The organism is Ruegeria sp. AE4 (assembly GCF_056542185.1).
In genome coordinates this window covers 54,862-110,202 of record NZ_JBQFZK010000012.1, presented here as the reverse complement: position 1 = coordinate 110,202, position 55,341 = coordinate 54,862, and the positions used below count along the sequence as shown (strand labels likewise).

At 58.6% G+C, this 55,341-nt stretch carries 58 protein-coding genes (2 of these 58 cut by a window edge); 22 read left to right on the top strand and 36 right to left on the bottom strand.

All coding sequences use genetic code 11. The features are described 5' to 3' along the window. A protein-coding gene (locus tag ACR0EK_RS14920; protein WP_480900423.1) for a lytic transglycosylase domain-containing protein crosses the window boundary here: on the top strand, positions 1-1,334 show its 3' portion. 640 nt of this gene lie to the left of the window's left edge; only the last 1,334 of its 1,974 coding nucleotides appear in the window; its start codon lies beyond the left edge, outside the window; the stop codon is at positions 1,332-1,334. On the opposite strand, the gene ACR0EK_RS14915 is transcribed toward ACR0EK_RS14920, so the two are convergent. Further along, positions 1,308-2,177 (bottom strand): DMT family transporter, encoded by an 870-nt coding sequence (locus tag ACR0EK_RS14915; RefSeq protein WP_480484082.1) that lies wholly within the window; start codon positions 2,175-2,177, stop codon positions 1,308-1,310. The two genes, ACR0EK_RS14920 and ACR0EK_RS14915, sit on opposite strands and share 27 nt — an antisense overlap. Further along, positions 2,174-2,839: a tRNA (5-methylaminomethyl-2-thiouridine)(34)-methyltransferase MnmC2 gene (gene mnmC2, locus ACR0EK_RS14910; RefSeq protein ID WP_480920564.1), complete on the bottom strand. Its 666-nt coding sequence runs from the start codon at positions 2,837-2,839 to the stop codon at positions 2,174-2,176. Before mnmC2 ends, ACR0EK_RS14915 begins: the two co-directional genes overlap by 4 nt. A gap of 55 nt (positions 2,840-2,894) precedes the next feature. Between mnmC2 and ACR0EK_RS14905 the strand changes: the two genes are divergently transcribed. Continuing rightward, complete coding sequence (locus tag ACR0EK_RS14905; RefSeq protein WP_480967904.1) at positions 2,895-3,929, top strand: NAD(P)/FAD-dependent oxidoreductase; 1,035 nt, start codon at positions 2,895-2,897, stop codon at positions 3,927-3,929. Here the strand turns inward: ACR0EK_RS14905 and ACR0EK_RS14900 are convergent. From ACR0EK_RS14900 to ACR0EK_RS14885, 4 genes are all read right to left on the bottom strand, one after another. Next, positions 3,921-4,712 (bottom strand): HTD2 family dehydratase, encoded by a 792-nt coding sequence (locus ACR0EK_RS14900; RefSeq protein WP_480900430.1) that lies wholly within the window; start codon positions 4,710-4,712, stop codon positions 3,921-3,923. The two genes, ACR0EK_RS14905 and ACR0EK_RS14900, sit on opposite strands and share 9 nt — an antisense overlap. A gap of 15 nt (positions 4,713-4,727) precedes the next feature. After that, positions 4,728-5,270 (bottom strand): NADPH-dependent FMN reductase, encoded by a 543-nt coding sequence (locus tag ACR0EK_RS14895; protein ID WP_480900432.1) that lies wholly within the window; start codon positions 5,268-5,270, stop codon positions 4,728-4,730. A 122-nt stretch (positions 5,271-5,392) separates the two neighbouring features. Then, entirely contained in the window at positions 5,393-6,064 is a 672-nt protein-coding gene (locus tag ACR0EK_RS14890; protein WP_209505259.1) for a YiaD family glycine zipper/OmpA-like lipoprotein, read from the bottom strand. A gap of 125 nt (positions 6,065-6,189) precedes the next feature. After that, a complete protein-coding gene (locus tag ACR0EK_RS14885; protein ID WP_480774077.1) occupies positions 6,190-6,882 on the bottom strand; it encodes a helix-turn-helix transcriptional regulator in 693 nt (230 codons plus the stop codon). Between the two features lie 104 nt (positions 6,883-6,986). Between ACR0EK_RS14885 and ACR0EK_RS14880 the strand changes: the two genes are divergently transcribed. After that, positions 6,987-7,178, top strand: a complete 192-nt coding sequence (locus ACR0EK_RS14880) for a hypothetical protein (RefSeq protein ID WP_267363584.1) — start codon at positions 6,987-6,989, stop codon at positions 7,176-7,178. A 2-nt stretch (positions 7,179-7,180) separates the two neighbouring features. On the opposite strand, the gene ACR0EK_RS14875 is transcribed toward ACR0EK_RS14880, so the two are convergent. Further along, positions 7,181-7,828 (bottom strand): RluA family pseudouridine synthase, encoded by a 648-nt coding sequence (locus ACR0EK_RS14875; protein WP_267363583.1) that lies wholly within the window; start codon positions 7,826-7,828, stop codon positions 7,181-7,183. Between the two features lie 92 nt (positions 7,829-7,920). Between ACR0EK_RS14875 and ACR0EK_RS14870 the strand changes: the two genes are divergently transcribed. After that, the gene (locus tag ACR0EK_RS14870; protein WP_480506396.1) at positions 7,921-8,331 is read left to right on the top strand and encodes a nuclear transport factor 2 family protein; all 411 of its coding nucleotides are present in this window, start codon (positions 7,921-7,923) and stop codon (positions 8,329-8,331) included. Between the two features lie 4 nt (positions 8,332-8,335). Continuing rightward, positions 8,336-9,049, top strand: a complete 714-nt coding sequence (locus ACR0EK_RS14865; RefSeq protein ID WP_480506397.1) for an SGNH/GDSL hydrolase family protein — start codon at positions 8,336-8,338, stop codon at positions 9,047-9,049. On the opposite strand, the gene rarD is transcribed toward ACR0EK_RS14865, so the two are convergent. The 12 genes from rarD to ACR0EK_RS14805 form a co-directional block, all read right to left on the bottom strand. Beyond that, positions 9,040-9,945, bottom strand: coding sequence for an EamA family transporter RarD (rarD, locus tag ACR0EK_RS14860; protein WP_267363579.1), 906 nt, complete (start codon positions 9,943-9,945; stop codon positions 9,040-9,042). The genes ACR0EK_RS14865 and rarD overlap by 10 nt on opposite strands. Positions 9,946-10,205: 260 nt before the next feature. After that, positions 10,206-12,659, bottom strand: a complete 2,454-nt coding sequence (locus tag ACR0EK_RS14855) for a GcvT family protein (protein ID WP_480900435.1) — start codon at positions 12,657-12,659, stop codon at positions 10,206-10,208. Between the two features lie 89 nt (positions 12,660-12,748). Then, on the bottom strand, positions 12,749-13,723 hold the full coding sequence (locus tag ACR0EK_RS14850; RefSeq protein WP_480967903.1) for a GlxA family transcriptional regulator: 975 nt from the start codon (positions 13,721-13,723) through the stop codon (positions 12,749-12,751). 10 nt (positions 13,724-13,733) lie between these two features. Further along, on the bottom strand, positions 13,734-14,627 hold the full coding sequence (locus ACR0EK_RS14845) for a homocysteine S-methyltransferase family protein (protein WP_480967902.1): 894 nt from the start codon (positions 14,625-14,627) through the stop codon (positions 13,734-13,736). An 11-nt stretch (positions 14,628-14,638) separates the two neighbouring features. After that, complete coding sequence (locus ACR0EK_RS14840; protein WP_480774083.1) at positions 14,639-15,673, bottom strand: alcohol dehydrogenase family protein; 1,035 nt, start codon at positions 15,671-15,673, stop codon at positions 14,639-14,641. A 14-nt stretch (positions 15,674-15,687) separates the two neighbouring features. Then, positions 15,688-18,141, bottom strand: coding sequence for a GcvT family protein (locus ACR0EK_RS14835; RefSeq protein ID WP_480900438.1), 2,454 nt, complete (start codon positions 18,139-18,141; stop codon positions 15,688-15,690). A 15-nt stretch (positions 18,142-18,156) separates the two neighbouring features. Then, entirely contained in the window at positions 18,157-18,537 is a 381-nt protein-coding gene (locus tag ACR0EK_RS14830) for a GFA family protein (RefSeq protein ID WP_480484095.1), read from the bottom strand. Between the two features lie 4 nt (positions 18,538-18,541). Beyond that, on the bottom strand, positions 18,542-19,165 hold the full coding sequence (locus ACR0EK_RS14825) for a LysE family translocator (RefSeq protein ID WP_480484096.1): 624 nt from the start codon (positions 19,163-19,165) through the stop codon (positions 18,542-18,544). After that, the gene (locus ACR0EK_RS14820) at positions 19,165-19,734 is read right to left on the bottom strand and encodes a helix-turn-helix domain-containing protein (protein WP_267365885.1); all 570 of its coding nucleotides are present in this window, start codon (positions 19,732-19,734) and stop codon (positions 19,165-19,167) included. The genes ACR0EK_RS14825 and ACR0EK_RS14820 overlap by 1 nt, the downstream gene beginning before the upstream one ends. A 126-nt stretch (positions 19,735-19,860) precedes the next feature. After that, positions 19,861-20,379, bottom strand: a complete 519-nt coding sequence (locus ACR0EK_RS14815) for a GNAT family N-acetyltransferase (RefSeq protein WP_480900442.1) — start codon at positions 20,377-20,379, stop codon at positions 19,861-19,863. A 100-nt stretch (positions 20,380-20,479) separates the two neighbouring features. Further along, positions 20,480-20,935, bottom strand: a complete 456-nt coding sequence (locus ACR0EK_RS14810) for a GAF domain-containing protein (RefSeq protein ID WP_480488625.1) — start codon at positions 20,933-20,935, stop codon at positions 20,480-20,482. 73 nt (positions 20,936-21,008) lie between these two features. Further along, complete coding sequence (locus ACR0EK_RS14805; protein WP_480900444.1) at positions 21,009-22,181, bottom strand: thiolase family protein; 1,173 nt, start codon at positions 22,179-22,181, stop codon at positions 21,009-21,011. Between the two features lie 101 nt (positions 22,182-22,282). Between ACR0EK_RS14805 and ACR0EK_RS14800 the strand changes: the two genes are divergently transcribed. From ACR0EK_RS14800 to ACR0EK_RS14790, 3 genes are all read left to right on the top strand, one after another. Then, positions 22,283-22,621 carry an STAS domain-containing protein gene (locus ACR0EK_RS14800; RefSeq protein WP_480484099.1) on the top strand — a complete coding sequence of 113 codons (339 nt, stop codon included), beginning with the start codon at positions 22,283-22,285 and terminating at the stop codon, positions 22,619-22,621. Positions 22,622-22,642: 21 nt separating this feature from the next. Continuing rightward, entirely contained in the window at positions 22,643-23,092 is a 450-nt protein-coding gene (locus ACR0EK_RS14795; RefSeq protein ID WP_267365664.1) for an ATP-binding protein, read from the top strand. Positions 23,093-23,311: 219 nt separating this feature from the next. Further along, positions 23,312-24,889 carry a gamma-glutamyltransferase family protein gene (locus ACR0EK_RS14790; protein WP_480900446.1) on the top strand — a complete coding sequence of 526 codons (1,578 nt, stop codon included), beginning with the start codon at positions 23,312-23,314 and terminating at the stop codon, positions 24,887-24,889. Positions 24,890-24,924: 35 nt separating this feature from the next. Here the strand turns inward: ACR0EK_RS14790 and hspQ are convergent, their stop codons facing one another. After that, the gene (gene hspQ, locus ACR0EK_RS14785) at positions 24,925-25,251 is read right to left on the bottom strand and encodes a heat shock protein HspQ (RefSeq protein WP_209504966.1); all 327 of its coding nucleotides are present in this window, start codon (positions 25,249-25,251) and stop codon (positions 24,925-24,927) included. A gap of 80 nt (positions 25,252-25,331) precedes the next feature. On the opposite strand from hspQ, the gene ACR0EK_RS14780 reads away from it, so the two are divergent. Then, entirely contained in the window at positions 25,332-26,213 is an 882-nt protein-coding gene (locus tag ACR0EK_RS14780; protein ID WP_480506411.1) for an AEC family transporter, read from the top strand. Positions 26,214-26,274: 61 nt separating this feature from the next. Further along, positions 26,275-26,856: a transglycosylase SLT domain-containing protein gene (locus ACR0EK_RS14775; RefSeq protein WP_209504968.1), complete on the top strand. Its 582-nt coding sequence runs from the start codon at positions 26,275-26,277 to the stop codon at positions 26,854-26,856. A gap of 15 nt (positions 26,857-26,871) precedes the next feature. Here the strand turns inward: ACR0EK_RS14775 and ACR0EK_RS14770 are convergent, their stop codons facing one another. From ACR0EK_RS14770 to ACR0EK_RS14755, 4 genes are all read right to left on the bottom strand, one after another. Beyond that, on the bottom strand, positions 26,872-27,468 hold the full coding sequence (locus ACR0EK_RS14770; protein WP_209504969.1) for a LolA family protein: 597 nt from the start codon (positions 27,466-27,468) through the stop codon (positions 26,872-26,874). 39 nt (positions 27,469-27,507) lie between these two features. Next, complete coding sequence (locus ACR0EK_RS14765) at positions 27,508-30,432, bottom strand: DNA translocase FtsK (RefSeq protein ID WP_480900449.1); 2,925 nt, start codon at positions 30,430-30,432, stop codon at positions 27,508-27,510. Between the two features lie 14 nt (positions 30,433-30,446). Further along, the gene (locus ACR0EK_RS14760; RefSeq protein WP_480900451.1) at positions 30,447-31,628 is read right to left on the bottom strand and encodes an aminotransferase class I/II-fold pyridoxal phosphate-dependent enzyme; all 1,182 of its coding nucleotides are present in this window, start codon (positions 31,626-31,628) and stop codon (positions 30,447-30,449) included. 108 nt (positions 31,629-31,736) lie between these two features. Then, positions 31,737-33,065, bottom strand: a complete 1,329-nt coding sequence (locus ACR0EK_RS14755; RefSeq protein WP_209504972.1) for an amidase — start codon at positions 33,063-33,065, stop codon at positions 31,737-31,739. Positions 33,066-33,117: 52 nt separating this feature from the next. Between ACR0EK_RS14755 and ACR0EK_RS14750 the strand changes: the two genes are divergently transcribed. Further along, positions 33,118-34,380, top strand: a complete 1,263-nt coding sequence (locus tag ACR0EK_RS14750; RefSeq protein ID WP_480616773.1) for an FAD-dependent monooxygenase — start codon at positions 33,118-33,120, stop codon at positions 34,378-34,380. Here the strand turns inward: ACR0EK_RS14750 and ACR0EK_RS14745 are convergent. From ACR0EK_RS14745 to ACR0EK_RS14720, 6 genes are all read right to left on the bottom strand, one after another. Next, a complete protein-coding gene (locus tag ACR0EK_RS14745; protein WP_209504973.1) occupies positions 34,377-34,562 on the bottom strand; it encodes a Trm112 family protein in 186 nt (61 codons plus the stop codon). The genes ACR0EK_RS14750 and ACR0EK_RS14745 overlap by 4 nt on opposite strands. Beyond that, positions 34,559-35,200, bottom strand: coding sequence for an LON peptidase substrate-binding domain-containing protein (locus tag ACR0EK_RS14740; RefSeq protein WP_480900454.1), 642 nt, complete (start codon positions 35,198-35,200; stop codon positions 34,559-34,561). The genes ACR0EK_RS14745 and ACR0EK_RS14740 overlap by 4 nt, the downstream gene beginning before the upstream one ends. Positions 35,201-35,226: 26 nt before the next feature. After that, complete coding sequence (gene trxA, locus ACR0EK_RS14735; protein WP_267364326.1) at positions 35,227-36,141, bottom strand: thioredoxin; 915 nt, start codon at positions 36,139-36,141, stop codon at positions 35,227-35,229. Between the two features lie 75 nt (positions 36,142-36,216). Beyond that, positions 36,217-37,005, bottom strand: a complete 789-nt coding sequence (locus ACR0EK_RS14730) for an exodeoxyribonuclease III (RefSeq protein WP_480774093.1) — start codon at positions 37,003-37,005, stop codon at positions 36,217-36,219. Between the two features lie 74 nt (positions 37,006-37,079). Then, entirely contained in the window at positions 37,080-37,472 is a 393-nt protein-coding gene (locus ACR0EK_RS14725) for a GFA family protein (protein ID WP_480967901.1), read from the bottom strand. 238 nt (positions 37,473-37,710) lie between these two features. Next, entirely contained in the window at positions 37,711-38,397 is a 687-nt protein-coding gene (locus ACR0EK_RS14720) for a response regulator transcription factor (RefSeq protein ID WP_171724917.1), read from the bottom strand. A gap of 162 nt (positions 38,398-38,559) precedes the next feature. Between ACR0EK_RS14720 and ribA the strand changes: the two genes are divergently transcribed. Together ribA and ACR0EK_RS14710 are read left to right on the top strand one after the other, a co-directional pair. Next, complete coding sequence (gene ribA, locus ACR0EK_RS14715) at positions 38,560-39,651, top strand: GTP cyclohydrolase II (protein WP_480967900.1); 1,092 nt, start codon at positions 38,560-38,562, stop codon at positions 39,649-39,651. Then, entirely contained in the window at positions 39,648-40,148 is a 501-nt protein-coding gene (locus ACR0EK_RS14710) for a L,D-transpeptidase family protein (RefSeq protein WP_480967899.1), read from the top strand. The genes ribA and ACR0EK_RS14710 overlap by 4 nt, the downstream gene beginning before the upstream one ends. Here ACR0EK_RS14710 and ACR0EK_RS14705 read toward each other — a convergent pair. Both ACR0EK_RS14705 and ACR0EK_RS14700 read right to left on the bottom strand, forming a co-directional pair. Next, complete coding sequence (locus ACR0EK_RS14705) at positions 40,132-40,791, bottom strand: YggS family pyridoxal phosphate-dependent enzyme (protein WP_480488603.1); 660 nt, start codon at positions 40,789-40,791, stop codon at positions 40,132-40,134. The two genes, ACR0EK_RS14710 and ACR0EK_RS14705, sit on opposite strands and share 17 nt — an antisense overlap. A 99-nt stretch (positions 40,792-40,890) precedes the next feature. Further along, positions 40,891-41,910: a porin gene (locus tag ACR0EK_RS14700; protein ID WP_480539619.1), complete on the bottom strand. Its 1,020-nt coding sequence runs from the start codon at positions 41,908-41,910 to the stop codon at positions 40,891-40,893. Between the two features lie 281 nt (positions 41,911-42,191). Here ACR0EK_RS14700 and ACR0EK_RS14695 point away from each other — a divergent pair, with 281 nt between their 5' ends. The 4 genes from ACR0EK_RS14695 to holA all read left to right on the top strand — a co-directional run bounded on the left by ACR0EK_RS14695 (position 42,192) and on the right by holA (position 46,790). After that, entirely contained in the window at positions 42,192-42,677 is a 486-nt protein-coding gene (locus ACR0EK_RS14695) for a DUF3576 domain-containing protein (RefSeq protein WP_480484184.1), read from the top strand. A gap of 72 nt (positions 42,678-42,749) precedes the next feature. Then, complete coding sequence (gene leuS / locus ACR0EK_RS14690; RefSeq protein ID WP_480900457.1) at positions 42,750-45,287, top strand: leucine--tRNA ligase; 2,538 nt, start codon at positions 42,750-42,752, stop codon at positions 45,285-45,287. Continuing rightward, positions 45,274-45,765 (top strand): LPS assembly lipoprotein LptE, encoded by a 492-nt coding sequence (lptE, locus tag ACR0EK_RS14685; protein ID WP_267364334.1) that lies wholly within the window; start codon positions 45,274-45,276, stop codon positions 45,763-45,765. Before leuS ends, lptE begins: the two co-directional genes overlap by 14 nt. Beyond that, the gene (gene holA / locus ACR0EK_RS14680; RefSeq protein ID WP_480488599.1) at positions 45,762-46,790 is read left to right on the top strand and encodes a DNA polymerase III subunit delta; all 1,029 of its coding nucleotides are present in this window, start codon (positions 45,762-45,764) and stop codon (positions 46,788-46,790) included. Before lptE ends, holA begins: the two co-directional genes overlap by 4 nt. A gap of 1 nt (position 46,791) precedes the next feature. Here the strand turns inward: holA and ACR0EK_RS14675 are convergent, their stop codons facing one another. Next, complete coding sequence (locus ACR0EK_RS14675; RefSeq protein WP_480900458.1) at positions 46,792-47,976, bottom strand: TIGR03862 family flavoprotein; 1,185 nt, start codon at positions 47,974-47,976, stop codon at positions 46,792-46,794. Positions 47,977-48,024: 48 nt separating this feature from the next. Between ACR0EK_RS14675 and ACR0EK_RS14670 the strand changes: the two genes are divergently transcribed. Then, the gene (locus ACR0EK_RS14670; protein WP_480900460.1) at positions 48,025-48,321 is read left to right on the top strand and encodes an HNH endonuclease; all 297 of its coding nucleotides are present in this window, start codon (positions 48,025-48,027) and stop codon (positions 48,319-48,321) included. On the opposite strand, the gene ACR0EK_RS14665 is transcribed toward ACR0EK_RS14670, so the two are convergent. From ACR0EK_RS14665 to ACR0EK_RS14655, 3 genes are read right to left on the bottom strand one after another with little or no spacing between them, the layout of a single operon-like run. Further along, positions 48,322-49,059 carry a VOC family protein gene (locus ACR0EK_RS14665; RefSeq protein ID WP_480833092.1) on the bottom strand — a complete coding sequence of 246 codons (738 nt, stop codon included), beginning with the start codon at positions 49,057-49,059 and terminating at the stop codon, positions 48,322-48,324. Next, positions 49,056-49,664 (bottom strand): enoyl-CoA hydratase/isomerase family protein, encoded by a 609-nt coding sequence (locus tag ACR0EK_RS14660; protein ID WP_480539629.1) that lies wholly within the window; start codon positions 49,662-49,664, stop codon positions 49,056-49,058. Before ACR0EK_RS14660 ends, ACR0EK_RS14665 begins: the two co-directional genes overlap by 4 nt. Next, positions 49,661-50,404 (bottom strand): SDR family oxidoreductase, encoded by a 744-nt coding sequence (locus tag ACR0EK_RS14655; RefSeq protein ID WP_480967898.1) that lies wholly within the window; start codon positions 50,402-50,404, stop codon positions 49,661-49,663. The genes ACR0EK_RS14660 and ACR0EK_RS14655 overlap by 4 nt, the downstream gene beginning before the upstream one ends. A 140-nt stretch (positions 50,405-50,544) precedes the next feature. Here ACR0EK_RS14655 and ACR0EK_RS14650 point away from each other — a divergent pair, with 140 nt between their 5' ends. From ACR0EK_RS14650 to ACR0EK_RS14635, 4 genes are all read left to right on the top strand, one after another. Continuing rightward, a complete protein-coding gene (locus ACR0EK_RS14650) occupies positions 50,545-52,059 on the top strand; it encodes a DUF2125 domain-containing protein (RefSeq protein ID WP_480967897.1) in 1,515 nt (504 codons plus the stop codon). 168 nt (positions 52,060-52,227) lie between these two features. After that, positions 52,228-53,574: a TldD/PmbA family protein gene (locus tag ACR0EK_RS14645; protein WP_480484121.1), complete on the top strand. Its 1,347-nt coding sequence runs from the start codon at positions 52,228-52,230 to the stop codon at positions 53,572-53,574. After that, the gene (locus ACR0EK_RS14640; protein WP_480488586.1) at positions 53,561-54,361 is read left to right on the top strand and encodes an inositol monophosphatase family protein; all 801 of its coding nucleotides are present in this window, start codon (positions 53,561-53,563) and stop codon (positions 54,359-54,361) included. The genes ACR0EK_RS14645 and ACR0EK_RS14640 overlap by 14 nt, the downstream gene beginning before the upstream one ends. Then, positions 54,358-55,341: the 5' portion of a 3-deoxy-D-manno-octulosonic acid transferase gene (locus tag ACR0EK_RS14635; protein ID WP_480488584.1), read on the top strand. 255 nt of this gene lie beyond the right edge of the window; only the first 984 of its 1,239 coding nucleotides appear in the window; the start codon lies at positions 54,358-54,360; its stop codon lies beyond the right edge, outside the window. Before ACR0EK_RS14640 ends, ACR0EK_RS14635 begins: the two co-directional genes overlap by 4 nt.

Genomic DNA, 55,341 nt, shown 5'->3' with positions numbered 1-55,341 from the left:
GCGTTGACGGCAAGGTGGCGGCGGTGCCGAAGTCGCTGGCAGATACGCCGGGGCTGGCATTCGACCGTTTTGTCTGGCGGGACAAGAAAGAACTGGATGACAGCGCCGTCGACCTGATGCTGGCACGGTCAAGCGGACCGGAAGCCCTGGGCGAGCCTGACAAATGGGCCGAGGGTCGCCGCCGTCTGGCCCGGCTCGAGATGCGATCGGGGCGGGCGGCGCGTGCTTATGACGTAGCGGCCAAGCACCATATGACCCCCGAAATGGGATATTCCTATGCGGATCTGGAGTGGCTGGCCGGGTTTCTGGCCCTGCGCAAACTGAATGACCCCGCCACAGCCGTGCGACACTTCCAGAATTTTTCGGATGCCGTGCAATCGCCAATCTCGAAAGGGCGCGGCGGCTATTGGCTGGGGCGGGCTTACGCCGAGCTTGGGGACGCAGACAAAGCCTATGAGGCCTACGCCATGGGCGCGGACCATCAGACCTCTTTTTATGGTCTTCTGGCGGCGGAACGGATCGGACGACCATTTGACAAGGAACTGGCCAATCCGCGTCGCGCCCCGCATTGGCGTCAGGCAGATTTCGCCGATTCCAGCGTTCTGGAAGCCGGGCTGCTGTTGCTCAAGGCCGGCGAAGACAACTTGTCCGAGAGGTTCCTGACCCATCTTGTCGAAGGTCTTGACCCTGTGCAGGCCAATCAGTTGGGCGACCTTGCGATTGAGCTGAAACAGCCACATCTGGCCGTGATGATCGCCAAGCGGGCAGCGACCACGGGCACCGTTTTGCCTGCGGCCTATTACCCGGTTCATCCGGTGGCCGACATGCGCCTGCCAATGGCCAAGGAAATGACGCTGGCCATCGCGCGGCGCGAAAGCGAATTTGATCCGGTTGTCGTCAGCGGCGCGGGGGCGCGCGGCCTGATGCAAGTGATGCCAGCAACAGCCAAGCTGGTGGCCGGAGAACTGGGGATACTCAGCGGCCATCAGACCGGTCGGTTGACGTCGGACTGGCAATACAATGCCAAGCTTGGCGCCAACTATCTTTCGGGCCTTGCGACCGAGTTCAACGGGAATGTCGTCATGATGGCGGCCGGATACAATGCCGGTCCAAAGCGCCCGATCTCGTGGATGGAACGCTATGGTGATCCGCGCACCGGTGAGGTGGATATCGTAGACTGGATTGAGACCATTCCGTTCAATGAGACGCGCAATTATGTGATGCGCGTGACCGAAAGCCTGCCGGTCTACCGCGCCCGTCTGGGGCAGCCCGCCCTGCCGGTTCCGTTTTCGCAGGAACTGATCGGATCATCGCTGGCGGCGTTCGCGCCATAAGGTAAACAGACCTGCGGCCACAACAATCGCTGCGCCCGTGACAACTTCGGGGCGCAGTTTTTCACCAAAGATCGAAATCCCCAGAATCGCGCTCCAGACAAGGTGGAAATAGGCGAAGGGTTGGACGGCGCTGGCTTCGGCCATCTCATAACATTTGATCAGCAGCCAGTGCCCCGTTGCCCCGCTGACGCACAGCAACGCCATCCACAGCCAGTCGCTGCGGGCCATTGGCTCCCAGAACCACATTCCAAAAAGGGTCATGGCGATGGCACCAACAACGCCGGTCCAGAAAAAGCTGGTGGCCGTGCTGTCCTGACGTGCGACATAGCGTGTCAGCAGGCCGTAAATCGCAAACAGAAACGCCGAGATCAGCGGTATGACGGCCCAAGGATCAAAAACACCAACGCCCGGCTGCAGAATGATCAGAACACCAATGCAACCGACACCGATCGCAACCCAGCGCCGCCATCCAACCTTTTCACCCAGAACCGGACCGCTCAGCGCGGCGACAAGCAGGGGATAGCTTATGAAAACGGCCATACTGTCGATCAGACCGAGCACTGTGAAACCGAACACGGCGACGCAGATCTCGGTGGCCAGCAGCAGGCCCCGCAGTATCTGAAGCCCCATCTGGTTCGTCTGCATGGCCGCCCTTAACCCGCCGGAAGATCGCGCCGCCAATGCAATGACAAAGGCCGCAAAGAACCAATAGCGGATCATCACCACCATGTAGGTGTTATAGGTTCCGGCCAAATGGCGTGAGATACCGTCCTGCAAGGCAAAGACAATCGTCGCGCCCACCATCAGGGCGATACCCGCACCTGCATTGTTTTTCTGCGTCATGCCTTGAGCGCCCGCGTCATGTGCCGCTTGCGGCCATAGCCGGATGTACGGGTGACGGTGAAACCGGCATCCTGAAGCCCGCGGCGAACAAACCCGGCGGCCGTATATGTGGCTGCCGTGCCATCGGTGGCAGTATGCGCCGCCACTTGCTGCATCAGCTCTGCCCCCCACAATTCAGGGTTCTTGGCAGGAGAGAACCCGTCAAGGAACCAGACGTTGGCCATGCCTGCCCATTGCGGCAGGCTGTTGCGCGCATCGCCGATGATCACTTCGCATTGAAGGGTTTCAAGATTGCAGGCGTGACCTGTCCAATGGGCCAGAAACCGGCTGCTCCACGGGTGTAACTCGGGGAAGGCCTCATGCGCGTGACGCATATCATCCGTGGCCATGGGAAAGGCTTCGAAACTGGTGAACCGAAGCGGGCCTGTTTGGCCGGATTTCTCCCATTCAGACCAAACCGTCAGCAGGTTCAGACCGGTGCCAAAGCCCAACTCGGCAATATGAAACCCCGGCGCAAAGCGTTCTGGCAGATCATTGCCTGCCAGAAACACATGGCGCGTCTCTTCCAGCCCGTTTTGCAACGAGTAGTAGGGATCGTCGAAACGGTCCGAGACCGGTATCTGATCCTCGGTCCACGTCAATTCGGCATGCTGGTCTGCCATCGGGGAATCCTGTAGCTAAGCGGCGCGACACTGAACAAGGAAAAGGGAATTGGCAATGGTCGATGTGACGGTTCGCGGGGCAGGAATTTTCGGCTTGTCCATCGCCTGGACCTGCGCCCGGCGGGGCGCGAAGGTACAGGTTGTCGACCCTTTTGGGCCGGGTTCCGGGTCCAGTGGCGGTCTGGTGGGGGCCTTGGCCCCGCATGTGCCCGAAAACTGGAATGCCAAGAAAGCTTTTCAATTCGACAGCCTGATCATGGCCGAACCCTTTTGGCAGCAGGTCGAGGGTACCGGCGGCGTTTCCCCCGGCTATGGCCGTCTGGGCCGTCTTCAACCCATTCCTGACACCCGCAGCCTTGATCTGGCCCGGCAACGCGAAAGTTCAGCCGATCAGCTTTGGCAGGGGCAGGCAGAATGGCGGGTGATCAAAACATCGCAGGCCGGATCGTGGTACCCGCCCAGCCCCACCGGCTTTGTCATCCGCGATACACTGACAGCGCGCATGCATCCCCGGCGGGCCTGCGCTGCGTTGGTTGCAGCCCTTGAGGTGATGGGCGTTCACGTTGTCAGTAACGCTGATGATAAAGGACAGGTTGTCCACGCCACGGGCCTAGCAGGATTACTGGAACTGAACGACGCCTACGGAAAGACCGTCGGAAACGGTGTCAAAGGTCAGGCCGCCCTGTTGCGCTTTGATGCAGGAGAGATGCCACAGCTATTCGCAGATGCGGTCCATATCGTGCCACATGCGGACGGAACGCTTGCAATCGGATCATCGTCTGAACGGGATTATGACGACCCGACCAGCACAGACGGTGCTTTGGACGATGTCATAGACCGCGCCACGCGCGCGCTGCCGCTTTTGCACGGGGCCGAGGTGATCGAACGTTGGGCCGGGGTGCGTCCCCGCAGCAAAAGTCGCGCCCCGATGTTGGGCCTGCATCCGTTGCACCAGGGTCAATTCATCGCCAATGGCGGCTTCAAGATCGGATTTGGCATGGCTCCGAAAGTGGCCGAGGTCATGGCTGATCTGATGCTGGAGGATCGGGATTCGATCCCCGATGACTTCCGCCCCGAAGCCTCACTGTGATAGGGCCACAGCCTTCATGCATTGCCGCCCGTCCGGGCCGCGCACCCACATGTCCTGACCGTTCCGGCACAGCTGGGCAGTCTCGAAATGCATCAACGGTGAGGTCGCACGGAAAGAAAACGATTTGAGTGGTCCGCCAAGATCAACTGCAAACAGCATCAGAAGCTGCGCCAGAAGTGGCCCGTGCACAACCAGCCCTGCATATCCTTCCACATCACGCGCATAGTCCAGATCGTAGTGAATGCGATGGCCGTTGAAGGTCAGCGCCGAATAGCGAAACAGCAGGGTGGAATTAAACTCGACCGCGCGGATATCCGTTTCATCCGTGCGCGATTGGGGCGGCGCCGGAGCCATCACACCCGGTGCGGGGTCTTCACGATAAACAAGATCCTGCCATTCTGTCAGACAAAGTTGGCCGCCTTGCCGTATCTCGTGCCGCAACGTGACAAAACCCAACGGGCCGGACCGCCCCGCTTTTGCGCTTTGGTTTTCAAGAACCGATGTCCTGTCAGCAGGGACACCCGCGATCAGCGGTGCATGAAATTCCAATTGCCCACCGGCCCACATTCTGCGGGGCAATCCCATATCCGGGATCAGGCCACCCACCTTGGGATGCCCATCCCGCCCCAGCTCGGCAGGCGGTTGCGGCGCCCAGAAATAGAGCTGATGGAAGAATGGCGGCAGAGCTGAGCCTTTGGCAATTGTTGGCTCAGAGCCCAACGCAACCTGAAACGACGCTGCACGGGCCGGGTCAAGGATATCGCTTTGACGCTGTTCCAACATATGGGCAGTCCAAGCTCAGAAACCGGCCTCGGCCCTGAGTTTCTGCATCAGCATGTGCAGTGAATTTTCATATCGCTCGGACAACAACCTTCCCTGATCGTCGAACTCATTCGAACTGTCGGCGAGGTGGATTTCCGGACCCTGCAAGATGCGGGGCTGAAAGGGCACCATGCAGGCGCGCAGGATCATCTGCGCCCTTTCCCCACCAGCGCGGCCACCCGCCGCCGACATCACGGCAACCGGCTTGCCCGCCCATGGATTGCCCTTTGTCCGGCTGACCCAGTCCAGTGCGTTTTTCAGAACTCCCGAAGGCCCTTTGTTGTACTCGGGCGTCGAGATGATCACCGCATCCGCCTGCCCGATCTGGTCGGCCAGCATCTGAACAGATGCCGGTATCCCTTCGGCATCCTCCAGATCGCCATCATACAGCGGCAGGTTCAGGTCTGCTTCGGCATAGCTGACAGGGTCGAATAACCGGGCAGCTTCGCGCAGCAGCTTGCGGTTCGTCGCGTCCTTGCGCAGGGAGCCGGACAGGCCAAGCAGGGTCGGTTGAGACATCAGGGACAACTCCGTTTCAGTGTTTCCCAATAGTTAAACCGAGATTGACCCTGACCAAACCCCCATTGACGCACAGTCATTGCGCAACAAGGGCCGGGCCAGACCGGTCCTGCGTTTCAGGATCACGCGTTTCCGCTGGGGACTACGACAATCTCAACCCGACGGTTTTGCGCTTTCCCTTGTGGCGTCAGGTTGGACGCGACCGGGTTGTTCTCACCCTGACCGTAGGTTCTGATACGGCTGTAGCTGACACCATTGGCCTGCAGGATATCCGCGACCGCGTTTGCGCGACGCTCGGACAATCCCTGATTATAAGACGCGTCACCATCGCTGTCGGTATGACCGATGATCTGCACGTTCGAGTTGGGATAGTTGACAAGGTTTTGGCCCACTTTCACCAGATCCGCCCGCAGCGCCGGGCGCACGGTCGAGCTGTCCGTGTCAAACGTAATGTCATTCGGAACAGTCACGATCAGCCGGTCACCCGCATTGACGATAGTAATCCCGTCATTTGCCAGTTGCTGACGCAATTCCGCAGCCTGCTTGTCCAACTGGTTGCCGATCAGACCGCCACCTGTGGCACCAATGGCGGCACCAGCCAGCGCCCCAAGACCCGGGTTCGAATTATTGGCGATCGCGCCGACACCCGCACCGATAAGCCCCCCCAGAACCGCACCCTGCTTGGTATTTTTATTGGGGTCGTTCTGCACGGTCAGGGTGCCCGGATCGGTACAGGCCGTCACGGCCATGATTGAACACAAGCCTGTCGCCAGGAAAAACTTTGAAATCGTCATGATATCACCTTCTGCTCCGGTACCCGTTCTTCGGGCTTGATCCATTTCACCCAGTATATCACTGCGCTTGCTCACAGGCTCAAGCAACAATGCGGTGAAATAGGCGAATACCCGCCAAAGGCCACTCATACCGGTTCCGCAAAGGTGCCCGCGTGCTGTTGCTCCTGCCAGAGATCGCGCAAAGATTTACCCTGCCCCAGAAATCCTTCGTCAGTGTATTCACTGGACCAGATGCGATCGGTTCTGAAATGGCGAAAGCCGTTTCGCATCTCGCACCACCCTGCCAGCAACGAACATTCGACGTGATAGATCAGCGCCAGTGGGCGCACCACGCGGATGGTTTGTTCGCCTTCACCATCTACGTAAGTGATGCGGATTTTCCGTTCTGCCCGAATAGCTTCGCGGTAATGCGAAACAGAAACACACCCCTTCTCGGGATCATCCGCCGGAGCCCCCCAGGGTGAAACCTGCAACCAATCAGTCGGGCTATGCAGCGCATCGATCTTCTGACAGATCCGACTGGCGGCGCGCTGCAGGTGGCTGTCGCCGGTGCGCGCCAGAAGAGACAGGCCAACCCACAGGGCTTCAACCTCTTCCGCGTCGAAATTCAGAGGCGGCAGATCGTAACCGCGCCGCATCATGTAACCGACACCGGCCTCACCTTCGATAGGTGTTCGCTGGGCCTGCAATTCGGCAATGTCACGATAGACAGTGCGGCTGGACACCTCTAGCCGGGTGGCCAGTGCTTCTGCCGTGACCGGCGCACTTGCGGCCCGCAAGATCTGGATGATTTCAAACAAACGGGTCGAACGGCGCATCGCATTCTCCTGACACTCTGCTGACACCCTAGCACACCCCACTGACAACATGCTGTCAGCAGTGACGCGCGATTATGGGGGGATATCACACAAGGAGCCAAGAAATGCCGCACCTCGACAACCACGTCATGATGACACTGAAACTTGGCCAATGGTCACAGGACCACACACTGCGTGCCTTCGAGATTGAACGTGAGATCGCGCAGGAGCGCCATCGCCGCCAATCGGTTTCGACGAAACGAACAAGACGCATTTCGCTGGGCAACCTGAAGATGCTGTGGGCCAGAATTGCCTGAGATCAGAAATCGGGCAGGGCGCGAAACTTCATCGAATGCCCGCCCTCGGGATGCTTCAGGCGCAATTCTTCGGAATGCAGCATCAATCTGGGAAACTCCCTCGCCGCACCTGTTGCATAGAACGGATCGCCCAGGATCGGGTGACCCAATGCCTGCATATGAACGCGCAGCTGATGAGACCGCCCGGTTTTAGGAAACATACGCACGCGAGAGGTCTCGCCCTCATGTTTCACAACGCGCCAATCGGTGACCGCAGGTTTGCCCGTATCATGACACACCATTTGTCTGGGTCGGTTGGGCCAGTCCACGATCAACGGCAGGTCAACCGTGCCGGTCTTTGGCTCCATCCGCCCCCAGACACGGGCAATATAGGTTTTCCGGGTCTGCCGCTTTTCGAACTGCATACTCAGATGCCGTTGCGCATGGGGTGTTTGGGCAAAAACCATGACACCTGATGTGTCCCGGTCCAGTCGATGCACAAGCAACGCCTGAGGGAAAGCCGCCTGCACGCGTGTCAGAAGGCAATCAGCCAGATGATCGCCCCGCCCCGGCACGGAAAGCAGACCCGACGGTTTGTTCACCACAATCAGCTGCGCATCTTCGTGCAGCACGTCCAGCGCGGTTTGCGGGGGGGCATAGGTTTCGCTCATGCGGGCCTGCCTATCTCAGCACGCTTCTTCCCGCAACGTCGTCCTTGCGCGTCCGCCCATGTTCGGTGAACTTCTGCGCAGGAGGACAGGACATGCACCCGACAATTGAACGACTACAAGAGGTTGTCGCCAAGGGCGATGAGGCGCTGATCCACGATCTGCTGGCCGAAGATGTGAAGTTCCTTCCACCAACCTATTTCAGCACCTGGACCGGGCGCGCACCTGTGGCTGCCGTTCTTGGCCATGTCGGGCAGGTCTTTTCCGACTTCCGGTATCGCCGGATCATGGGCGCCGGCAACGATTGGGCGCTGGAGTTTCAATGCAAGATTGGAGATCTGGACGGCATTGGCGTTGACCTCATTACGCTGAACGAGGACGGTTTGATCCAAATCTTCGAAGTCGCCATGCGCCCCTACAAAACAGTCGGCGCTTTGCGCGAGGCGATGATGGCGCGCGTGATGACTGACGCTCGTTTTCTGGAATTCAAAAACGCCCTGACGTGACCTGATGATGCGCACCCTGATAGCACCCGACCAGGTTCTACGTGTGCCTTTGTTGCCCGTTCTGGCCACGCAAGCCCTTTTGGTGCGCCGTAACGCCCGGCTTTTGCCAGAGCCAACTGGCCCGCGAGAGGGCCGAACAGGGCGTGGCCCCCGCCTGCGTTTGCTGATCACCGGCGATAGCTCGGCGGCCGGAGTGGGCGCGGGAACTCAGGCGCAGGCCTTGTCGGGACAGCTTGTGGACCGGCTGGCCAGACATCACACGGTTGAGTGGCAACTTGAGGCCACCACAGGGTACACGACGCTGGATACGATTGACCGCCTGAGGGGCATAAAGGGCGAATTCGATGCGGTGGTCACGGCTTTGGGGGTGAATGACGTCACCCGCGCCGTCTCTTGCCGCACATTTGCGGATCGCCAGGCGCAGCTTATCAACATCCTGTCAAACGAACTGGGGGCGCGGCGAATAGTCATCACCGGCGTTCCGCAAATGAACAGGTTTCCGGCCCTGCCACATCCATTGGCCTGGGTGCTTGGCCGTCAGGCTGCGCGGCTGGATAATGCGTTGCAACAGGTTGTGTCCGTCCATCCCCATGTGCTGCACCTGAGGCTTGATCTGCCCGACGACCCGGCCCTGGCGGCACCGGACGGCTATCACCCAAGCCCCCGGGCCTATGCGCTGTGGGCAGATGCTGCAGCACGCCTGTTGCTTCAGGCCTGAGCCCGCGCCTGCCGGATCAATGGGATCGAGTAAATGACCAAAGCCACCCAGATCAGGGGGAATGCGATCATGCGTCCGGTGTCGATCTTCTCACCGAACAGAGTGATGGCTGTAATGAAAATCATAGTCGGCGCAATGTATTGTAGGATGCCCATGGTCGACAGGCGCACCAGCTTGGCTCCGTTCGCATAGACCAGCAATGGCACCGCCGTGACGATACCGGCGCAGGACAACAATGCGGTATCGGACATCGCTGCGCCGAAATGGCCTGTGCCTTGCACACCCAGCCAGGTGACATAGGCCAGGGCCGGGATCAAAAGGATCAGGACCTCAAGCAGAAAACCCTGGTTGGGACCAATTGGAAGGGATCTCTTAAAGAATGCATAGAAACCCCAACTGACCATCAAACCCAGCGCCGCCCAGGGAAGTCGCCCAGCCTCAAGCACAAGCACAAGAACGCCCAGCGCGGCAAGCCCCACCGCGAACAGCTGGGTCCGCGTCAGGGGCTCACGCAGCAAAATCGCGCCTAACGCGATACTGAACAGCGGGTTGATGTAATACCCCAACGCCGCGTCCAGCGCGTGCCCCGTCGAGATCGCCCAAACATAGATCGCCCAGTTCACGGAAATCAGCGCCGCCGTCAAAGCCGCCATGGCCAGCATCCGGGGATTGCCCAGTGCAGCTTTCAAGTCCCGGGTGCGCCCCAGCGCGACCAGCAGCAAACCTGCAACCGGAACAGACCAGATAACCCGATGCGCCACCACCTCGACAGGTCCAATGTGATCCATCGCCTTCATATAAAGCGGCAGGAATCCCCACATGACGTACGCTGTGACAGCCAAAGCCAAACCTTTGGGAGTATCCACATTCTGAGGTGGTAATGGCGTGGGTGTCACGAAGGCTCTCCGGTTTATACCGGTTCCGTTTACGGCAGAACTGAACGGATTGAAAACTCTGAAAACAGTGAAGTGTCACATAACGATTTGTGATAAGTTTGCTGACCGCAGCTGTTGCCCCTAAAATTGCGAGGCTCTGCCTCGCGCTCCGGGATATTTAGAGCCAGGTGAAGCAAGGGATCCGCACTTCATCTGGCCCAAAATATCCCGGGGGAGTCGCCCGGCACGGGCGGCGGGGGCAGCGCCCCCTACCCTGTCTGTCAGACCTTCACCCGTTCGGATTTCGGGTCATACATCGGTTTAAGCGATGCTTCGGCTTTAACCTTCACGCCGCAAACATCGATCTCATAGGTTGAACCCAGAACGTCTGCGGCCTTTTCACCTTCGCACGGGACATAGCCCATTCCGATGGCACCACCGAGGCTATGACCGTAATTGCCGGAACTCAGGTAGCCGACATATTCGCCATCACGCACGATCGGCTCGTTGTGGAACAACAGCGGTTCAGGGTCGGTCAGACGGAACTGTACCAGACGGCTTTTCGGGCCGCTTTCTTTTCGTGCAATCACCGCCTCACGCCCGATGAAATCACAGCCTTTGTCCACCTTGACGGCAAAGCCAAGACCAGCATCAACCACGTGATCCTCACAGGTGATATCGTGGCCGAAGTGCCGGAAACCCTTTTCGATCCGGCAGCTGTCCATCATGTGCATACCACACAGCTTCAGCCCCATGTCCTGACCAGCCTCATGCAGGGTCTCAAAGACGTGGCCCGCCATGTCTGAGGAAATATAGATTTCCCACCCAAGCTCACCCACATAGGTCACGCGATGTGCACGGGCCAGGCCCATTCCGATCTCGATCTGCTGGGCAGTACCAAAGGGGTTGGTCGCGTTTGTGAAATCGTTGGGCGAGACCTTTTCCAGCAGAGCCCGGGCGTTTGGCCCCATGACAGCGAGAACGCCTTCACCCGCTGTGACATCTGTAATGACCACGTTGAAATCCCCGACATGGCGCATCATCCATGTCTGATCCGCCAAGCGCGTGGCTGCAGGGGTCACGACCAGATAGGCGGTTTCGGTCAGGCGGGTTGCGGTGACATCCGCTTCGATCCCGCCTGTGCGGTTCAAAAACTGCGTATAGACGATCTTGCCGACAGGGACCGAGTAGTCACCCCCGCCAATATAGTTCATGAACTTTTCGGCATCAGGGCCTTCCACACGAATCTTGCCGAAGGAAGACATGTCATACATGCCCACATTCTCGCGCACGGCTCGGTGCTCGGCAGCGGAATTCTCGAACCAGTTCTGGCGCTTCCAGCTGTACCGGTATTCGCGCTCCTGCCCTTCATTCGCGTACCAATTGGCCCGTTCCCAACCTGCGATTTCTCCAAAAACGGCGCCCTGTTCTTTCAGGTGATGGTGGAACGGGGTTCGGCGCACACCGCGTGCAGTGGCTTTCTGGCGATAGGGGTAGTGGTCGGCGTAGAGCAATCCCAACGTTTCTTTTGAGCGTTCAAATAAGTACTTCTTATTACCCTGAAACGGCTGCATCCGACCGATATCCACGTCGCCCAGATCAAAGGGCTTTTCACCGGTATCCATCCACTCGGCCAGCGACATGCCCGCGCCACCGGCGGACTGGATACCGATCGAGTTGAACCCGGCCGCGACCCAAAAATTGTCCATCTCGGGCGCCAGACCCAGGTGATAGGCGTCGTCGGGAGTAAAGGATTCGGGGCCGTTGAAGAAGGTGTGAATACCCGCCTCGGACAGCATTGGCATCCGGTTGCACGCCGCTTCGAGGATCGGTTCGAAGTGATCGAAATCCTCGGGCAGTTGGTCGAACTCGAAGTTGTCGGGAATACCGTTCATGGCCCAGGGTTTGGCATTGGGCTCGAATGCGCCCAACATCATTTTGCCCGCGTCTTCCTTGTAGTAGGCGCATTCATCTGGCACCCGCAGAACCGGCATCTGGCTCAACCCTTCAATGGGTTCAGAGACGATATAGAAATGTTCGCAGGCGTGCAGCGGCACATTCACGCCGGCCATCTTGCCTACCTCGCGCCCCCACATTCCCGCGCAATTGACAACCATATCACAGGCGATATGCCCTTGGATTTGCCCATCATCACTGACCCAGTCGACACCGGTTGCACGCCGTCCGCGCCGGGAAATCCCGGTCACCTTCACCCGTTCCTTGATCACCCCACCGCGTTGACGCGCACCCTTGGCCAACGCCAAGGCAATATTAGCAGGATCCGCCTGGCCATCGGTTGGCAACCAGACGCCACCTGCCACGCCGTCGAGGTTGATGTGCTCATATCGCTCTTTGACTTCGGTCGGAGAAAGCTCTTCGACCGGCACGCCAAAGGCGCGGGCCATTGCCGCATTTCGGTGAAGCTCCTCCAACCGCTCACTGGTCAGGGCGACCGAAACGGACCCGACCTGACGCAGGCCGGTGGCGACACCGGTCTCTTCCTCAAGGCCCAGATAGAGCTCTGCGGAATAGCGCGCCAGTTTGGTCATGTTGGAAGACGCGCGCAGTTGCCCGATCAGGCCCGCCGCGTGCCAGGTGGTGCCGCTGGTCAGTTGCTTGCGCTCAAGCAGAACAACATCGGTCCAGCCCTTCTTGGTCAGATGATACGCGACCGAACATCCGATGACGCCGCCACCGATGATGACCACTCGGGCCTTGCTGGGAAGATCAACCATCCTGAAATCTCCGCTGTGTCAGGTTTGGCGTAAACTGCCACGGAAGATCGACAATAAATGCACCAAAAACGTCACAAGATCCGCATTTTTCACCGATGTGTCGCGGCCCGCTTTTCCCGCCGAACGACAAAGGGAGTGACTCCGAAGAAGCTTTTGTAAACAGAGGAAAACCCGTTCGGAAAACCGCAGGCCAACCCGATTTCGCGAACGCTCATAGTGGTGTTCAAAAGCAGGTTATTGGCCTTGGCCAGCCGCATTTCGCGATAGAATCCGTTGGGCGTGGTGCCAAAGAAGGTTTTGAACTTACGCTCAAGCGAGCGGTTCGACAGTTGCAGCGAATCGACGATCTGATTGATCGGCAGAGGGTCTTCAATATTGGCCTGCATGAGCTTGATGCACTGATCCAGCTTAACATCTCCGGTCGCCGTCAACTTTACCCCCGAGAAAGGCTGCATCGAGGCGAAATCCCGGATGTTTTCATGTAACATGATGTCCGCCACGGTCATCTTTGCAGGCCCTGAGATATGGCGACCGATTACTGCCAGAGCGACGTCTGTTGTCGCCTCCATTCCGGCACAGGTCACAACTGCGCCCTGTTCGGTTGCAATCGACAGTTTGGCTTCAAACCGGGCCCCGCGTTCCCGCAGGAACGAGGCGTTTTCCCAGTGAGTTGCCAAGTCATCTGAACCCTGTTCGTCGATATACCGGCTGGCCGCTTCCGCCAGCAGAAACACCTTGGCATCGCGGAAAGTATAGTCCGACACCACCCGCCCCAAAGACAAGTCCGGGTGATCCGGGTCAGAATTGCCGATCACGAAAAGATAATTCGCCTTGGGCTGGTTCTGCACGGGTTCCGTTTGCACCACCGCGTCGCTGCTGCTGGAGATCGGGCCACCTCTGAGCGACCGATAGGCAAAAGTGAACGGCGGCTTCGGACACACACGATTTGCCAGCCTGAGAACCTCGACCAATGAGGCCAGTTCAAGCAGCACAAATCCGGGTGCGACCAGAATATCGAAATGTTGCTGTATTGCCTGCGGTGAATCAGAAGCAACTTTCCTCATCGCTGTCACCTTAGACGATCTCGTGCCCGGCAGCACGCAACCGCTTGGCCAGCGCTTCGATGTGGTCCGGGCCAATTTCGCAGCACCCGCCGACAATCGTAGCCCCCTGACCGACCCAACGCATGACGTGATCCGCATAGGCATCGGGATCAAGATCATGGCGCTGATCCAACGCATCCACTGTCGGCGCGTCCTTTAGAAACTCATCTGAAATATGTGTAAAGCCGTTGGCGTAAGCACCATAGGGCTTGTTCATGCCGGACAGGATGCCCAGAGCAGCCGGGATCGCTTCGGGGCGCGAACAATTGATCAGCAGCGCGTCAGGCGAAAACTCTTCTACCAAAGACGCGACATCCCTGAGTGGTTCGTCGGACCTGAGGCGACGGCCATCGTCGTCATTGACCGTGAATGACAGCCAGACTGGTTTGCCACATCCGGTCGTTCCACGCAGCGCGCCCTCGGCCTCCTGCACCGAAGATACTGTCTCGATCAGAAACAGATCGACGCGTGCAGCCATCAAGGCCACAAGTTCAGCGAATTTTTCCGCCGCATCTGCCGGGTCGGGATTCAGGTCGGGTCGGTAAGAAGCCAGAAGCGGCCCCAGAGACCCGGCAATCCGCCCCCCGGTCGAAGTACAGGCACGTTCGGCCTGCGTCAGGGCAGTGTCGATAAGGGCGGGCATCTGGTCCTCCATCCCCACCCGCACCAGGCGTGAGCGGTGGACGGCGTAGGTATTGGTGGTGGCAACCGTGGCACCACTGCGGAAGTAGTCGCCATGCACCGCGCCGACCAGATCAGGGTGGTCGATCATCACACGTGTGGACCATAGCGGCGTCGCCCGGTCTCCGCTGCGTTTGACCAGTTCCTGTCCGATTGAACCGTCCAACAGAGTGATCTTTGTCATGTCCTTGCTCCTTAAGGCAGCAGCACGAGTTTACCCGGAAGGGTCTTTGCCTGAAAATCAGCCTGTGCGCGGGCGATATCCTTCAACGGGTAGGTTCGGGAAACCAGTGGTTTGATCCGTCCGGTATTCATCAACTCCACAAGGCGGCAAAAGACTTCGGGCGCCTGATGCGTGCAGCCGTGGATGGTGATATCGCGCAAATAGATGTCTCGCAGATCAGCCTCGACAATCGGGCCGGCAATTGCCCCCGAAACGGCGTAGTGCCCGCCGGGTTTCAGGGCAAGGATCAGCGATGCCCATGCGGGCCCGCCCACCACATCTATAACCGCGTCGAACATATCCTGCGGCGGCAGCTCATCCCGGCCAAATGTGCCCAACGCGCCTTGGGATTTGACGACCTCTGCCTTCGCTGCCGCCGTCACACCCCAAACCGACGCTCCGCGCAGCGCAGCAAGCTGCACCGCCGCCAGACCAACGCCGCCTGACGCGCCGGTGATCAGAACCTTTTGCCCTGCCGTCACGCCCGCGCGCGTCAGCAGGTTTTCGGCAGTACCAAAGGCACATGGAATGGCCGCAATTTCCACGTCTGACAGGGGCGATGCACTTACGTCATAAAGGTCATTTGCTTCAACCAGACAGTATTGGGCAAAAGCGCCATCAATCTCAGACCCGAGCGCAATAAAGCCCTGAGGGCTGCCGGGGCGCGGACGCGGCAGGTTGATCGGGCAAGTCACGCGCTGGCCCTTTTTGAACCCCGAGTTTGGCCCAACCTTTTCAACGATCCCGCACAGATCGCCCCCCTGAATGCGGGGAAAGTTCAGTGCGCCACCCCATCCGCCGGCTTCAATATCCTGATCGACGGCATCCGTCGCACCGGTGACATCCGATGAATACCAGCCGACCCGCGTGTTGATGTCCGTGTTATTCACGCCTGCTGCAGCGACCCGAACAAGCACCTGCCCCGGCCCAGGGGCCGGGACAGGGATATCGTCGCGCCATTCCAGCGCCTCTGGCCCGCCATGGCCGGTCAGATAGACGCCAGACATGGTCGCCGGAAGCGTCACGCGCGCAACCGCTCGTTCTCGGGGTCCCAGAGCGGCTGGTCCAGCTCTACCACGGCGCGGCATTTCTGGCCGTAGATTTCGACCTCAAGCTCAGTTCCCGGATTGGCAAGCTCGGCTCGGATCATGCCCAGCGCGATGGATTTACCAACACGGTAGCCCCATGCGCCGGATGTGGTTTCGCCCACGATCTCATCGCCATGCCAGATGCAGGACATATACGGCGCGTCGCAATCGCCCGCATCAACAGTCAGGGTGACGAAGGACTTTTTCACGCCTTGCTGCTTTTCGTTCAGGATTGCGGCCTTGCCCGGGAAGTCCTGCGGTTTGTCCAGCTTGACGAAACGCTCCAACCCGCCTTCAAGCAGGGAATAGTCGGTCGACAGATCGCCCTTCCAGGCGCGGTACCCCTTTTCGATCCGCAGCGAGTTCAGCGCATACATCCCGAACGGCTTGGCACCGGCATCGATGATCGCGTCGTAGATCGCAGGCATATCCGCATTTTCAGCGTGAACTTCCCAGCCCAGCTCACCAGCGAATGAGACACGCAGCAGAGCGACCCATCCGCCTTTGATTTCGCTTTCCTGAAAGCTGAGCCACGGCAAGGTCAGATCGGCCTCGGTAACTTTGCTGAGAATGTCCCGAGATCGAGGCCCGGTAACGATCAGCGTGCTCATCCGCGTTGTCCAGTCTTCCAGCGTGAACTCGGCATCGGCGGGTATGTGACGCTCAAGCCATTCACGGTCATGCCATTGCGCGGTCGCTGCAGTGACCAGAACGAACAGGTCTTCGGCCTCGCGCGTGACCGACATTTCGGTCAGGATGCGCCCGCGGTCATCTGCGAAGTAAACCAGCCCAACCCGACCAATCTTGGGCAATGCCCCTGCAACCAGACCGCGCAGCCATTCATCAGCACCCGGCCCCTGTATTTTGAACCGCGAGAAGCCCGGCAGGTCCAACACGCCACAATGATCGCGCACGGCCTCACATTCTTCCTTGATCCGCTGTTCCCACGGTCCGGACCGTCCCCAGGTATGGGTCGCGTCGAGCGAGGTGTCATCGCCGGGCTGGGCAAACCAGTTGGCGCGTTCCCAGCCGTTATAGGCACCCATTACGCCACCCAGCGCTTTGACCTTGTCATGCACGGGCGACAGTTTCTTGTCGCGCGCGGCAGGCCATTCATGGTGCGGGAAATGCATGGCATATTCGTTACCATAGACTTCCATGCCTTTCTGGTTGCAATAATCCTGATCGGTGTAATCGGTGTAGCGCCGCGGATCGACGGCCCACATGTCCCATTCGGTCGCGCCATCAACGACCCACTCGGCCAGAACCTTGCCTGCGCCACCGCCCTGCGCGATGCCGAAGGTGAAAGTATGCGCCTCGAACGCGTTTTTCACACCCGGCATCGGGCCGATCAGCGGCAGCCCGTCCGGCGCATAAGGGATCGGCCCGTTGATGACGCGTCCAACGCCCGAGGTTGCCATCAGCGGCACCCGCTCCATCGCATCGGTGACGATATCTTCGATGCGGTCCAGATCGTCATTCCACAATTGAAAGCTGAAATCATCCGGCATCGGATCGTCTTCGGTCATCCAGTGGCCCTTGCAGTTGGGCTCGTAAGGACCAAGGTTGAAGCCGTTCTTTTCCTGCCGCAGGTAGTAAGAGACATCCACATCACGCAGCAGCGGCAGCTTGGCACCGCTTTGCTTGGTCCATGCTTCGATCTCGGGGATTTCATCGGTCAGCAGGTACTGGTGACTCATGACCATTGCCGGAACGGTGCGGCCACCGAAGGGCTTGAACCATTCACCCACACGCTGCGCATAATACCCGGCTGCGTTCACAACATAGTCACAGGCTATATCGCCTTTGTCCGTGTGCACGGTCCAGGTGCCGTCGCCATGCTGCGTCACGCCAGTCGCCGGGCAGAAACGGATGATCTTCTGCCCCATATCGCGTGCGCCCTTGGCCAGCGCCTGGGTCAGCTGCGCCGGATCGATATCACCATCCGTCGGGTCGTAGAGAACACCTTCAAGATCGTGCGTTTCCAGGAAGGGATAGCGCTCTTTCGCCTCTTCCGGGGTCCACATTTCCATCGGGATACCCTGATAGCGGCCCATCGCCATGGCGCGCTCGAACTCCTGCACACGTTCTTTCGAATGCGCCAGTCGGATCGAACCGGTCTGGTGGTAGTTCATCGGGTAATCGACTTCCTCACCCAGACGCGCATACAGCTCGGTCGAGTAGCGCTGCATGTTCATGATCGCCCATGAGGTCGAAAAGGTCGGAACGTTCCCTGCAGCATGCCAGGTCGACCCGGCAGTCAGTTCGTTCTTTTCCAGCAGAACACAATCGGTCCAGCCTTTCTTGGCAAGGTGATAAAGCGAGGAAGCCCCCACCACACCGCCTCCGATAATGACCACGCGGGCTTTTGTTGGAAAATCACTCATGCGTTTTGATCCTTGTTACTGCGCCTCTTGAGGCAGATCGTCCGTAATGTCGTAGTAGTCGCCCTTGTCAGCCACAAAGATGTGCTTCGAGAGCGAAAGACCTGTGGGTGCGTCCAGCGCGCCCATGGAAATCGAAATCGTGTCTTCCTGGTTGTGATGCCAGAAGAGGAACGAGCCACATTTGCTGCAAAATCCGCGCCGGGCGATGTCAGACGCGCAATACCAGCTGAGTGTGTCACTGGCCGAGAAACTCAGGTTGTCCTTATGGGTCGAAGTCGAAGCCCAGACATGGCCCGACTGTCTGCGGCACTGTCCGCAATGGCAGACCGACGGCGGCGACAGGTCTCCGTCGATCGTGAACGCGACCGAGCCGCAAAGGCAGGATCCCTTATGCATCTGACTACCCCTTTGTTGCGGGTGTGGTGCTGGTTCCCAACAACACACCGTAGATGACAAAACAGGCCGCCGTGATCCGGCGCACCCAGATATTGAACACCGCGCCCAACGCTGCCTTGCCCATCAAGGCACCCAGCGCCGTAAAGCCGGTGTAGCTGAGTGTGGTGATGACCAGCGCGGTCGGCATGATAACCCCCATCTGCTGCCAGATCGGAACCTCGGGCTGAACGAACTGCGAAAACGCGGCCAGGTATCCGGCGACGCTTTTGGGATTGATCGTGGCCACCGCAAGCGCGTGCAGATAGACATGTCGCGCCGGACGCTCGGAGGCTGGTGCGGGTCTTGTCGCATTCATCCAGCCGCGAATCCCCAACCAGATTAAAAATCCCGCGCCAATCAACTTGGCGACAAAGAACCCGGTCGGCGATGCAGCGATCAGGGCGGTCACACCCAGCGCAGACAGGATCAGAAAGGCGCTGGCCTGCGTGAGAATAGCCAATACGCCTAGCATTGCCCTTGGAAACGGAAGGCTCATCCCGTTCGAGATGCAATTGACCGCGTTCGGACCCGGGGTGGTCACGAAAACCACCCAGAACAACGCGAATATGGTCCAGGCCTCGAACGACATCAATAAACCGGCGGGGCGATAACCCAGATGGCTACAGCGGGCTCATCATAAGGGTTGGCCCATTGATAGGGTTCATGTCGGAATCGAAAGCTGTCACCCGGCCCAACCGTGAACGCGCGTCCCCCGATTGTCAGGTCCAGCTTGCCCGAGATCATGTATCCGACTTCCTGTGTCGGGCGATTGGCCGGTGTCTGCATCTGCGAGTTGGGTTTGAAGGTGGAATGCACCATTTCAAAATCATCGGTCAGATCCGGCGAGAGCAGCTCTTCGATCAACCCTTCCTCGCCCGACCCCATGGGGCGGCGCGAGCCGGCACGCACGACATATCCCTGCTCGTCCGCCGGTGCCGCCGAATGCGCAAACAACATCGACATGGGGACGCCAAGGCATTCGGCGATCTGCCTCAGGTCCGAGATCGACGGCTCGGACATGTCACGCTCAACCTGGCTGAGCCAGCCCACAGACCTGTCCAACCGGATCGCGATATCACTCAGCGTCAATCCTCGCGCCTTGCGCAGCGCGCGGATATCAGCACCGAGTGTCGCACTTTGCGGGGCCTGACTGTTCAAGGATAGCTCCAACGCTCGTGAAAATTTCACCTCTTTTTTCACGATGACTCGATTCCATGAAATTTCCAAGCATTTTTTCACGTGGATCCATATTCCGGATTGGCTATGCCCTGACGGCTCGGTCACTCAGCTAATATGGTAAACATAAATATCGGCGGTGTCCGAGGCGCGCTCCGGCCAAAGCGTAAAGCCTGTTTTTTCCAGAACGCGGGCTGAACCTGGATTGTCACGCCCGACCCCGGCAATGAGACGCACGGCAGGCCCAGGCGTCAATGCGTCCTGCAAGCCTTGCAGCAACTCGGGGGCGTAACCATTCCCCCAAGCGGTTTGAGCAACCAAATAGCCGATGTGAAGGCTTGGAATTGCCTCGGTGTCAGAACTCATGGCCAACACCATGAGGCCGATCAGGTGGTTACCGCGGCTTTGGCGCGCAAGCAGAATATCGCTTTCAGCACGTCTTTCATCAATCCAGTTCGAAATCTCCCGGCCCTGCAACTGCATCGGGGGCGGCAGGTGTTTCAGGACCTCAGGGGTCAGAAGCGTGACAAGATCATCTTCAAGCCGAACCCGCAATCGCGGATCGGCGAGTTCAACCTTCCAGTTGCGAACCGAGAGGCGCGGAGTTCGGAAATGGCCTGGGACCATGGTTAATCCAATACGGTTCGGGCTTTCCTGTTTTATCAAACCCCGAGCGAAATCGAAAAGAGGAAACCGGTAGACGCACCTTGTACAGACCGAAAATCAATCAGGCTTGCGCGAAGGTCTTTGACAGGATCGCGGACAGGTTATCCGCGTCTTCGGTTGAGAACGCGTCGGGTTGATTGCTGTCGATGTCGAAAACTGCAATCAGCTCGCCCGATGCGTTCCGGACCGGCAGAACCAGTTCGGATCGGGTGGACGAGGCGCAGGCGATGTGACCCGGAAACGCGTCCACGTCGGGCACCAGTTGCACTTCGCCGGTGCGCGCTGCCGCCCCGCAGACGCCGCGTTCGAACGGGATGACGAGGCAGCCATGGCCACCTTGATACGGGCCAATTTTAAGCAAGCCCGGTTCTGTCACCCGGTAAAACCCGGTCCAGTCGAAACGATCGTCGGAATGGTGGACCTCGCAAGCAACGGTAGCCATCAGGGCAACCTGATCGTTTTCGCCTTCGGTCAATGCTGCAATTGTACTAGCCAGCGCGCTGTAATCGACGGTCATAGGTTCCAAACCCCTTGGAAAACTCGGGGGCGCCGCCCCCGAACCCCCGGAGTATTTCGAAAAAGATGAAGGGTCAAATGCGTTCGATCGCGATAGCTGTTCCTTCACCGCCGCCGATACAGATTGCAGCAACCCCCCGCTTGAGATTTCGTTTCTCGAGCGCGTTCAACAAAGTGACCAGAATACGGGCGCCAGATGCGCCAATAGGATGGCCCAAGGCGCAGGCCCCGCCATTTACGTTTACCCTGTCGCGCGGCAATCCCATTTCGTGCATGAAAGCCATCGGCACAACTGCGAAGGCTTCGTTGACCTCCCACAGGTCGACATCATCCTTGTTCCAACCGATGCGGGACAGAAGCTTTTGCGCCGCCGGAACCGGTGCAGTCGTGAAAAGTCCGGGCGCTTGAGCATGGCTGGCATGTCCCAAAATCCGGGCCCGAACTGTCAGTCCTTGCGCTTCTGCCGCCTCAGCCGATGCCAGAACAAGCGCCGCCGCGCCGTCGGATATTGACGAGGAATTGGCGGCGGTCACTGTCCCGTCCTTGCGGAAAGCCGGTTTCAGTGTCGGAATTTTCTCGGGACGGGCGGATTTGGGTTGCTCATCAGCGACCTGTACGACCTCACCCTTACGCGTGCGCACTGTGACGGGGACGATCTCGCCCTCGAAAGCACCGCTTTCTTGCGCGGAAAGTGCGTTGGACAAGGATTTCAAGGCATATTCATCCTGCGCTTCGCGGGTGAACTGATACGCCTCGGCGCAGTCTTCGGCAAAGGTTCCCATCAGGCGGCCCTTGTCATAGGCGTCTTCCAGCCCGTCAAGGAACATGTGGTCGATCACCTGACCATGACCGATGCGCGCACCGCCCCGCATTTTCGGCAGCAGGTAGGGCGCGTTGGTCATGCTCTCCATCCCTCCGGCGACCATTGTGTCCGCAAGACCCAATGCGATCTGGTCGAAGGCCATCATCGCCGCCTTCATCCCGGAACCACACATCTTGTTCAGCGTGGTGGCAGGAACCTCCTCGCCTAAACCCGCCGCGAAACCCGCCTGGCGCGCCGGTGCCTGCCCCTGACCTGCGGGCAGGACACATCCCATCAACACCTCGTCAACCGTCTGCGCCCCTGCCTGCTTTAACGCGGCACGAATCGCTGCGCCGCCAAGCTCGGATGCTGCGACACCGTCGAACATGCCCTGAAAACCACCCATTGGTGTTCTGGCAGCACCTGCAATAACAACATCTCTCATCCGGATAATCCTCCTGTCGTCCGGCCCTTGAATACCGAATGGTAAGAATTCGCGTCTAGCGTATTTCTACGACTCATTTTCAGATTGGAGGCAGCCGGACCATGGGGCTGACCAGCACATCAGACGGAACGACACAGATTATCACGGTTCACTCTGACCGGATCGACGCTGCGATGGCCATTCAGTTCAAAGAAGACATGCGCGCAGAGACCGAGGCCTGCGCCGATCGGGTTGTCCTGGACCTTTCAGGCGTCGAGTTCATCGATTCAAGCGGACTGGGCGCAATCGTAGCGTCCATGAAACAACTGGGGCTGAACCGAAGGCTTGATCTGGCAGGCCCGCAGCCCGTGGTGGAAAAGGTCTTTCGCCTGACGCGCATGGATACCGTGTTCAGGTTGTTTGCAACACTGGATGACGCCCTGTCGGAACCAGACAGGTGACAACAGCAGGAGTGCGACAACGTGGAGCCCATTTGTAACGCGACCTGCCTGGAATTGAGCTTTCCCGCAACGGAAACAGAAGCCAGTGCGGGGATTGCGAAACTCAGCGCCGGACTGGCGAAACGAGGGTTGCCGCCGCACAAGGCGGACGATGTCAAGATCGCACTGGCAGAAGCAATCAACAACGTTGTGGAACATGCCTATATGGACGTGGCCCCGGCCGGGGTTCAGGTGACATGCCGATTGGACAGAAACCGGCTGGACATTCTGATTTCGGACACGGGCCATCCATTGCCCGGCTACGAACCACCAGACGGAACGCCGGCACCACTGGGAACCCGCATTCAGGATTTGCCCGAAGGCGGGTTCGGCTGGTTCCTGATTCATCAACTGACCAGCGATATCTGTTATGAGCGTCGCGACGGGTGCAATCGGCTATCCCTGCGATTTAACTTTGACAAGAACGGGTAATCAGCCGCAATTGGCCACAATAACGCCATTTTCGAAACATTGTCGCGCCGCAAATCGCCGCCATACAGTGACTCGTAGCTCAGATAGCTTCCCTCGGCGCCAATTATCACAGCCCCCACCCAGTGAACGGCGCCGAGGATCTCCCCCCAAACTTGAATTGACTGGACAACCGGCAATCAGAGAATAGCTTTCCCCTGTTTGAAGGAGAAAGAACCCACCATGCGTGATCTGCACAAACCTGGCCGGTCGGAAGTTTTTGCAACGCGGGGGATGTGCGCAACGTCGCACCCGCTAGCCGCCAAAGTGGCAATCGATATTCTTGAGCGCGGCGGCAACGCCATGGACGCCGCGATAGCAGGTGCGGTTCTGCTTGGCATCTGCGAACCGCAGATGACCGGGTTGGGGGGCGATTGTTTCGTTTTGTTCAGCCGTGCGGGCGAAAACCGGATACGCGCATTGAACGGATCGGGTCGCGCACCGGCCGCCGCGCGGGCGCAGCCCTTGCGGGACAAAGGCCTGTCGTCTGTACCGTTGAGCGGTCCGGATGCGGTGACTGTTCCCGGTGCCGTGGACGCCTTCTGTCACCTTGCAGAAACCGAAGGGCGATTGGGGCTGGACGCGATTCTGGAACCCGCAATCCACTATGCCGAGGCTGGCGTTCCGGTGGCCCCCCGGGTTGCGTTTGACTGGAAAACCGGGGCGGCCACATTACAGGGTGCTGCGCGTGACCATTATCTGATCAAAGGGCAGATACCAGCTATCGGTCAGATCTTTCGCGCCCCCGGTCAGGCTGAGGTCTTGCGCAGGATCGCCAGTCAGGGACGCGACGCATTTTATTCAGGAGACATTGCCGAGGATATGATCCGGGCCCTGTCTGCACGCGGAGGTGTCCACACCGCCGAAGACTTTCACTGCACCAAGTGCACTGAAACGCAGCCCATGCGCGGAGCCTACAAGGGTGTTGATCTGGTCGAACACCCGCCAAACGGCCAAGGCGCGACCGCGATCCTGTTGCTGAACATTCTAAAACAATTCGATCTGGCCAGTATGGATCCATTTGGAGCAGAACGGGTTCATATCGAGGCTGAAGCCACCAAGCTGGCTTATGACGCGCGCAACCGGTTCATTGCGGATCCCGATCATGTCGCACGGGCCGAGCGGTTTCTTGATTTGGATGTTGCGGTCCGGCTGGCTGCATTGATTGACCCAAAAGGCGCAATGCCCGCAGCAGCACCTTTGACGGAAGCCATTCACAGGGACACGGTCTATATCACGGTGGTCGATCGCGACCTTATGGCTGTGTCGCTGATCTATTCGATCTTTCATGGCTTTGGATCAGGGATCGCATCCGAGAAATACGGTATCTTGCTTCAGAACAGGGGCGCGGGGTTCACGCTTCAGCCGGGTCACCCCAATGAACTGGCTGGCGGCAAGCGCCCGATGCACACGATCATACCGGGGATGTTGACCGAGAATGACCGTGTCACGATGCCATTCGGCGTCATGGGCGGTGCTTATCAACCGACCGGGCACGCGCGTTTCGTTTCGAACCTTAGGGACTTTGGGCTGGAGCTACAGGAAAGCATCAACGCGCCGCGTGCCTTTTTCGATGGGAATGTCCTGAAGCTGGAGCGGGGCTATTCCGAAGAGGTAGCGAAACAATTGTCTGAAATTGGACACAATATTGAAATTCCAGAAACGCCACTTGGAGGAGCGCAAGCAATCCGAATCCGAAAAGACGGTGTTTTGGAAGGTGCCAGCGACCCGCGCAAAGATGGGTGCGCCCTTGGATACTGATCAGCGGCAGTACAATGCCGACCGTTTCGCCAAACCTAGTTCAGGTGGAAATGCAGAGGGTAAGCACCGTCTTCAAACGGGCCGAACATGTTGGAGATATCCGGGTGCTCGACCGGCTCTCCAGAATAGTCTGCAACCAGATTTTGTTCTGAAACATAAGCAACATAGAAGGATTGGTCGTTCTCTGCCAGCAGGTGGTAGAACGGCTGTTCTTTCCGCGGACGGCTGTCTTCCGGAATGGCCTGATACCATTCTTCTGTGTTCGAAAATTCCGGGTCCACGTCAAAAATCACCCCTCGAAAAGGGTGTTTCTTGTGACGGACCACCTGGCCCAATCCGTATTTCGCGCGTGTCTTTAACATTGTTTCGGCCCCCACCGCATTTACTAACGGTTTTTGGCCCGAAATGCCAATCATTGATGTGAAATTCAGGGAAACAGTCTGTGAACCTAATACTGACAGTGTTCGAAATCGTGGCCCCGGTTTTTCTCTTGGCGGCCATTGGCTTTACGTGGGTCAAACTGGGGTTCGAATACCGGCTGCAATTTGTGACACGCTTTGCAACGACGCTGGCAATGCCCAGTCTGATCTTTGTTGCACTCATGCAAACCGACATTCCGGGCGGAGATTTGTCGCGTTTCACGTCGGCAACTCTGGTCGCAAATCTTCTGCTGGCTGGGGTGTTCTGGTTGATTGTTCGCGGATTGAAACTGGATCAGCGCACGTACCTGTCACCGCTGATTTTCGGCAATACCGGCAATCTTGGCCTGCCGCTATGTATCTTTGCGTTCGGGCAGATTGGTTTGGGTTACGCGGTCATCTTTCTGTCTGTAACCGCGCTGTTTTCTTTCACCTATGGGATCTACCTAGTCGCCGGAAAAGGCGCATGGGGACAGGTCTTACGCCAGCCGATGGCTTGGGCGACCATTCTGGGTGCGGTGTTTTTGTGGCAGGGGTGGCAAACTCCGACATTTCTAACCAACACGTTAGAGCTTTTGGGGCAAATGGCTGTTCCGCTGATGTTGGTCACGGTCGGTGTGGCAATCGCCCGCCTGACCTCGCGTAGTCTGGGGCAAGCGCTCTGGCTGTCAGTCCTGAAACTTATCGTCTGCTTTGCGTTGGGCTGGGGGATTGGGGTGTTGTTTGATCTGGACACTGTCGCCTTTGGCGTTCTGGTATTGCAAATTTGTACACCGGTCGCTGTGACCTCATACTTGTTGGCAGAACGATTTGAAGCCGATTCCGATGCCGTTGCCGGCATGGTCATGGTGTCCACCGTACTTTCCGTGGCGGCGTTACCCATAATTCTTGCCATTATTTTATAGCGATTGTGATTTCCTCAGAGCTCAATCTGCGCTAGAATAAACAAAAAAAGGCATGAGGCACATGAGCAGAATTCTTATCGTACTCTTCGGGGTGCTGCTTTTGGCATCCTGTGGCGGCGGGTCAAAACAACCGCCCAGCAAACTGAACGACGCGTGCAGCATTGCGCACGAACGACCGGATTTTATCAAGGCTTTCAAAAGCACCGAGCAGAAATGGGGTGTTCCGGTTCACGTTCAGATGGCCACGATTTATCAGGAAAGCCGATATCGCCACGACGCGCGTACCCCGCACCGTTACGTGCTGGGCGTGATCCCGATGGGGCGGCAAAGCAGCGCCTATGGGTTCAGCCAGGCACTGGACGGCACCTGGGATCAATATCAGCGCGAAACCGGCAAGCGCCGGGCCAAGCGGGATCGCATCCGCGATGCCTCGGACTTCATCGGCTGGTATATGAACAAAAGCTATGAGCGCAACGGCATCCACCCCGGCGACACACGCAATCAATACCTGGCCTATCACGAAGGTCACACGGGGTACGCTCGCGGCACCCACAACAGCAAGTCGTGGTTGTTGAGCGTGGCCAATGACGTGGACGCGCGCGCGCAACTGTATCAGGCACAGTTGGCAAACTGCCGGTATTGACCAGCAAAAAGCGGGTCAGCGGTTGACTGACCCGCGTCTTTCCTTGTTCGAGAAAAGACCCTGATCAAGACCATTGCTTTCGGTCAACGCACCCAAAAGAACGGTGGTCTGGCTGCCGGCGTTGTCATGAATCACCCATTTGCGCAGCTCGACTGGATTATCGGTGAACATCAGTTCAATCCGACCTGCCTCAGGGTTCTTGGGGTCTTGCGCGGTGACCACTGTGGCCGTGCCGTCAAAGCTGTGGCCGACAACCATATTGGCCTGATCAAGATTCACGTTGCGTGCCAGCACAATGGATAGAGGCGTGCGCTTCAGCGGGTATTGCTCGGGCGGCTGGTTCGATTTCGGATCGAAGATCTGAACACTGCCCGAGCGTGCCAGTACCACAGCGCTGTTGGGCGGGTCATATTCGAAACGCATCTTGCCAGGGCGCTGCATCCACAGCTGTCCGGTGCTCAACGAGCCATCATCATTCACCTGCGTGAACGTTGTCTGAACCGTTTTCAATCCGTTCAGATAATTGGAAATCTGTGAAAGCGGCAGTTTTTCCGCCGCCCATGCGGCGGGTGCGGCCAGTGTCAAAGCAAGGGCAAAAGCAATCTGTTTCATGCTGTACAGATAGGCTGTCTGCCCTTGTTATTAAATATCCTATTGCTCGGGGACGAGGATTTCGCGTTTCCCGACATGATTTGCTGACGAAACAACACCTTCGTCTTCCATTTGTTCAACAAGACGCGCCGCCTTGTTATACCCGATGGCGAGTTTTCGCTGAATATAAGAGGTCGAGCATTTGCGATCCTTGATCACAATTGCCACCGCCTGATCGTACAGCGCGTCCTCTCCGTTCGTGTTGCCGCCAGTGTTCAGCCCCAGAACGGCGTCAATGTTGTCGACCTTGTCCTCGGCCGGGCCGTCCAGAACGCTGCCCACGTAATCGGGCGGACCGTATTGTTTGAGGTGGTTGACGATTTCCTCGACCTCTTCATCCGACACAAACGGTCCGTGGCAACGGGTAATTTTGGCGCCACCGGCCATGTAAAGCATGTCGCCCTGCCCCAGCAGTTGTTCGGCGCCCATCTCGCCCAGAATGGTGCGGCTGTCGACTTTCGACGTCACTTGGAACGAAATCCGCGTAGGGAAGTTGGCCTTGATCGTGCCGGTAATCACGTCAACCGAGGGGCGCTGCGTGGCCATGATCAGGTGAATGCCCGAGGCCCGTGCCATTTGCGCCAGACGCTGGATACAGGCTTCGATTTCCTTGCCCGCGACCATCATCAGATCGGCCATCTCATCGACGATGACGACGATATAGGGCATCGCTTCGGGCGCGAATTGTTCCGTCTCGAACGTTGGTTCACCGGTTTCATCGTCAAACCCGGTCTGCACCGTGCGGCTGAACAACTCGCCCTTGGCCAGCGCATCTTTCACCCGGCCGTTGTAGCCCGCGATGTTGCGCACACCCATCTTGGACATCTTGCGATAGCGGTCTTCCATTTCGCCCACGACCCATTTCAGGGCGACAACCGCCTTCTTTGGATCGGTCACAACGGGTGACAGCAGATGCGGGATGCCATCGTAAACCGACAGTTCCAGCATCTTGGGGTCGATCATGATCAGGCGGCATTCATCCGGCGTCAGCTTGTAGAGCAGCGACAGGATCATCGTGTTGATCGCCACCGATTTACCCGAACCCGTGGTCCCGGCAATCAACAGGTGAGGCATCTTGGCCAAGTTCGCCACAACGGATTCACCGCCGATATCTTTGCCCAGCGCCAGCGGCAGCGCCTGATTGCCATCGCCAAAATCGCGGCTGGCCAGGATTTCCCGCAGAACCACCATCTCGCGGTTTTCGTTCGGCAGTTCGATCCCGATCACCGAGCGGCCCGGTAGGGTCGAAACCCGCGCCGACAGCGCCGACATCGAGCGCGCGATATCGTCCGCCAGACCGATCACACGGCTGGCTTTCAGGCCCGGGGCGGGCTCCAGCTCGTACATGGTCACGACCGGCCCGGGGCGTACGCTGACGATCTCACCCTTGACGCCGTAATCGTCCAGAACGTTTTCTAACATCCGTGCGTTTTCTTCCAAGGCCTCATCGCTCAGGTGATGGCGCTGGATACTGGCGGGGTTGGACAACAAGCCCAGAGGCGGAAGTTCGAAGTCAGAGTGCCGTTCCTCGAAGGACAATGCTGGTTGCGCTTCAGCCTGCGCACGACGAGACGGCAACGGTGTCCGGCGCACGGGCTGCGCCACCACAGGCTTGCGCGGTTCAGCCACCGGGATCTTCATCGCTTGACGCGGTTGCGGCGCGGCGTCGGTGACATCCTCGAAAACCGACTCATCATCGATATCCAACTCGGACGCGTAGTCGTATTGTTCTGTCCCGGCCTCATAACCGAACACAGCGGACTCTTGCGCCTCTGGCGTGTCACCAGCGGACACCTGCGGCTCGGGGCGCAGCCCATACGCTGTCATCGGCGGTTCGGGGGGCAGTTCGGACGAGGGATGCTGGTTCAGGATCAGCGGATCGGGACGGCGTCCACGACCTTTGGTCAGCGGCAGGTCGGGATCCGGCTCGGGTGTCATTTCGCCCACGGCAACCTTGCGATTTCGCACGGCGGCCGAGATTTTGGAGCGGATGCGATCTTCGCCGGGCATGTCGTCAAAGCCCGCGATCGGTTCAGGATCCACCAACTCAGGCTCGGGCATTGGATCAGGGCGCCGGATAAGTGACGGCATTCGTGCCAACAGGCCTGATTTGACCGGAGGTTCAGGGCGCCCCAATTCAGGTTCTTCAAAAACAGTGTCGGCATAGACCAGTTCGTCGTCAAACATCGCCTCAGCCGCTTCAGCGCGGGCGAGCTTGCGTTCTTCCCACTGCGCCCGCCGATCCCGCGCGGCTTGCGCGGCCGAGGCCGCACCACGCCCCATTAGCGTCATCAGCATGTCATAAGACATTACAAGGCCCAGGATGAAGGCGCGGAAGCCGCGTTTCACGTCGGCCTTGGTGAAGCCCAGCACAAAAACACCCAGCGTGGTCATGCCGACGGCCATGGCCAGCGACATCATTTTGACCAGAAAATGCGAAGAGATCGGCACTAGCGTCAGCAACGCGCCCATGACCGTGTCGCCGAACAAACCGCCCAAACCGTAGCTATGCGTTGCACGCCACTCGGCACCGGGAACAAGGGTTGCGGCATAGACCGAGGCTACAGCGATCCAGATCGGGGCAAAGATCAGGCGGGCAATGGCCCGGTCTTCACCGAAATGGCCCGCGAAACGCAGACCCCATCCGACCAGAACAAGCGCGATGCCCCAGCTTCCCCAGCCCACGATCATGAACAAGGGGGCTGCAATAGACGCGCCGACCCGTCCCATCCAGTTTTGCACCGGCGCGTCGGTCGAAACCATCCAATTAGGATCATCGGGCGTATAGGACCAGATCATCGCAGCCGCGGCCAAGCCCAACAGGATCAGCGCGATACCGATCAGTTCCTTACTGCGTCGCTCCAGGGCTGCCTGTGTTGTGCTGTCCAGCAATGGGTCGCGGTTTCGCGCGTTATATGATGCCATTTTGCCCTCGTACCTCACGTATAGATGCAGTCGCGGAGTGTGATCAAACCACGCTGCAACTCTGTTTTTGGGGCTACCAATGCAACCCGGATAAAGCTTTCGCCCGGGTTATTTCCCGGATCACCTTGTGAAAGATATGCGCCCGGAAGAACCCGAACCCCGGTATCCTTCCAAACCTTCAATGCTGCGTCCTCGCCGTTCTCGACCGGCAACCACAGAAAGAACCCGGCCTCTGGCGACATGTAACCTTGCACGCCCGCAAACACCTTATCGGCAATGGCGTATTTCTCCTGATAGAGCGCGCGGTTTTGCTCGACATGTGTCTCATCCGCCCAGACGCGCGCGGCGGCGGCTTGCAAGGGCAAAGGCAGTGGGGATCCGGCATAGGTGCGCAGCTTTTTCACCTGGCTGATGGACTTTGGTCCACCTGCAATCAGGCCCGAGCGCAAACCGGCCAGATTCGAGCGTTTGGACAGGGAATTAAACAGCGTGATCCGTTCGGGATCAGCCCCCAGTTCCTGCGCGACGGTCAGAGCCCCCGTCGGGGCTTGGTTACGGTAAATCTCGGAATAGCATTCGTCGGCGAAGATGCGGAAATCATATGCCTCGGCCAGACGGATCAGGTCAGCCCAATAGTCGCGCGACGCAACCGCGCCCTGCGGGTTGGCCGGGGAACAGATATAAGCCACCGCTGTTCGGTTCAGCACATCTTCGGGCAGGCCGGAATAATCCGGCAGATGACCAGTCGCGGCAGTTGCAGGGACAAAATAGGGTTGCGTACCCACCGAAATCGACGCGACCATGTAGACCTGATAAAACGGGTTCGGGCACAGGATGATCGGTTGTTTGCCGTTCTTCTGTTCCGGGCACAGCGCCATGGCCGCATTATACAGCCCCTCACGTGTGCCGTTCAGCGCCATGACGTTGACGTCAGGGTCCATTTCGACCCCGTAACGCCGCTTGATCCAGCCCGTGATTGCGCCGCGCAGGTCTTCCGAGCCTTCGTTCGGCGGATAGCCCTGAAACCCGGCAGCATTTTCCATGATGACATCCGTCACCCAAGCCGGAAAATCATGCGTCGGCGCGCCAATCGTCATATGAACGACGTCACCGCCCGGTTGATGGTGATCCAACAGGGCGCGCAAACGCGGGAATGCATATTCCGGTAGGTTCGAAAACCGCTCGGGAAAATCCATGTTACTGCCTCAATATCGGGGTCGTTTGCGCCCCGTTTTTTTGGCAGATTACAGTCCGCATACCTCTTCGTCCAGACAAAGAGGTTCCGAATCAGTGGATTGTGGCATTCAGGCCAATGCCGATTCTGCCGCTGACCCCAACCGCAACAGGGCCTCTTCCGAGTTCGGATACCCCATCATCATCAGCCCGCAACTGGGCGTTCCGGTGGGCAGAGTCAGCGCTGCAAGCCCCATCAGGTTGCCGATCCGCGTATTGCGAAGGGCCAGCAGGTTTTCTGTCACGTAATAGTCGTGATCGGTCATCAACCGGTCCAGATTGGGCGGCAAAATCGGTGCTGTAGGTGCCAGAACCGCATCGAACCCGGCAGTTGCCGCATCCCAGGCACTGCGGCACGCCTTGAGCTTGGCCCAGGCCGCGACATAATCGGGGCCGGAATAGCCCTTACCAATGCGAAACCGTTCCAGGATTTCGGGATACATTGCCCCTGGGTTGGCCTCGATCACATCGCGCCACAACCCATAGGCCTCGGTCGTGTAGACGACGCTGGACAGGGGCATCGCCTCGTTCAGCTCGGGCACGTCCAAGGGAACAATCTCAGCGCCTGCATCTGCAAGTTTCTCGATGGCCTCGTCATAAGCTTTTCGCGGTGCATCGCGCAGGTCGTCCTTGGCAATGTTCTGCAAATCGGCAAAGCGACGGCCTTTCAGCGAAGCACCCCTCAGGTCCGCAGGTGCCCCGCCTTCCAACAAGGCCAGCATATGTGCTGCATCTTCAACAGATCGCGCCAGTGGCCCGACAGTGTCAAACCGCAGGCAGAGCGGTACCACGCCTTCAAGGCTCAGCCGCCCGGCCGTGGTTTTCAACCCTACCAGATCATTCCATGCCGCTGGAATTCGCACCGAACCGCCGGTATCGGAACCGATCCCGCAAGCCGCCAGCCCCCAGGCAACCGACGCGCCCGCACCAGAGGAAGACCCGCCCGGCACCGCCGTTTCATCATGGATACAAGGGGGCGTTTCGGTGATCGGGTTCAATCCAAGGCCGGAAAAGGCCAGTTCGCTCATATGCGTCTTACCCAGACAGACCGTCCCCATCTGCGTTGCGTTGCGCACCACAAGTGCATCCGCATCCGGCACGCGGTCTTTCAGAAGCGCCGACCCGGCCTCGGTCGCGGTGCCGGCAGTGTCGAACAGGTCTTTCCAGCTGATCGGAACCCCATCCAGCAACGATCGCCGCAATCCCATTTTCGCACGTTGCTGCGCGGCTTCGGCCTCGGCGCGGGCGCGGTCATGGGTGACGCGGGCATAGATGCGGTCGCGGTGCGGATGGGCGTCTATTGCGGACAGGTAGGTTTCCGTCAATTCAACCGGATCGATCTGGCCCATCCCAATGCCACGGCCCAAATCACACGCCGTCATGGTCAACCAATCCTGCATCCCGCCCCCTCCTGCTTTTTGGCTTGAAAGAACGGTAGCGACAGGACTGCACATGGACAATCCCGAAAGGGCGCGCATATTGCAGGGCATGACACAAGCATCTGACATTCTGATCGTGGGCGGCGGGTTGAACGGCCCGGCTTTGGCATTGGCTCTGGCACAAACCGGACATTCGGTCACAGTGATTGATGCGCTTGATGTGAAGGTCCGCAAGAATGCGGCGTTCGACGGGCGAGCCTATGCGCTGGCCTTGGCATCACAGCGCTTGCTGGCTGCCATCGGCGTGTGGGGCCGTGTTGCGGAACACGCCCAACCGATGCTGGAAATCAAGGTCACGGACGGCCACGCAGGTACAGGCCCGTCACCGTTTTTCATGCATTTCGACCATGCCGAAATAGAAGAAGGTCCGATGGGGTTTATGGTCGAAGACCGTCACCTGCGCCGCGCCTTTCTGGACGCTATGGCCGAAGAGCCCCGCATCACTCAGCTGAGTGGCAAGACTGTTGTGTCGCAACAAGCCGGCACCACTGGAGTGACCGTGACGCTGGACGATGGTTCGACGATGAACAGCAGACTGCTGATCGGGTGCGACGGTCGCCGCAGCGGCACTGCGGACCGCGCAGGTATCAAGCGCACCGGTTGGGATTATGGCCAGACCGCACTGGTCTGCGCCATTGAACACGAGTTGCCGCATCACGGCATTGCCCATCAGTTCTTTATGCCACCGGGCCCCTTGGCGATTCTGCCGCTGACCGGCAATCGCAGTTCCATTGTATGGAGCGAACGCACCGAGGCCGCGCAGCAGATCAACGCCCTGCCTGAGGATGAGTATCTGCAAGTGCTACGCCCGCGGTTTGGCGATTTCCTCGGTGACATCCACCTGGCTGGTGATCGTTTCACCTATCCTTTGAACCTGACCATCGCCAATTCCTTTATCGCTGATCGTCTGGCACTGGTCGGGGATGCTGCCCACGGGATGCACCCGATTGCCGGTCAGGGCCTGAACGCCGGTTTGCGTGACGTCGGCGCGTTGGCAGAGGTTCTGACCTTGGCAGGACGGCGCGGCGAAGACATCGGATCGCTTATGGTGCTGGAACGCTACCAGGAATGGCGCAGGTTCGACACCGCTGCTCTTGCGATGGCAACGGATGTCTTCAACAAACTGTTCTCAAACGACAACCCGTTGCTGCGCATTGGGCGCGACGTTGGTATGGGAATTGTCGGCGCACTGCCGGGGTTGCGGCGCGGTTTCGTCCGCGAAGCAGCGGGTTTGACCGGGGATTTGCCCAAGCTGTTGCAAGGGCAGCCAATTTAGTCCAGCTGCCGTGCCTCGTCGACCAACATGACCGGAATGCCGTTGCGGATGGGAAAAGCCAGACCTGCGGCCTGTGACACAAGCTCCTGCCTTTCGGCGTCATAGCGCAGGGTCGTTTGCGTCTGCGGGCAGACCAGAGCTTCGAGCATACGGCGATCAAAGGCGTGTTCAGGGTCAGTCATTGCAGTTTTTCCTCATTCGATCCGCCTCGCATTGCGAATTCTATCAATGTCATCAGCGTCTCGCGCCGTGTGCGCAGGCAAGGGGCCTCTAACAGGGCCTGTTTATCTTCCGGGTCAAAGTCCAACAGCATGGACAGTGAGTTTACCAGCAATTCATCCTCGGCATCTTTCAGCGAATCCCAATCGGTGGACAATTGCCGGGACGAAAAGAAGCGTTCCAGCAAAGCCAGGAACTTGGTGCGATTGAACCCGTCGTCGTTTTCGGCCTTGCCCAGATCCCTGTCAAAGCCGTCCCACGAGACTTCACATCGCCGATATGGCGTGAAAGCGTCCAGCTCTGATACCACACGGAACCGGGACACGCCGGTCAGCGTGATCAGATAACGGCCATCTTCCGTTTCGGAAAACTGGGTCACGCGCCCGACGCACCCGATGCGGTGCAGTTTGTTCTCATCATGGGCCGAAGGATTTGGCTGGACCATCGCGATCAGCCGTTCCTTGGTCTTGAGGGCATCGTCCAGCATCTGCAAATAGCGCGGCTCGAAGATGTGAAGCGGCAAGCGCGAGCGGGGCAACAACAGCGCCCCGGGCAAGGGGAAAACGGATACGGTGTCCGGCAAGTCGGCGGGATGCATCATGTCCCAATTCTAGCTCTGATCAGAAATTAGGCAAATATCATCGAGCTGAGTTTGCGGCGACCATTCAGAACGATCGGGTCATTGGGCTTGAGCGCGTCAAAGATCGTGAAAAGCTGGGTCTTGGCGGCCCCGTCATCCCACTCACGATCCCGGCGGAACAATTCCAGCAATTGCGCCACGGCTTCTTCCACTTCGCCGTTCGCGTGCAAGGCCTGCGCCAGGTCAAACCGGGCCTGAAGATTATCGGGATCAGCATCAACGGCCGCTGTCAGATCCGCCACCGGACCTGCATCAGCCGCCTGCTTGGCCAGCTGCAATTGCGCATGCGCAGCCTCGACCTCGGCCGAGTTGGATATTTCGGCGGGTGCACCGTTCAGGATGGCCTCGGCATGTTCCAGATCGCCAGTGGCGATATGTGCCCGCACCAGCCCGCCATATGCTGCCGCGTGGTTCGGGTCTTCGCCAAGAATGGCGGCAAAAGTCTGCGCAGCATCTGCCGCGGCGCCGTCGCTCAGCATTTCTTCGGCGGCAACTACGGCGTCATCCAATTGGCCGCCCGGGCTTTCCCCACCTGACGCCTCGATCACGCGATCCACGAAAGCCTTGATCTCGGACCCCGGCAGCGCGCCCTGAAAACCGTCCACGGGTTGCCCTTTAAAAAACGCGTAGACCGTTGGAATCGACTGGATGCGCATCTGCGAGGCGATCATCTGTGCCTCGTCCACGTTGATCTTGACCATCTTCACCGCGCCTTTGGCGGCGGTAACCGCGTCTTCCAGCATCGGGCCCAGCGTCTTGCACGGGCCGCACCAGGGTGCCCAGAAGTCAACGATAACAGGCGTTTCCTGCGAGGCTTCGATCACATCGACCATGAAAGTGGCCTCGGTCCCGTCCTTGATCAGATCGGTGGCTGGGGCGGCTGCGCCGTTCAGGATGTCCATGGCAATCACTCTTTCGTTCGAACTTGCGCTCTATATGCAATCGCTTGTCGCAGAAACCAAGGGCAGAGTTTCAGTTCAAATGTCGAAAGTCGCAAAGACCGGCGCATGATCGCTGGGCTTTTCCCACCCACGCGCGTCGCGCAGAATGCGACTGGAATGGCCCGCGTTTGAAATATCGGGCGTGGCCCAGACATGATCCAGCCGCCGCCCCTTGTCTGCCGTATCCCAGTCGCGGGCCCGGTAGGACCACCAGCTGAAAAGCTGCCCTTCGGGAATATCCTGCCGGGTGATATCGACCCAACCACCTGCGTCCTGGGTCTCGGCCAGATGTTCCACTTCGATCGGAGTGTGCGAGACGACCTTGAGCAATTGTTTGTGCGACCAGACGTCATCCTCACGCGGGGCAATGTTCAGATCGCCGACGAGGATGGATTTTTCCGGCTTTTCCGCGTGGAACCAATCGCGCATGTCCGTCAGATAGTCGAGCTTTTGGCCAAATTTCTCATTCACTTCACGATCCGGCACATCACCGCCCGCGGGGACATAGAAGTTGTGGATCGTGACACCATTCTCCAGCCGCCCGGCTATGTGGCGCGCGTGGCCGAGATCAGCGAAATCCTTGTCGCCCACCTCTTCTATCGGCAGGCGGGACAGGATGGCGACGCCATTATATCCTTTCTGGCCACGGGCAATCATGTGGGTATAGCCCAGCGCCGCGAACCCTTCGGTCGGAATCTTTTCAACCGGAGACTTGCATTCCTGCAAACACAGAACATCCGGCGCCTCTTCTTCCAACAGTTTCAGCACGATTGGTTCGCGCAGTCGGACCGAGTTGATGTTCCAGGTGGCAAGGGTGAAGGGCATGGTCAGGGAATCCTCTGTCGCGGTTGGGCGGAGGTTAACGCGGTGGGGGATGGGGTACCATCAGAAAAGAAAATCTAGGACGGGTGGCTTTCATTTTGGGGGGCATCATCGCAAATCTCGTACCAGTCCGGTTTTTCCGAAACAAATTCGTGAAACTGAACTTTCTGCTCTAACCCGGTATCCAGTGCATTTGCTGCGATTGGAAAACTATCTGCTTCTGAAATGATTTCGCCCAAAGATGTCCCGCATTTCGTGCAGAAACACCTGCCGTATTTGTGGGGCGGATCGGGCTGGTGCAGCGTTACGTTTTCCCTGCCCCGAACCCACACCAAGTCTTCTTTGTTGACAAATACGACTGTGCTGGCCCCGGCTTTTCTGCATCTTGAGCAGTGGCAGGTTCCCATCACGGATGGTTGAGACTTCAGGTTAAACTTCACCGCCCCGCACAAACAGCTTCCTTCAATCATCACGCGCTCCTCCAACCTTTCGCGAGAAATAGAACATTACGGGAACATTCAGGGTTTCGCAACGCCTGTGACGGTACAGGCGGCACATGATTTCGTCCTTCGGAAAAGAAAAAAGCCGGGCCATTCGGCCCGGCAGTCCAACAGGGAGGTGCATGTCATAACCCGGACATGCGCGGGTTGGGAGTAACCTAATTATGAGTACAGGGTATCACTTTGATCCAAGTCAATCCACACCCAGTTAAGACACTAGCCTATATCCACCGGATTCTGTGACCAAAAGGCGCGCATTTGACGGATCGGGCTCAATCTTCTGACGCAGGCGGTAGATGTGGGTTTCCAGCGTATGCGTTGTAACACCAGCATTATATCCCCAAACTTCGTGAAGCAGCACATCCCGCGCCACCACGCCGTCGGTCGAGCGGTACAGAAATTTGAGGATGTTGGTTTCCTTCTCGGTGAGGCGGATTTTTCTGTCCTCTTCCGTGATCAGCATCTTCATCGCCGGTTTGAACGTATAGGGGCCAAGTACAAATACTGCGTCCTCGGATTGTTCGTGCTGGCGAAGCTGCGCACGGATACGTGCCAGAAGCACCGGGAATTTGAATGGTTTCGAAACATAGTCATTCGCGCCGGCATCCAGGCCCAGGATCGTATCGGCATCGCTGTCATGACCGGTCAGCATCAGGATCGGGCTTTTGACACCCTGTTTGCGCATGAGGCGGCACAGTTCGCGCCCGTCGGTATCCGGCAGACCCACATCAAGAATGACCAGGTCATAGATCGCTTCGCGCGCGCGCTCCATGGCAGAGTGACCGTCTGACGCCTCGAACACGTCAAAGTCTTCGGTCATGACAAGTTGCTCGCTGAGCGCCTCGCGCAGGTCCTCGTCATCGTCCACCAGCAGGATTTTCTTGAGTTGAGCCATTTCCCGGTCCTCCAAACGCTTTTCCATCACTTGCGCGTGGAATATGCAATCAACAAGATTTGCTGCAACCGTTTCACGCCTTCGTGTCAGAGTTCGCGGAAATGTTTCACATTTCCTTTCGAAAGGGCTAGGAGAAAGATTGAGCGTTATAGGGTAACATTGATGAGTCTCATCCCCGATATCACGGAACTTCTCGCCCGGGCCCGGGCCGATCTGCGCATGGGCGTTCCCGTTGCGCTGACCGATGACAGTGGCTTCAGCGTGCTTGCGGTTTCTGCCGAAACGCTCAGCCCGCAGCGTCTGGCCGACCTGAAAAAACTAGGGAATCCGGTGGTGGCCATAACTGGGCGACGCGCTGAAACCCTGAAAGCGCGGGCATACGACGGGGATCTGGCGCGGGTTTCGATCCCGGCGGATGCAGATATCGCATGGGTACAGGCGGTTGCTGATCCTTCCGACGATCTGAACGCGCCCATGAAGGGCCCGTTGATGACCGAGCGGCACGGCAATGCCAATCTGCACCGTATCGCAATAGCATTGGCCAAATCCGCGCGCATCCTTCCCGCTGTGGTCGTGGTGCCTGTCGAGGACGGCAGGGCATTTGCCGCTTCGCTCGGTTTGACCTGCATTGATCACACGCGCGCCACGCCTCATCTGGCGGATCGCAGTACTTTGCACGAAGTCGTCGCGGCCCGTCTTCCGATGGAGGTGTCCGAAGCCGGTCGGTTACACGTCTTCCGACCTGAAGACGGTGGTGAAGAGCACTACGCCGTCGAGATCGGGCGCCCGGACCGCGACAAGCCTGTGCTAGCCCGATTGCATTCTGCCTGTTTCACCGGCGATCTGATGGGAAGCCTGAAATGTGACTGCGGCCCGCAACTCCGCGGTGCCTTGGAACAGATGGGGGCGGAAGGCGCAGGCGTTCTTCTGTACCTGAATCAGGAAGGGCGCGGTATCGGTCTGGCGAACAAGATGCGCGCTTATTTCCTTCAGGATCAGGGTTTTGACACCGTTGAGGCGAACCACAGGCTGGGTTTTGAGGATGATGAGCGTGATTTTCGGCTTGGGTCGGACATATTGAAGTCGCTGGGTTTCAACTCTGTCCGCTTGCTGACCAACAACCCGGCCAAAATCGCCATGATGGAACGGACAGGTATCGCAGTAACCGAGCGTGTCCCTCTGAAGGTTGGCGAAACCTCCCACAACCGGGGATACCTGGCGACCAAGGCCAAGAAGTCAGGGCATCTGCTTTGACCCCAAACGATCTTGTTCTAACTCCACGAGGCATCCGGTTTCTTGGCAGGGTGTTCCCCTGTTCCGTGGGCAAAGGCGGGTTGAGCAACGCAAAACGCGAAGGCGATGGCGCGACCCCAACTGGACATCATCGAATCGTCGGCATGCTATACCGGGCCGACCGAATGGCCGCCCCCAGCAAATGGGCCCGCGCCATTGGCCCGCGGGACTTGTGGTCTGACGACGAGTCTGAAAGCAGATACAACCACATGGTCAGCGCACCCTATGCATTCAGCCATGAAAAGTTGCGCCGCGCCGACCCCTTATACGACCTGATTCTGTTAACCGACTGGAACTGGCCAAACGCCGTTCCGGGCAGGGGATCGGCAATTTTTCTGCACCAATGGCGCAGACCCGGCTATCCAACCGAAGGCTGCGTTGCCTTTCGCCGGGACCATCTGCACTGGATATCACAGCGCATTGCCCCCGGATCATGGCTGATCATTCCTGAGGTTTAACCCGTTCGCCAAAGATGGCCGAGCCAACACGGACGTGGGTTGCGCCCAAAGCGATGGCCTGTTCGAAATCGTGACTCATCCCCATAGACAATCCATCAAGCCCGTTACGTGCAGCGATTTTGGCCAATAGCGCAAAGTGCAAAGTAGGCTCCTCATCGACCGGAGGAATGCACATCAATCCACGCACGGGCAGATCCAACGACCTGCACTCGGCAATGAAACTGTCCGCGTCCACAGGAAGGATACCGGCCTTTTGGTCTTCCTCGCCGGTGTTGACCTGAATGAACAGGTTCGGGCAGTTTCCCATTTCCTGTGCCAAACGCGCCAGTGTCTTGGCCAGTTTGGGTCGATCTACCGAATGGATCGCGTCGCACAGTTCCATTGCGTGACGGGCCTTGTTGGTCTGCAACGGGCCAATGAGGTGCAGATCAATACCCTCGAACTGTTCTTTGAAAGCGGGCCACTTGCTTGCCGCCTCCTGCACGCGATTCTCGCCAAAACATCTGTGCCCTTGCTCTAGAACTGCCTGCACCCTGTCATTCGGCTGCACTTTGGACACAGCAATCAGTTTGACGGAACCTGCCGGTCGGTTCGACTTGGCTTCGGCTTTGGCGATACGTGCGGTGACGTCTTGCAACGACATGGGACCCTCATCCTGTTTTGCGCAGAAAAACACCAAGTCGGCAAAAAAGAAAAGGGCGAGTCCGAAGACCCGCCCTTAAACCTTGCGGTTCAGATCAGCTTAGAAGTTGAACTGAGCACCGAAGTCAGCAACGAAGGTCGAGTCTGTGCAGCTGTCACAGTCGTTGACACCGATACCACCGCGCAGCGATGCACCGCCGCCCAGGTCGTAGATCGCGCCAAGAGCAACCTGCTGAGTATCAGCAGATGCGTTACCGTCGCCGTAAGCGAAGATCAGGGTTGTTGCGGCGCCAACGTTGTAGGTTGCCGACAGACCCCATGCGGTGCCGTCAGTTGCTGCAACCTGAGTTGCGTCGTCTGCAACAAACAGAGTACCGCCGAAGTCACCCCATTCACCACCCAGGGTCAGAACGGTCAGGCTCGGATCGCTTACACCAGCAACACCAGCGTCGGTCTGGCCGTAGGCCAAAGCAGCTGTGATGTTGTTGAAGGTGTAGGTTGCGCTGATGTCCCAACGGTCTGCGTCCATAGGCACGCCGTTCAGAGCTACAGTCGCTTGGTCGTACGATGCACCAAACGAGAAGTCACCAACCGAGTACTGGAAGAACACGGCGTTCGAACCCGAACCGGTCGAAGTGTAGCCCAGGAAGTTGTAGTTAACACCCGAGTACTGACCTGCGAACAGCTCAAGACCAACTTCGTTGCCGTAGTAGTTTGCCAGGTTGTCGAAGGCACCTGCAACGTTACCGGCGTCAACACGCAGGCCACCGTAGATGACCGAGAAGCGTGCACCGTTCAGACCAGCGCGGTTTGCTTCGCCGTTGCCGCTGTTTTCGTCAGCTTGCAGACGAACGCGGCCTTCGAAACGAACGCCACCGTCGGTTTCTGCAGAACCGTCGATGTTCAGACGGAAGCGCGAAACCAGGATCGCGTCGTCAGTTTGAACAACGGCAGTACCAACGCCTGTCGCGGTACCGGTTGTCTGGACGTTTACAACGGTACCGCTACGATCTTCAACGTAACCAATACCAAAGCGGCCATAACCGCTGAAGTTAACTTCAGCTGCTGCAACGCCTGCGGTCGCAATCAGCGCCGTCGATGCGAAGAGAACTTTTTTCATCTTGTTTCCCTCGGTTTCAAAAGAGTTATCTACTCGACATATGCCTCGGCACATGTCTCAGCACGGACACCGTTTCGCTCTTTTTGCCCCCTTTGCGCAAGCTTGGCATAAAGACGTCCGCGTCATTGAGGTCAAATTGGTGCAAGGATGCCACAGTCAGTTTTCGCCCCGATGCAGCTGATACACTTACATTTCAGAAGAATGGGCTTGTTGCAGCGGGGGTCCTTGGCTAGGAGTATCCCCTGAATACTGTAGAACAAGTGAAACAGGACCTGTTTGCAATGCGCCTGCCGACGATTTTGGGAATGATCCTGCTGACCGCTGCTCTTTCGGCATGTGGGCAGAATCGAAACGCTTCGACAACATACTCCCCCAACATCGCTGGCGGCAATTCGGACGAACAAGAGCTGAATGACCCCGATCGGGCAACTATCTGGGATATCTTTGACCGCAGCACCGCCGAGCAGACCACAAACGTAAACCGGTATCTGTGGGCGGCTTCACTGGATGTACTGAGCTTCCTGCCCGTGCAGGAGGTTGATCCGTTTACTGGCGTAATCGTAACGGGTTACGGCACACCTCCGGGCGGCGGCCGATCCTACCGGGCTACCGTTCATATCAGCGATCCGGCGCTTGCCGCGCGCTCGTTGTCGGTAGCGCTTCAATCGAGCGGAGGGGCCCCGGTGAGTGCGGCAACATCCCGCGCAGTCGAGGATGCGATTCTGTCGCGCGCCCGACAGCTACGCATAGCGGACAACAAGTTCTAGCAACCCGCCGAAAATCACAATATTACCACGCCGGGTTCCTACCCGGCGTTTTCATTCACGAAGGACCGCAAAATGTCGCGCTACTCGGCCACCGAAATCGAAGCAAAATGGCAAGAGGCCTGGGACAAGGCCGGGATCTTCACCGCCAACCACAAGGCGGACAAGCCGAAATACTATGTGCTTGAGATGTTTCCCTACCCGTCTGGCCGAATCCATATGGGGCATGTGCGCAACTATACGATGGGTGACGTCATCGCGCGGCACAAGCTGGCGACGGGCCACAACGTGCTGCACCCGATGGGCTGGGACGCATTCGGGATGCCTGCGGAAAATGCCGCGATGGCCATCGGGGGTCATCCGAAGGACTGGACCTACAGCAACATCGCAGACATGCGCGATCAGATGAAACCACTTGGCCTGTCCATCGACTGGTCACGTGAGTTCGCGACCTGCGACCCTGAGTATTACGGCCAACAACAGGCGCTGTTCCTCGATATGCTTGATGCCGGGCTGGTCTATCGCAAAAACGCTGTGGTGAACTGGGACCCGGTCGATATGACCGTTCTGGCCAACGAGCAGGTTGAAAATGGTCGTGGCTGGCGTTCGGGCGCACTGGTTGAGCGGCGCGAACTGACCCAGTGGTTCTTCAAGATCTCGGACTATTCCGAAGAATTGCTGGACGCGCTGGAGAATTTGGACAACTGGCCCGCCAAGGTGCGCCTGATGCAGGAGAATTGGATCGGCAAGTCGCGCGGCCTGCAATTCGGCTTTGAACGCACTGATGGCAGAGAGCCGATCACCGTCTATACAACCCGCCCAGACACGCTGCTGGGCGCATCTTTCGTTGGCATCTCGCCGGATCACCCGATCGCAAAACAGCTTGAGGCCGAAGACCCCGAAGTGGCTGAATTTGTGGCCGAATGTCGCAAAGGTGGCACCACGGAAGAAGCCATCGAAACTGGCGAAAAGCTGGGCTTTGATACAGGCATCAAGGTCAAGCACCCGCTGGACCCGAGCTGGGAACTGCCGGTCTGGATCGCCAATTTCATCCTGATGGATTACGGCACTGGCGCAATCTTTGCCTGCCCTGCGCATGACCAGCGCGACCTCGACTTCTGCCGCAAGTACGGCCTGCCTGTGGTCGATACCTTCTTTGCGCTGCATGACGACACGCCGGTCGACAAAATTGCATTCGTCCCGCCGAAAACCGAGAAAGTTCGCTGGGTGAACCATTTTGCAGGTTTGACCGAGGCGACAGGTGACGAGGCGATCAACGCCACCGTCGATTTTGCTGAAAAAGCGGGTTGGGGCGAGGGTGTCACCAAATACCGTCTGCGCGACTGGGGCCTCAGCCGTCAGCGCTATTGGGGGTGTCCGATTCCCGTCGTGCATTGCGAAAGCTGCGGTGTGGTGCCCGAGAAGAAAGAAAACCTGCCGGTCCGCCTGCCCGACGATGTGACATTCGACAAGCCCGGCAACCCGCTGGATCGACACCCGACCTGGCGCGATTGCGCCTGCCCGTCTTGTGGCGCACCGGCCAAGCGCGAGACCGACACGATGGATACCTTCGTCGATTCGTCGTGGTATTTCGCCCGTTTCACCGCTCCGCGTGCGGAAACACCCACCGATCTGGACGAGGCCGAATACTGGATGAATGTCGACCAGTATATCGGCGGCATTGAACACGCGATTCTGCACCTGCTGTATTCACGCTTCTTCGCGCGGGCGATGAACCTCACCGGTCACTTGCCCCAAAAGGCCATCGAGCCGTTCGACGCGCTGTTCACACAAGGCATGGTGACGCATGAGATCTACCAGACGCGCGACGCCAACGGCCGCCCGGTCTATCACCTGCCCGAGGATGTGACCGACGGCAAACTGGCCGATGGTACTGAGGTCGAAATCATCCCTTCGGCCAAGATGTCGAAATCCAAGAAAAACGTGGTCGATCCAGTCAGCATCATTTCGGCCTTTGGCGCCGACACGGCCCGCTGGTTCGTGTTGTCCGATTCGCCACCCGAGAGAGACGTGGAATGGACGGCGGCAGGAGCCGAAGCCGCCTATAAGCATCTGAATCGCGTTTGGAATCTGTGTGACAGGATCGGTACCATGGAGGCCAATGCAGCGGGCGAAGGCGATGAGGACCTGTTGCGCGAGATGCACAAAACCATCCGCGACGTGACATTGGGTGTCGAAAGCTTTGGTTTCAACGCCGCCATAGCCAAGCTTTATGCTTTCACTAATACGCTGGCAAAATCCAAGGCCGGTGCGGCGGCTCAGAAACAAGCGATCAAAACACTGGCCCAGTTGATGTCACCGATGACACCACATCTGGCGGAAGATATCTGGGCGCATCAGGGTGGTGAGGGCCTTGTGGCCGTCGCCCCGTGGCCCGTCGCGGATGAGGCGATGCTGGTTGATGACACCGTCACCCTGCCGATCCAGATCAACGGCAAGCGTCGCGCGGAAATCAGCGTTCCGAAAGATATGGACAAAGCCGAGGTTGAAAATATCGCGCTCAGCACCGAAGCTGTCCAAAAGGCGCTGGATGGCAACGCGCCGAAAAAAGTGATCGTTGTTCCGGGCCGGATTGTGAATGTCGTTGTTTGATCGCAGAACATTGCTTGTGATGCCGCTGGTACTGGCTGCCTGCGGCTTCCAACCGGTTTATGCTCCGGGCGGGTCAGGCTCAGCCTTGTTCGGTCGGGTGGCGGTATCTGCGCCAAATACCGTCGAAAGCTATCTTCTGGTTCAAAACCTTGAACACCAACTGGGCCGCAGCGCGGGATCTGTCAGCGATTACACTCTGGATGTTCAGGTCTCGACCGAAACCCGCGGCGCGGCCATAACCACGACGAACGAGACAACGCGGTACACGATTGATGGACGGGCGCAATACGCGTTGAAATCCAACGAAACCGGGCAAGTCGCGGCGTCCGGCACCGTAACCGATTTTGTGGGCTATTCTGCTTCGGGCTCTACCGTGTCGACGCTGGCTGACGAACGCGATGCGAAAGAACGCCTGATGGTAATCCTGTCCGGGCATATCGTGAACCGCCTGTATTCTACGCCGGGCTTGTCCAAATGAAGTTGAGCCCGCGCGAGGCTGACGGGTATTTCGCCAAGCCGGATGCGGACAAGACCGGGCTGCTGATCTATGGTGCGGATGCAATGCGGGTGGCGCTTAAGCGGCAACAGGTTCTGGCCGCACTGCTTGGTCCCGGTGCGGAAGAGGAAATGCGCCTGACCCGCCTGCCGGGCGGTGATTTGCGCGGCGATCCGGCGTCGCTGCTGGACGCGGTCAAGGCGGTTGGGTTTTTCCCTGGCCCGCGCGCGGTGTTTGTGGAAGACGCCACGGAAACAGCCGCGCCTGCGATTCTGGCCGCGCTTGAAGATTGGGTCCCCGGCGACGCTCAGATCATCGTGACGGCTGGTCAGCTGAAACCAAACTCGAAAATCCGCAAAGCGTTCGAAGGGCATTCTGCGGCCTATGCGATAGGCATTTATGACGACCCGCCATCGCGCGCAGAGGTCGAGCGGGTTCTGACCGAAGCGCATCTGAAAAACATCCCCCACGATGTCATGTCTGCTATTAGCGAACTGGCCAACAGTCTCAGCCCCGGTGACTTCACCCAAACCGTTGAGAAACTGTCGCTTTACAAGCGCGGTGACAACTCTGAGCTGACCATGGAAGACCTCGAAGTCTGCGCCCCGCGTTCGACCGAGGCGGCGCTTGACGACGTGCTGAACGTGGTTGCCGAAGGCCGCGCCGGTGAGATCGGGCCGCTGATCCGGCGGTTGCAGGCACAAGGCACCAACGGGGTAACCCTGTGTATTGGGGCAACCCGGCATTTCCGCACACTTTATGCCTGCGCCTCGGATCCGGGTGGTGCTGCGCAGGGTATCGGTAAGTTGCGTCCGCCGGTTTACGGCAAACGCCGTGACCGTATTCTGCGTCAGGCACAGGGCTGGGGGGCGCCCAAGCTGCAAACTGCGCTGACCGTTCTGACGGATACCGACCTCTCCCTGCGATCCGCCGGACAGACAGCCCCCTCAATGGCTCTGGTTGAGCGTGCTATGATTCGTCTGGCGATGCTTGCGCGGTCGCGCTGAGTTATCTGACCTGATCCAGCCTGTCGGCAGCGGCCCGACCGGCCCAGCGACCCGTGGCAAGACAGGCCGTCAAAAGATAGCCCCCGGTTGGCGCTTCCCAATCCAGCATCTCACCTGCGCAAAATACACCCGGAATGGTTTTCAGCATCAACCCGTCATCCAACGCGGATCGTTTCACGCCGCCTGCCGTCGAAATGGCCTCATCCATCGGTCGCAGCCCCGCGTGCAGGATTGGCAATTTCTTGAGAGCCTCCACTTCGCCGGGCAGCGGCAACTGACTGCGTTTTGCCATCTCGTGAAACACGGCAATCTTCTGCGGTGACAGGTTCAACGATTTTCTCATCCATTGCGAAAGCGTGGTTTTCGACTTCCTGGACGACCATCTCGCCCGCAAGGATTGAAGGTCCAGATCAGGTGCCAGATCGACATAAAGTGGCTGCCCTTTGCGCAAAGCAGGGGTGAGGGTGTAAAGCCCGCCTCCCTCCAGCCCGGTTGCCGAGATTGCGGCCTCGCCGCGGCTATCCAGGTCACCGGCCATCCACCGAACCGATTTCAGCGCCGCCCCGAAATGTGGCTGCATATGAGGGCTCCAGTCCACCGACAGGGCTGAATTCGCAGGTTCGAACCGTGCCAGTTCCACGCCCCTGCTGGACAAGATTTGCGCCCACTGACCATCCGACCCAAGGCGGGCCCAGCTTGCCCCGCCCAGCGCCAGAACGGTTACAGAAGCAATCAGGTTATGCGGCCCGTCCGGGGTCTCAAATACCAGCGCATCAGCTTCCCAAACTTTCCATCGCCAACGGGTTTTGATCTCAACCCCTGCTGCGTCCAGTCGCGCAAGCCATGCGCGCAACAAGGGCGACGCCTTCATGGTCTCGGGAAAAACCCGCCCGGTGGAGCCCGTGAATAATGTCTGGCCCAATCCACGCGCCCAGTGCTGCACGGCTTGCGCATCAAAGGCGGTGATCATCGGGCACAACCAGTCCGCCGCATTGGCATACGACCGCATCAGTGTCTCAGGCGGTTCGTCCTTTGTCAGGTTCAGCCCCGATTTACCTGCCATCAGAAATTTGCGCGCAACCGAGGGCTTGGCTTCGGCAACCAGTACGGAATGCCCGGCCTCGGCCAGTTGCTCGGCCGCCATCAACCCTGCGGGGCCTGCTCCGATCACCACTGCCTGCGCCATTCGCACCCTCTTGCCTTCGCCATCCATCGGCGCAAGTTTCAAACCATCATGGCGAACAACGATCCGATCTGCCCGCTCTGCGACCGCCCAATCCCCAGCGGGGGTGGCAGCCTGCATCATCTGATCCCAAAACTCAAAGAAGGCAAGGGCGGACCCACCGTCCTTCTGCACCAGATTTGCCACAAAGAAGTGCATGCCACTCTGACCGAGGCCGAACTGGCGCGCAGTTACAACACGGTCGCAGCCTTGCGCGCGCATCCCAGGCTTGAGAAATTCCTGATCTGGGTGCGTAAACGCCCACCCGGATTTCGGTCGAAAGTTCCGGGCAAGCGACGCAACAGGTGATCAGCCAGGCAGGACCGGATCGCCAAAGGCGTCTTTCAAAGGTGCGGCCAACCCCTCGACTTCTATTCCCTGGTAATCCGGTACGGGCGCAAACTGCGCACCCGCAAGATGCTGGAACTCCAATGTCGTATACGGTCGCTTCCACAACCATTCGCGATTCTCGACGGCCCACAAATCGGGGTTTGGAGGGGTTTCGTCGGTAAAGGCGTAGAAATGCAGATCAAAGCCATGGGGGGCCACCTCCTGCATCGACAGCAAGGACATACCTTGCGCGCGCCAAAACGCGTCCTCACCCGCAATATCACCGGTTCGAAGGGTTATCTGACCGATCCGGGCCTGCGCAAACGGAGCATCCGGATCTGCAACCTGCACCGGTTTGTTACCTTCGAAATCATGTTGCAGCAATTCGACGACAAACCCTTCGGGATCAGCCAGATGGCACATATACCCGATATCCAAAAACTGGCTCGGCGTGCTTACCGCAGTACCCAGCGCGCGCAGATGCGCTGCCGCAAGATCGACATCAGGAACGGTAATTCCGATCTTCCAATATCTTTGGCCCCGGTCATGGGTGTATCCCCCACCACCCGGCAACAGCAGAAGGTCCGCATCTTCCGAGTTGTAGCCGACGCGGCAACCTGACCCCTGCCGGTCAACCCGCATACCCAGAACGTCGCGATAGAATAGGGCCAGTCCTTCCGGGTCAGCGACCCGCAACCGAACGGCCGAAATCCTCATGAACACATCCTTGCGATATCCCTGGCGACAACGGGGTCAGCGTTCACGCTGTCTGCCACAAAGTCACGCGCGGTTTGCATCAGATGATCGGGCTCGACGATCCGGTCAACCAGACCAAAGTCATACGCCTCTTGCGCGGTGATCTTCTGACCTGCCATCAGGATCAATTTGGTTCTGGCCGGGCCCACCAAAGCCGCCAGCCGTTTCGGATCGGACGGTTGCGGCAGGAACCCCAGCTTCATCACCGGATAAAAGAACTTGGCTGTTGGCACCGCAATGCGAAGGTCACAGGCCAAAGCCATGCCATTGGCCCCGCCAGCCAAAGTTCCGTTCAACGCGGCAATGGTCAGACAGGGCAATGCGGCGATGGCACCGGACAGTCTTTCCCAGACGTCAGAGGTGGCCAGACCGGCGCGCGCCTCGTCCAGATCGGCCCCCGCGCTGAACACTTTGCCCGCGCCCGTCAGGATCAGCGCCCGCGCGCTGGTTGCGGCCTCGGCAATCCCGACCAGTTCATTCAGCATCGCTCCGGTCAGGGCGTTTGCCTTTTCGGGATTGTTGATCGTAACGACCCACAGGCCATCCTCTTTCCTCAGGTCGATCATATCAACCCAACCCTTTTTCGGATGTCTTCCAGACGCAGCGAGATTTCCGTTCCCAAATACTCATCCGCGTCCTTGGAACACATCCACAACAAGGCACGTGCTGGCCAGTCTGCGGGAATATGCGCGTCCCAGTCCAGTTGACTGACCGGATTGATGCTGCTTGCCTTGATGGACCGCTGCATATCCGTGGCAACCGTCCCCGGCGACAGCCCCATGGCGCGAATACCGTGTTGGGCTTCTTCCAGATGCAGGCATTCCGTCAGCATTTTTGCCCCGGCCTTTGACGCGCAATAATGGCTCCACGCCTCAACCGGGTTGGACGCCGCGCCGGACGAGACGGTCAGAATGCTTCCGCCCCCGGCGGCCCGCATCACCGGCAATGCCGCACGCATCCCGTAGAAAACACCTTTGAGGTTGATATCGATGGCTTTGCTCCAGGCCTCAGGATCGGCGTTTGTAAGATGAAAGATTGGATCGATCACACCGGCATTGCCAATCAGAACATCCAGCCCACCGAACCGATCCACACATGTGGCCACAGCCTGCTCGACCTGCGCGAAATCGCTGACATCGCAGGCCAGCGCGATGGCCTGATCACCCAGTTCAGCGGCCAAGGCATCAATCTGATTTCGGCTGCGGGCCACTAATGCGACATTGGCCCCGGCTGCGGCAAAAACGCGCCCCGCTTCGGCCCCGATGCCACGGCTGGCCCCGGTTATCAGAACTGTTTTCCCCTGCATTCGCCTCTCCTCACGCATTGTTATCGATCCCGGCAACAGCCGTAACGCGGAAACGGGGAAATGGTCCAGCCCTTGCCCCCTTGACGATAGGTGCCACAACCCCGACCATGCGCCGCAAATTGATCAAGAAGGGTTACCTTATGTCCGTTTTCTTCCACCGCAGCTGCGGTGCTGTTCTGGCTTACGCCGTTGCGACCCAGGGCGCGTTCGCCGACCTTACTGCAAATGATGTCTGGTCCGACTGGCAAAGCTATTTCACTTCAATGGGCTACACCGTTACAGGTGACGAAAGCATCACCGGTGACGTCACCACTATTTCGAACATGACACTTTCTTTGACCTTTCCGGAAGAAGACGGGCAGTTCCAGATGGTCATGCCGGAAATGACGCTGACCGAAAATGGTGACGGAACCGTTACCATCGGATTGCCCGAAAGCTTTCCCATGGACGTCACGGGAACAGCCGACGATGAAGAGTTTGCAGCCAAAGTGATTTATTCGCACAGCCAGCTGAACATGGTCGTTTCGGGTACACCCGAAGACATGACCTATGACTACACTGCTGACAAACTGGGCATTGCGCTGGATTCGATTGAAGTTGATGGCGAACCGCTGCCGAACGAGGTTTTCAGCATCGCGGTCGAGGCAGGTGATCTGGCCGGTCGGTCGCGGATGCAAATCGGCGAACACCGAAACATCACCCAGACATTCAACAGCGATACACTGACCTATGACCTGAACTTTCAGGATCCGGAAAACGGTGAAAGCGGGCTGATCAATGGCCAACTGGGCCAACTGGCCTTTGAAGGCGAAAACGTGATCCCGCTGGATTTTGACATGTCTGATCCGCAGGCGTTTTACCAAGCGGGTTTCGCCTTTGATGGCACGTTTACCTATGCATCCGGCAGCACCGATCTGAGCGGGACCAGCGAAGGCCAGGCGTTCTCGATGAACAGCACCTCGGAGGGTGGACGCTTTGCCGCCAGCATCGACGCCGAGCGTATCGCCTATGACATCGCGCAGAACAGCACCAAACTGGCGGTTACAACAGCAGACCTGCCATTCCCGATCGAGTTGTCCATGGCCAGCGCAGGGTTGAATTTCGAATTCCCGATCCAGCAATCGGACGAAATACAGCCCTTCGCCTTTGGCCTCAACATGACCGATTTCACCATGTCTGATGTCCTGTGGGGCATTTTTGACCCGGCAGGCGCGCTGCCCCGCGATCCGGCGACAATTGCGCTGGACACGACCGGCACGGCAAAAGTTCTGATGAACATCTTCGATCCAGAAATCGACGTTGAGTCGGACGAAGCTCCGGGCGAGTTGCATTCGCTGAAAATCAGCCAGCTTCTGGTTTCGTTGGTTGGTGCCAAACTGACAGGTGATGGCGATTTCGCCTTCGACAATTCGAACACAGAAGAGTTTGGGGGAATGCCCAGCCCAAGCGGCGTGGCGAACCTGAAACTTGTTGGCGCCAATCAGCTGATCGATACGCTGATCGGCATGGGCCTCATTTCGGATGACGATGCGCTGGGCGCGCGGATGATGATGGGTCTGATGGCGGTCCCCGGCGATGAGCCTGACACCCTGAACTCGACCATCGAATTCACCGAAGACGGCCAGATTTTGGCGAATGGCCAGCGTATCAAGTGATACCTATCTGAAAGGGCCGCGCAGTGCGGCCCTTTCCATTCCTGGGAACCTTGTGCAAAACTTGGTAGCGGCATGGATTAATCACGATCCACACAGCCCAATCCGGTCATAGGTCTTGCGGGGCGGGCAGTGCGAGGCTAGGTCCTTGGCAATCAACCCGGAGACCTCATGACCCGCACGCCAGAAGAAATCAGCCAACAATTGCTCGATGTCGCTCGCCGGGCAGGCGCAGAGGCAGCAGATGCCATCGTTCTCGAAGGGTCCTCGGTCTCGGTCGATGTGCGGGGCGGCGCACTGGAACATGCGGAACGCTCTGAAGGCGCCGATCTGGGTTTGCGCGTGTTTCTGGGTAAACACTCAGCCATTGTGTCCAGCTCTGACAGCCGCCCGGAAACCCTTGCGGCGATGGCCGAACGCGCCGTGGCCATGGCAAAAGAGGCGCCCGAGGACCCCTATTCCGGGCTGGCGGACAAAAGCCAACTGGCCAGTGACTGGGATATTCAGTCACTGGAATTGCTGGACACTGCCCCGGCCCCGTCCGCGGAAAGCCTGATGCAGGATGCGCTGGCCGCCGAGGCCGCAGCACTGGCGGTAAAAGGCGTCACGCAGGTGTCGGATGCTGCTGCAAGCTACGGAACGCACCGGGTGCATCTGGCGGCTACAAACGGGTTTTCCGGTGGGTATGAGCGCAGCAGCCGATCCATCTCATGCGTTGCGATCTCGGGTGAAGGCACCGGGATGGAGCGCGACTATGACGGTGACAGCCGGACGTTTCAATCCGACCTGCGCGACGCGGCTGAGATTGGGCGCACCGCTGGGGAACGCGCTGTGCAACAGGTTGGAGCGCGCAAACCGGCGACCGGCAGTTTCCCGGTGTTGTTTGATGAACGTATCTCGTCTTCGCTGATCGGGCATCTGCTGGCCGCCAGCAATGGGGCCGCTATTGCGCGGGGCGCGTCTTGGCTCAAGGATTGTCTTGGGCAGGATGTTCTGCCCGCGCATCTGTCGCTGATCGAAGATCCGCACCGCCCGCGCATCTCAGGCTCGCGCCCATTTGATGCTGAAGGCTTGCCGACGCAGCGCCGGGTGATTGTGGAAAACGGTGTCCTGACGGGGTGGACGCTGGATCTGTCGAGTGGCCGCAAGCTGGGCATGGGCTCCACGGGCAACGCTGCGCGCGGTGTGTCCGGCCCACCCTCGCCCAGCAACTGGAACCTGAGCCTGACGCAAGGGGCCCGCAGTCGCGAAGATCTGCTGCGCGATATGGACACCGGTTTGCTGGTCACTTCCATGATCGGATCGACGATCAACCCCAATACAGGCGACTATTCCCGTGGTGCATCAGGGTTTTGGGTCGAAAACGGTGTGATCACGCATCCTGTCAACGAATGCACCATCGCAGGTAATCTGCGTGATATGTTGCGGCGGATCATTCCCGCCAATGACGCGCGCCCATATTTGTCGCGCGTGGTCCCGTCGCTGTTGATTGAAGGAATGACACTTGCCGGCAACTGATCTGCCCCTTCTGATTGAGGCCGCGATTGAGGCCGGCAAGATCGCTACACGCTATTCCGGAACGCAAGCACAGCGTTGGGACAAACCTGGTGGCGCCGGTCCGGTGACCGAGGCCGATCTGGCCGTCAACGCGATGCTGGAAGAAAAGCTGTGCGCTGCGCGGCCGGGCTACGGCTGGCTCAGCGAGGAATCCGAGGATTCGCCCGAGCGGTTGAACCGCAGCAACGCCTTTATCGTCGATCCGATTGACGGCACCCGCAGCTTTACCGAAGGCGCGCGCACCTGGGCGCATTCGCTGGCTGTTGCCGTGGATGGCATTGTGACTGCCGCTGTAATCTACCTGCCGATGCGCGACTTGCTTTATGCTGCGGCGCAGGGTCAGGGCGCCACTCTCAACGGGCAAATGATCACGACATCAAAAACGCCTGAGCTATTGCAATCTCAGGTTCTGGCCGCCAAACCAAATCTGGACACACAGCACTGGCGCAATCAGAATGTTCCAGCCTTCCACCGCGCATATCGACCCTCGCTTGCCTATCGCATGGCGCTGGTCGCGCAGGGGCGGTTCGATGCCATGCTGACCCTTCGCCCCAGCTGGGAATGGGATATTGCCGCTGGCGATCTGATCATCCGAGAGGCAGGCGGCGTCTGTTCAGACCGTTTGGGTCAACCGCTGATATTCAACAATGCCCACCCCAGGCTGAATGGCGTAATCGCCGCCAGCACCGCGATCCACGCGCAACTATGGGCTCAGCTGGACCCGATCGGGCCCGGAATCGGCGCATGAGCAAACCGCGCTCATTAAGCCTTGCCGCTTATCGGGTGCTGTCCTGGAGAATGCGGAATGGCGTTGGTGTAAAAACCGACCTGCCACGCCCCGAAGGCGAGGTCGTGTGGATGCACGTCGCCACGCCAGACCGCCTGCGGGCGGTGAGTGATTTTTGCCGCCGGTTGCTTCAGTCCCGATCCGAGCTGCACTTTCTACTGACCGCCCCGCCGGACGCGGATCTGTCTGCCTGGCCAGAATGCAGTTTTCCCCTGATCAACCTGCCTCAGGAACAGAGCGGGGCCGCGCGTGACTTTATCGAATACTGGCGCCCAGGTATCGGGATTTGGGTCGGTGGTGATCTCATGCCCAACATCATAACCCGAGCTGATGAACAGGCCGTACCCTTGGTGTTGTTCGACGCCCAATTTACCGTTGCACTGTCCCGGAACGCGCGCTGGCTGCCAGACATAACCAGAGTGACCTTTAGCTGCTTTCGCAAGATACTGACTGCAAATTCTGAAACCGCCCGGCACATCCGGAGACTTGGCATCCCGTTTTCAACAGTCGAAGAATCGCCACCTTTGCGCATCAGCCCAAATCCAAGACCTTGGCCAGAAGACGAGCTGATCGAAACCAACCACACGCTGGCAGGGCGACCTGTTTGGCTGGCTGCCTGGGTGCAGGACAAAGAGTTCATTTCGGTTCTGACAGCACATCGTCAGGCATTGCGCCTGTTGCACCGGCTGGTTCTGGTACTTCACGTCGCCGACGTTCACGAGGCTGCCCCCCTAAAACGGCGGCTGGAGACGATGGATTTACGCTGTGTCAACTGGGACGATGGTGGCTTGATCGAAGACAGCACGCAGGTCGTTCTGACTGCCGACCCCGAAAATCTGGGGTTGTGGCACCGGGTGTCGGCAGTGACGTTCATGGCCAGTTCACTGGAACGCGGCGCAGGTGGTCAGGACCCGTCCGACGCAATCGCGCTGGGGTCCGCC

Bases quoted from the DNA above. Each gene is read 5' to 3' on its own strand.
- ACR0EK_RS14730 (WP_480774093.1), bottom strand. From the start codon at position 37,005: ATGCCCTTCACCCTTGCCACCTGGAACATCAACTCGGTCCGACTGCGC.
- ACR0EK_RS14700 (WP_480539619.1), bottom strand. From the start codon at position 41,910: ATGAAAAAAGTTCTCTTCGCATCGACGGCGCTGATTGCGACCGCAGGC.
- ACR0EK_RS14645 (WP_480484121.1), top strand. From the start codon at position 52,228: ATGACCCGCACGCCAGAAGAAATCAGCCAACAATTGCTCGATGTCGCT.
- ACR0EK_RS14905 (WP_480967904.1), top strand. From the start codon at position 2,895: ATGGTCGATGTGACGGTTCGCGGGGCAGGAATTTTCGGCTTGTCCATC.
- ACR0EK_RS14850 (WP_480967903.1), bottom strand. From the start codon at position 13,723: ATGAGGAAAGTTGCTTCTGATTCACCGCAGGCAATACAGCAACATTTC.
- ACR0EK_RS14770 (WP_209504969.1), bottom strand. From the start codon at position 27,468: ATGAAACAGATTGCTTTTGCCCTTGCTTTGACACTGGCCGCACCCGCC.
- ACR0EK_RS14800 (WP_480484099.1), top strand. From the start codon at position 22,283: ATGGGGCTGACCAGCACATCAGACGGAACGACACAGATTATCACGGTT.
- ACR0EK_RS14870 (WP_480506396.1), top strand. From the start codon at position 7,921: ATGCACCCGACAATTGAACGACTACAAGAGGTTGTCGCCAAGGGCGAT.
- ACR0EK_RS14720 (WP_171724917.1), bottom strand. From the start codon at position 38,397: ATGGCTCAACTCAAGAAAATCCTGCTGGTGGACGATGACGAGGACCTG.
- ACR0EK_RS14775 (WP_209504968.1), top strand. From the start codon at position 26,275: ATGAGCAGAATTCTTATCGTACTCTTCGGGGTGCTGCTTTTGGCATCC.
- ACR0EK_RS14845 (WP_480967902.1), bottom strand. From the start codon at position 14,627: ATGACAAAGATCACTCTGTTGGACGGTTCAATCGGACAGGAACTGGTC.
- ACR0EK_RS14750 (WP_480616773.1), top strand. From the start codon at position 33,118: ATGGACAATCCCGAAAGGGCGCGCATATTGCAGGGCATGACACAAGCA.
- ACR0EK_RS14675 (WP_480900458.1), bottom strand. From the start codon at position 47,976: ATGGCGCAGGCAGTGGTGATCGGAGCAGGCCCCGCAGGGTTGATGGCG.
- ACR0EK_RS14855 (WP_480900435.1), bottom strand. From the start codon at position 12,659: ATGGTTGATCTTCCCAGCAAGGCCCGAGTGGTCATCATCGGTGGCGGC.
- ACR0EK_RS14765 (WP_480900449.1), bottom strand. From the start codon at position 30,432: ATGGCATCATATAACGCGCGAAACCGCGACCCATTGCTGGACAGCACA.
- ACR0EK_RS14875 (WP_267363583.1), bottom strand. From the start codon at position 7,828: ATGAGCGAAACCTATGCCCCCCCGCAAACCGCGCTGGACGTGCTGCAC.
- ACR0EK_RS14695 (WP_480484184.1), top strand. From the start codon at position 42,192: ATGCGCCTGCCGACGATTTTGGGAATGATCCTGCTGACCGCTGCTCTT.
- mnmC2 (WP_480920564.1), bottom strand. From the start codon at position 2,839: ATGGCAGACCAGCATGCCGAATTGACGTGGACCGAGGATCAGATACCG.
- ACR0EK_RS14890 (WP_209505259.1), bottom strand. From the start codon at position 6,064: ATGACGATTTCAAAGTTTTTCCTGGCGACAGGCTTGTGTTCAATCATG.
- ACR0EK_RS14705 (WP_480488603.1), bottom strand. From the start codon at position 40,791: ATGTCGTTGCAAGACGTCACCGCACGTATCGCCAAAGCCGAAGCCAAG.
- ACR0EK_RS14745 (WP_209504973.1), bottom strand. From the start codon at position 34,562: ATGACTGACCCTGAACACGCCTTTGATCGCCGTATGCTCGAAGCTCTG.
- ACR0EK_RS14665 (WP_480833092.1), bottom strand. From the start codon at position 49,059: ATGAGGATTTCGGCCGTTCGGTTGCGGGTCGCTGACCCGGAAGGACTG.
- ACR0EK_RS14740 (WP_480900454.1), bottom strand. From the start codon at position 35,200: ATGATGCATCCCGCCGACTTGCCGGACACCGTATCCGTTTTCCCCTTG.
- ribA (WP_480967900.1), top strand. From the start codon at position 38,560: ATGAGTCTCATCCCCGATATCACGGAACTTCTCGCCCGGGCCCGGGCC.
- lptE (WP_267364334.1), top strand. From the start codon at position 45,274: ATGTCGTTGTTTGATCGCAGAACATTGCTTGTGATGCCGCTGGTACTG.
- holA (WP_480488599.1), top strand. From the start codon at position 45,762: ATGAAGTTGAGCCCGCGCGAGGCTGACGGGTATTTCGCCAAGCCGGAT.
- ACR0EK_RS14760 (WP_480900451.1), bottom strand. From the start codon at position 31,628: ATGGATTTTCCCGAGCGGTTTTCGAACCTACCGGAATATGCATTCCCG.
- ACR0EK_RS14915 (WP_480484082.1), bottom strand. From the start codon at position 2,177: ATGACGCAGAAAAACAATGCAGGTGCGGGTATCGCCCTGATGGTGGGC.
- ACR0EK_RS14660 (WP_480539629.1), bottom strand. From the start codon at position 49,664: ATGATCGACCTGAGGAAAGAGGATGGCCTGTGGGTCGTTACGATCAAC.
- ACR0EK_RS14790 (WP_480900446.1), top strand. From the start codon at position 23,312: ATGCGTGATCTGCACAAACCTGGCCGGTCGGAAGTTTTTGCAACGCGG.
- ACR0EK_RS14900 (WP_480900430.1), bottom strand. From the start codon at position 4,712: ATGTTGGAACAGCGTCAAAGCGATATCCTTGACCCGGCCCGTGCAGCG.
- ACR0EK_RS14865 (WP_480506397.1), top strand. From the start codon at position 8,336: ATGATGCGCACCCTGATAGCACCCGACCAGGTTCTACGTGTGCCTTTG.
- ACR0EK_RS14885 (WP_480774077.1), bottom strand. From the start codon at position 6,882: ATGCGCCGTTCGACCCGTTTGTTTGAAATCATCCAGATCTTGCGGGCC.
- ACR0EK_RS14840 (WP_480774083.1), bottom strand. From the start codon at position 15,673: ATGTCTGGCGTCTATCTGACCGGCCATGGCGGGCCAGAGGCGCTGGAA.
- ACR0EK_RS14880 (WP_267363584.1), top strand. From the start codon at position 6,987: ATGCCGCACCTCGACAACCACGTCATGATGACACTGAAACTTGGCCAA.
- ACR0EK_RS14650 (WP_480967897.1), top strand. From the start codon at position 50,545: ATGTCCGTTTTCTTCCACCGCAGCTGCGGTGCTGTTCTGGCTTACGCC.
- hspQ (WP_209504966.1), bottom strand. From the start codon at position 25,251: ATGTTAAAGACACGCGCGAAATACGGATTGGGCCAGGTGGTCCGTCAC.
- ACR0EK_RS14725 (WP_480967901.1), bottom strand. From the start codon at position 37,472: ATGATTGAAGGAAGCTGTTTGTGCGGGGCGGTGAAGTTTAACCTGAAG.
- ACR0EK_RS14830 (WP_480484095.1), bottom strand. From the start codon at position 18,537: ATGCATAAGGGATCCTGCCTTTGCGGCTCGGTCGCGTTCACGATCGAC.
- ACR0EK_RS14755 (WP_209504972.1), bottom strand. From the start codon at position 33,065: ATGCAGGATTGGTTGACCATGACGGCGTGTGATTTGGGCCGTGGCATT.
- ACR0EK_RS14815 (WP_480900442.1), bottom strand. From the start codon at position 20,379: ATGGTCCCAGGCCATTTCCGAACTCCGCGCCTCTCGGTTCGCAACTGG.
- trxA (WP_267364326.1), bottom strand. From the start codon at position 36,141: ATGGACATCCTGAACGGCGCAGCCGCCCCAGCCACCGATCTGATCAAG.
- ACR0EK_RS14895 (WP_480900432.1), bottom strand. From the start codon at position 5,270: ATGTCTCAACCGACCCTGCTTGGCCTGTCCGGCTCCCTGCGCAAGGAC.
- ACR0EK_RS14655 (WP_480967898.1), bottom strand. From the start codon at position 50,404: ATGCAGGGGAAAACAGTTCTGATAACCGGGGCCAGCCGTGGCATCGGG.
- leuS (WP_480900457.1), top strand. From the start codon at position 42,750: ATGTCGCGCTACTCGGCCACCGAAATCGAAGCAAAATGGCAAGAGGCC.
- ACR0EK_RS14835 (WP_480900438.1), bottom strand. From the start codon at position 18,141: ATGAGTGATTTTCCAACAAAAGCCCGCGTGGTCATTATCGGAGGCGGT.
- ACR0EK_RS14810 (WP_480488625.1), bottom strand. From the start codon at position 20,935: ATGACCGTCGATTACAGCGCGCTGGCTAGTACAATTGCAGCATTGACC.
- ACR0EK_RS14825 (WP_480484096.1), bottom strand. From the start codon at position 19,165: ATGTCGTTCGAGGCCTGGACCATATTCGCGTTGTTCTGGGTGGTTTTC.
- ACR0EK_RS14805 (WP_480900444.1), bottom strand. From the start codon at position 22,181: ATGAGAGATGTTGTTATTGCAGGTGCTGCCAGAACACCAATGGGTGGT.
- ACR0EK_RS14670 (WP_480900460.1), top strand. From the start codon at position 48,025: ATGGCGAACAACGATCCGATCTGCCCGCTCTGCGACCGCCCAATCCCC.